This is a genomic window from Pannus brasiliensis CCIBt3594 (assembly GCF_036688125.1).
GTDB classification, from domain to species: domain Bacteria; phylum Cyanobacteriota; class Cyanobacteriia; order Cyanobacteriales; family Microcystaceae; genus Pannus; species Pannus brasiliensis.
On sequence record NZ_JBAFSM010000040.1, the window covers coordinates 1 to 49,977 of the forward strand.

54 protein-coding genes are annotated in these 49,977 nt (G+C 50.6%); 30 read left to right on the forward strand and 24 right to left on the reverse strand.

The window, feature by feature from the left end; all coding sequences use genetic code 11:
- The 4 genes from V0288_RS18070 to V0288_RS18085 form a co-directional block, all read left to right on the forward strand.
- On the forward strand, window positions 1-198 hold a 198-nt coding region (locus tag V0288_RS18070; RefSeq protein WP_332866546.1), incomplete at its 5' end, for a hypothetical protein.
- 35 nt (window positions 199-233) lie between these two features.
- The gene (locus tag V0288_RS18075; protein WP_332866547.1) at window positions 234-1,826 is read left to right on the forward strand and encodes an Hsp70 family protein; all 1,593 of its coding nucleotides are present in this window, start codon (window positions 234-236) and stop codon (window positions 1,824-1,826) included.
- 3 nt (window positions 1,827-1,829) lie between these two features.
- Window positions 1,830-2,471: a restriction endonuclease subunit R gene (locus tag V0288_RS18080; RefSeq protein ID WP_332866548.1), complete on the forward strand. Its 642-nt coding sequence runs from the start codon at window positions 1,830-1,832 to the stop codon at window positions 2,469-2,471.
- Between the two features lie 2 nt (window positions 2,472-2,473).
- Complete coding sequence (locus tag V0288_RS18085) at window positions 2,474-3,142, forward strand: DUF4230 domain-containing protein (RefSeq protein WP_332866549.1); 669 nt, start codon at window positions 2,474-2,476, stop codon at window positions 3,140-3,142.
- Between the two features lie 129 nt (window positions 3,143-3,271).
- Here V0288_RS18085 and V0288_RS18090 read toward each other — a convergent pair whose 3' ends face one another.
- The 4 genes from V0288_RS18090 to V0288_RS18105 form a co-directional block, all read right to left on the reverse strand.
- The gene (locus V0288_RS18090; protein ID WP_332866550.1) at window positions 3,272-3,445 is read right to left on the reverse strand and encodes a hypothetical protein; all 174 of its coding nucleotides are present in this window, start codon (window positions 3,443-3,445) and stop codon (window positions 3,272-3,274) included.
- Window positions 3,446-3,707: 262 nt separating this feature from the next.
- Window positions 3,708-4,217, reverse strand: a complete 510-nt coding sequence (locus V0288_RS18095) for a tetratricopeptide repeat protein (RefSeq protein ID WP_332866551.1) — start codon at window positions 4,215-4,217, stop codon at window positions 3,708-3,710.
- Window positions 4,218-4,235: 18 nt separating this feature from the next.
- Window positions 4,236-4,754: a hypothetical protein gene (locus V0288_RS18100; protein WP_332866552.1), complete on the reverse strand. Its 519-nt coding sequence runs from the start codon at window positions 4,752-4,754 to the stop codon at window positions 4,236-4,238.
- A gap of 255 nt (window positions 4,755-5,009) precedes the next feature.
- Window positions 5,010-5,495 (reverse strand): allophycocyanin subunit alpha-B, encoded by a 486-nt coding sequence (locus V0288_RS18105; RefSeq protein ID WP_332866553.1) that lies wholly within the window; start codon window positions 5,493-5,495, stop codon window positions 5,010-5,012.
- A 241-nt stretch (window positions 5,496-5,736) separates the two neighbouring features.
- Here V0288_RS18105 and V0288_RS18110 point away from each other — a divergent pair, with 241 nt between their 5' ends.
- The 3 genes from V0288_RS18110 to V0288_RS18120 all read left to right on the forward strand — a co-directional run bounded on the left by V0288_RS18110 (window position 5,737) and on the right by V0288_RS18120 (window position 9,083).
- Entirely contained in the window at window positions 5,737-6,540 is an 804-nt protein-coding gene (locus V0288_RS18110; RefSeq protein ID WP_422662014.1) for a slipin family protein, read from the forward strand.
- A gap of 233 nt (window positions 6,541-6,773) precedes the next feature.
- Window positions 6,774-7,799 (forward strand): oxygen-dependent coproporphyrinogen oxidase, encoded by a 1,026-nt coding sequence (hemF, locus tag V0288_RS18115; RefSeq protein WP_332866555.1) that lies wholly within the window; start codon window positions 6,774-6,776, stop codon window positions 7,797-7,799.
- 369 nt (window positions 7,800-8,168) lie between these two features.
- Window positions 8,169-9,083 (forward strand): acyl-CoA desaturase, encoded by a 915-nt coding sequence (locus V0288_RS18120; RefSeq protein ID WP_332866556.1) that lies wholly within the window; start codon window positions 8,169-8,171, stop codon window positions 9,081-9,083.
- Between the two features lie 324 nt (window positions 9,084-9,407).
- On the opposite strand, the gene V0288_RS18125 is transcribed toward V0288_RS18120, so the two are convergent.
- Both V0288_RS18125 and V0288_RS18130 read right to left on the reverse strand, forming a co-directional pair.
- Window positions 9,408-10,157 (reverse strand): class I SAM-dependent methyltransferase, encoded by a 750-nt coding sequence (locus V0288_RS18125; protein ID WP_332866557.1) that lies wholly within the window; start codon window positions 10,155-10,157, stop codon window positions 9,408-9,410.
- A 570-nt stretch (window positions 10,158-10,727) separates the two neighbouring features.
- Window positions 10,728-11,624 (reverse strand): hypothetical protein, encoded by an 897-nt coding sequence (locus V0288_RS18130; RefSeq protein WP_332866558.1) that lies wholly within the window; start codon window positions 11,622-11,624, stop codon window positions 10,728-10,730.
- A 209-nt stretch (window positions 11,625-11,833) separates the two neighbouring features.
- Between V0288_RS18130 and V0288_RS18135 the strand changes: the two genes are divergently transcribed.
- Complete coding sequence (locus V0288_RS18135; RefSeq protein WP_332866559.1) at window positions 11,834-12,298, forward strand: DNA phosphorothioation-associated protein 4; 465 nt, start codon at window positions 11,834-11,836, stop codon at window positions 12,296-12,298.
- A gap of 87 nt (window positions 12,299-12,385) precedes the next feature.
- On the opposite strand, the gene V0288_RS18140 is transcribed toward V0288_RS18135, so the two are convergent.
- Window positions 12,386-12,865 carry a hypothetical protein gene (locus V0288_RS18140; protein ID WP_332866560.1) on the reverse strand — a complete coding sequence of 160 codons (480 nt, stop codon included), beginning with the start codon at window positions 12,863-12,865 and terminating at the stop codon, window positions 12,386-12,388.
- A 195-nt stretch (window positions 12,866-13,060) separates the two neighbouring features.
- On the opposite strand from V0288_RS18140, the gene uvrB reads away from it, so the two are divergent.
- On the forward strand, window positions 13,061-15,058 hold the full coding sequence (uvrB, locus tag V0288_RS18145; protein WP_332866561.1) for an excinuclease ABC subunit UvrB: 1,998 nt from the start codon (window positions 13,061-13,063) through the stop codon (window positions 15,056-15,058).
- A gap of 100 nt (window positions 15,059-15,158) precedes the next feature.
- Here uvrB and V0288_RS18150 read toward each other — a convergent pair whose 3' ends face one another.
- The 5 genes from V0288_RS18150 to V0288_RS18170 form a co-directional block, all read right to left on the reverse strand.
- Window positions 15,159-15,467 (reverse strand): carbon dioxide-concentrating mechanism protein CcmK, encoded by a 309-nt coding sequence (locus V0288_RS18150; RefSeq protein ID WP_332866562.1) that lies wholly within the window; start codon window positions 15,465-15,467, stop codon window positions 15,159-15,161.
- A 37-nt stretch (window positions 15,468-15,504) separates the two neighbouring features.
- A complete protein-coding gene (locus V0288_RS18155) occupies window positions 15,505-15,792 on the reverse strand; it encodes a hypothetical protein (RefSeq protein ID WP_332866563.1) in 288 nt (95 codons plus the stop codon).
- 76 nt (window positions 15,793-15,868) lie between these two features.
- The gene (gene rpsU / locus V0288_RS18160) at window positions 15,869-16,057 is read right to left on the reverse strand and encodes a 30S ribosomal protein S21 (protein ID WP_332866564.1); all 189 of its coding nucleotides are present in this window, start codon (window positions 16,055-16,057) and stop codon (window positions 15,869-15,871) included.
- Between the two features lie 112 nt (window positions 16,058-16,169).
- Window positions 16,170-16,448, reverse strand: coding sequence for an RNA recognition motif domain-containing protein (locus V0288_RS18165; protein WP_332866565.1), 279 nt, complete (start codon window positions 16,446-16,448; stop codon window positions 16,170-16,172).
- Between the two features lie 181 nt (window positions 16,449-16,629).
- On the reverse strand, window positions 16,630-16,845 hold the full coding sequence (locus tag V0288_RS18170; protein ID WP_332866566.1) for a hypothetical protein: 216 nt from the start codon (window positions 16,843-16,845) through the stop codon (window positions 16,630-16,632).
- Window positions 16,846-16,911: 66 nt separating this feature from the next.
- Between V0288_RS18170 and V0288_RS18175 the strand changes: the two genes are divergently transcribed.
- The 4 genes from V0288_RS18175 to V0288_RS18190 are packed head-to-tail and all read left to right on the forward strand — an operon-like array spanning window position 16,912 to window position 20,737.
- Entirely contained in the window at window positions 16,912-19,368 is a 2,457-nt protein-coding gene (locus V0288_RS18175; RefSeq protein ID WP_332866567.1) for a dynamin-like GTPase family protein, read from the forward strand.
- A gap of 60 nt (window positions 19,369-19,428) precedes the next feature.
- Window positions 19,429-19,779, forward strand: coding sequence for a KGK domain-containing protein (locus V0288_RS18180; protein WP_332866568.1), 351 nt, complete (start codon window positions 19,429-19,431; stop codon window positions 19,777-19,779).
- A gap of 58 nt (window positions 19,780-19,837) precedes the next feature.
- Complete coding sequence (locus V0288_RS18185) at window positions 19,838-20,296, forward strand: KGK domain-containing protein (RefSeq protein WP_332866569.1); 459 nt, start codon at window positions 19,838-19,840, stop codon at window positions 20,294-20,296.
- Between the two features lie 45 nt (window positions 20,297-20,341).
- Window positions 20,342-20,737 carry a KGK domain-containing protein gene (locus tag V0288_RS18190; protein ID WP_332866570.1) on the forward strand — a complete coding sequence of 132 codons (396 nt, stop codon included), beginning with the start codon at window positions 20,342-20,344 and terminating at the stop codon, window positions 20,735-20,737.
- Between the two features lie 93 nt (window positions 20,738-20,830).
- On the opposite strand, the gene V0288_RS18195 is transcribed toward V0288_RS18190, so the two are convergent.
- Window positions 20,831-21,433, reverse strand: a complete 603-nt coding sequence (locus tag V0288_RS18195; RefSeq protein WP_332866571.1) for a Uma2 family endonuclease — start codon at window positions 21,431-21,433, stop codon at window positions 20,831-20,833.
- A 99-nt stretch (window positions 21,434-21,532) separates the two neighbouring features.
- Entirely contained in the window at window positions 21,533-22,168 is a 636-nt protein-coding gene (sufR, locus tag V0288_RS18200; RefSeq protein WP_332866572.1) for an iron-sulfur cluster biosynthesis transcriptional regulator SufR, read from the reverse strand.
- Between the two features lie 213 nt (window positions 22,169-22,381).
- On the opposite strand from sufR, the gene sufB reads away from it, so the two are divergent.
- The 5 genes from sufB to V0288_RS18225 all read left to right on the forward strand — a co-directional run bounded on the left by sufB (window position 22,382) and on the right by V0288_RS18225 (window position 28,118).
- A complete protein-coding gene (gene sufB, locus V0288_RS18205; RefSeq protein ID WP_332866573.1) occupies window positions 22,382-23,824 on the forward strand; it encodes a Fe-S cluster assembly protein SufB in 1,443 nt (480 codons plus the stop codon).
- 76 nt (window positions 23,825-23,900) lie between these two features.
- The gene (gene sufC, locus V0288_RS18210) at window positions 23,901-24,671 is read left to right on the forward strand and encodes a Fe-S cluster assembly ATPase SufC (protein ID WP_332866574.1); all 771 of its coding nucleotides are present in this window, start codon (window positions 23,901-23,903) and stop codon (window positions 24,669-24,671) included.
- Window positions 24,672-24,749: 78 nt separating this feature from the next.
- Window positions 24,750-26,081, forward strand: coding sequence for a Fe-S cluster assembly protein SufD (sufD, locus tag V0288_RS18215; RefSeq protein WP_332866575.1), 1,332 nt, complete (start codon window positions 24,750-24,752; stop codon window positions 26,079-26,081).
- A gap of 81 nt (window positions 26,082-26,162) precedes the next feature.
- Window positions 26,163-27,425, forward strand: a complete 1,263-nt coding sequence (locus tag V0288_RS18220; RefSeq protein WP_332866576.1) for a SufS family cysteine desulfurase — start codon at window positions 26,163-26,165, stop codon at window positions 27,423-27,425.
- 51 nt (window positions 27,426-27,476) lie between these two features.
- Window positions 27,477-28,118, forward strand: coding sequence for a Uma2 family endonuclease (locus tag V0288_RS18225; protein WP_332866577.1), 642 nt, complete (start codon window positions 27,477-27,479; stop codon window positions 28,116-28,118).
- A gap of 79 nt (window positions 28,119-28,197) precedes the next feature.
- Here V0288_RS18225 and psb32 read toward each other — a convergent pair whose 3' ends face one another.
- A complete protein-coding gene (gene psb32 / locus V0288_RS18230) occupies window positions 28,198-28,842 on the reverse strand; it encodes a photosystem II repair protein Psb32 (protein WP_422662015.1) in 645 nt (214 codons plus the stop codon).
- Between the two features lie 155 nt (window positions 28,843-28,997).
- Here psb32 and V0288_RS18235 point away from each other — a divergent pair, with 155 nt between their 5' ends.
- The 3 genes from V0288_RS18235 to V0288_RS18245 all read left to right on the forward strand — a co-directional run bounded on the left by V0288_RS18235 (window position 28,998) and on the right by V0288_RS18245 (window position 32,808).
- Window positions 28,998-31,448 (forward strand): PAS domain-containing hybrid sensor histidine kinase/response regulator, encoded by a 2,451-nt coding sequence (locus V0288_RS18235; RefSeq protein WP_332866579.1) that lies wholly within the window; start codon window positions 28,998-29,000, stop codon window positions 31,446-31,448.
- A gap of 74 nt (window positions 31,449-31,522) precedes the next feature.
- Complete coding sequence (locus V0288_RS18240; RefSeq protein ID WP_332866580.1) at window positions 31,523-32,083, forward strand: hypothetical protein; 561 nt, start codon at window positions 31,523-31,525, stop codon at window positions 32,081-32,083.
- A 71-nt stretch (window positions 32,084-32,154) separates the two neighbouring features.
- Window positions 32,155-32,808, forward strand: a complete 654-nt coding sequence (locus tag V0288_RS18245; RefSeq protein ID WP_332866581.1) for a hypothetical protein — start codon at window positions 32,155-32,157, stop codon at window positions 32,806-32,808.
- Window positions 32,809-32,909: 101 nt separating this feature from the next.
- Here the strand turns inward: V0288_RS18245 and V0288_RS18250 are convergent, their stop codons facing one another.
- The gene (locus tag V0288_RS18250) at window positions 32,910-34,571 is read right to left on the reverse strand and encodes an FAD-dependent oxidoreductase (RefSeq protein ID WP_332866582.1); all 1,662 of its coding nucleotides are present in this window, start codon (window positions 34,569-34,571) and stop codon (window positions 32,910-32,912) included.
- Between V0288_RS18250 and V0288_RS18255 the strand changes: the two genes are divergently transcribed.
- The gene (locus V0288_RS18255) at window positions 34,561-34,743 is read left to right on the forward strand and encodes a hypothetical protein (protein ID WP_332866583.1); all 183 of its coding nucleotides are present in this window, start codon (window positions 34,561-34,563) and stop codon (window positions 34,741-34,743) included. The genes V0288_RS18250 and V0288_RS18255 overlap by 11 nt on opposite strands.
- 46 nt (window positions 34,744-34,789) lie before the next feature.
- Here V0288_RS18255 and V0288_RS18260 read toward each other — a convergent pair whose 3' ends face one another.
- Window positions 34,790-36,379: a glycoside hydrolase family 57 protein gene (locus V0288_RS18260; protein ID WP_332866584.1), complete on the reverse strand. Its 1,590-nt coding sequence runs from the start codon at window positions 36,377-36,379 to the stop codon at window positions 34,790-34,792.
- A 138-nt stretch (window positions 36,380-36,517) separates the two neighbouring features.
- On the opposite strand from V0288_RS18260, the gene V0288_RS18265 reads away from it, so the two are divergent.
- A complete protein-coding gene (locus V0288_RS18265; RefSeq protein ID WP_332866585.1) occupies window positions 36,518-37,735 on the forward strand; it encodes a DUF790 family protein in 1,218 nt (405 codons plus the stop codon).
- Here V0288_RS18265 and V0288_RS18270 read toward each other — a convergent pair.
- Window positions 37,732-38,604 (reverse strand): MBL fold metallo-hydrolase, encoded by an 873-nt coding sequence (locus V0288_RS18270; protein WP_332866586.1) that lies wholly within the window; start codon window positions 38,602-38,604, stop codon window positions 37,732-37,734. The two genes, V0288_RS18265 and V0288_RS18270, sit on opposite strands and share 4 nt — an antisense overlap.
- A 229-nt stretch (window positions 38,605-38,833) precedes the next feature.
- Here V0288_RS18270 and V0288_RS18275 point away from each other — a divergent pair, with 229 nt between their 5' ends.
- From V0288_RS18275 to V0288_RS18290, 4 genes are all read left to right on the forward strand, one after another.
- Window positions 38,834-39,145 carry a FeoA family protein gene (locus V0288_RS18275; RefSeq protein ID WP_332866587.1) on the forward strand — a complete coding sequence of 104 codons (312 nt, stop codon included), beginning with the start codon at window positions 38,834-38,836 and terminating at the stop codon, window positions 39,143-39,145.
- Window positions 39,146-39,300: 155 nt separating this feature from the next.
- The gene (locus tag V0288_RS18280) at window positions 39,301-40,197 is read left to right on the forward strand and encodes an amino acid ABC transporter substrate-binding protein (RefSeq protein WP_332866588.1); all 897 of its coding nucleotides are present in this window, start codon (window positions 39,301-39,303) and stop codon (window positions 40,195-40,197) included.
- A gap of 280 nt (window positions 40,198-40,477) precedes the next feature.
- Window positions 40,478-41,122 (forward strand): class I SAM-dependent methyltransferase, encoded by a 645-nt coding sequence (locus tag V0288_RS18285; protein ID WP_332866589.1) that lies wholly within the window; start codon window positions 40,478-40,480, stop codon window positions 41,120-41,122.
- Window positions 41,123-41,528: 406 nt separating this feature from the next.
- The gene (locus tag V0288_RS18290; RefSeq protein ID WP_332866590.1) at window positions 41,529-42,977 is read left to right on the forward strand and encodes a folate/biopterin family MFS transporter; all 1,449 of its coding nucleotides are present in this window, start codon (window positions 41,529-41,531) and stop codon (window positions 42,975-42,977) included.
- Here V0288_RS18290 and V0288_RS18295 read toward each other — a convergent pair.
- Window positions 42,974-43,900 carry a hypothetical protein gene (locus V0288_RS18295; RefSeq protein WP_422662016.1) on the reverse strand — a complete coding sequence of 309 codons (927 nt, stop codon included), beginning with the start codon at window positions 43,898-43,900 and terminating at the stop codon, window positions 42,974-42,976. The two genes, V0288_RS18290 and V0288_RS18295, sit on opposite strands and share 4 nt — an antisense overlap.
- Window positions 43,901-43,914: 14 nt before the next feature.
- Window positions 43,915-44,847 carry an NAD(P)H-dependent glycerol-3-phosphate dehydrogenase gene (locus tag V0288_RS18300; protein ID WP_332866592.1) on the reverse strand — a complete coding sequence of 311 codons (933 nt, stop codon included), beginning with the start codon at window positions 44,845-44,847 and terminating at the stop codon, window positions 43,915-43,917.
- Between the two features lie 107 nt (window positions 44,848-44,954).
- On the opposite strand from V0288_RS18300, the gene V0288_RS18305 reads away from it, so the two are divergent.
- The 3 genes from V0288_RS18305 to V0288_RS18315 all read left to right on the forward strand — a co-directional run bounded on the left by V0288_RS18305 (window position 44,955) and on the right by V0288_RS18315 (window position 46,519).
- The gene (locus V0288_RS18305; protein WP_332866593.1) at window positions 44,955-45,383 is read left to right on the forward strand and encodes an NUDIX hydrolase; all 429 of its coding nucleotides are present in this window, start codon (window positions 44,955-44,957) and stop codon (window positions 45,381-45,383) included.
- 112 nt (window positions 45,384-45,495) lie between these two features.
- The gene (locus tag V0288_RS18310) at window positions 45,496-45,762 is read left to right on the forward strand and encodes a TIGR02450 family Trp-rich protein (protein ID WP_332866594.1); all 267 of its coding nucleotides are present in this window, start codon (window positions 45,496-45,498) and stop codon (window positions 45,760-45,762) included.
- A gap of 52 nt (window positions 45,763-45,814) precedes the next feature.
- The gene (locus V0288_RS18315; RefSeq protein ID WP_332866595.1) at window positions 45,815-46,519 is read left to right on the forward strand and encodes a hypothetical protein; all 705 of its coding nucleotides are present in this window, start codon (window positions 45,815-45,817) and stop codon (window positions 46,517-46,519) included.
- Window positions 46,520-46,697: 178 nt separating this feature from the next.
- Here V0288_RS18315 and truB read toward each other — a convergent pair whose 3' ends face one another.
- From truB to V0288_RS18335, 4 genes are all read right to left on the reverse strand, one after another.
- Entirely contained in the window at window positions 46,698-47,579 is an 882-nt protein-coding gene (gene truB / locus V0288_RS18320; RefSeq protein WP_332866596.1) for a tRNA pseudouridine(55) synthase TruB, read from the reverse strand.
- 97 nt (window positions 47,580-47,676) lie between these two features.
- A complete protein-coding gene (tsaD, locus tag V0288_RS18325) occupies window positions 47,677-48,732 on the reverse strand; it encodes a tRNA (adenosine(37)-N6)-threonylcarbamoyltransferase complex transferase subunit TsaD (protein WP_332866597.1) in 1,056 nt (351 codons plus the stop codon).
- Window positions 48,733-48,854: 122 nt separating this feature from the next.
- Window positions 48,855-49,139, reverse strand: a complete 285-nt coding sequence (locus V0288_RS18330; protein ID WP_332866598.1) for a DUF3288 family protein — start codon at window positions 49,137-49,139, stop codon at window positions 48,855-48,857.
- A gap of 2 nt (window positions 49,140-49,141) precedes the next feature.
- Window positions 49,142-49,807, reverse strand: a complete 666-nt coding sequence (locus tag V0288_RS18335) for a hypothetical protein (RefSeq protein ID WP_332866599.1) — start codon at window positions 49,805-49,807, stop codon at window positions 49,142-49,144.
- Between the last annotated feature and the right edge of the window lie 170 nt (window positions 49,808-49,977).

The window sequence follows — 49,977 nt, forward strand, 5'->3', positions numbered from 1 at the left end:
CAGGAGTCAGGAGTCAGGAGTCAGGAGTCAGGAGTCAGGAGTCAGGAGGCAGGAGGCAGGAGAATAAGCAATATTGATTATCTCCCTCATCTCCCTCACCTCCCTCATCTCCCTCACCTCCCTCATCTCCCTCACCTTCCCCATCTCCCTCACCTTCCCCATCTCCCCATCCCCCCCATCTCCCGAAAAGGGGTGTAAGCTACAATACCGATCGATCCTTTCGAGATTCGCCCGTGTTCTACGCTATTGACTTCGGAACCAGTAACACCGTCATTACCCGTTGGAACGCCGCCACGGATTCCGCGGAAACCGTCCGATTACCGGGATTATCCGCTCAGATCGCCGATAATCCCCCCCTGATCCCCAGTTTACTCTACGTGAAATCCGCCCGTTCCCCGGAGGTGTTCGCCGGTCAGGAGGTGCGGGATCATGGGCTGGATATCGATCGAGATCCCCGATTTTTCCGTCGCTTCAAACGGGGTATCGGGGCGAAAATTCAGGGCTTTCTACCGGAATTGGACGAGAAGACGGTGAGATTCGAGGACGCGGGGCAATGGTTCCTCGACACGGTGATCGATCGCCTGAAAACGGAAACCACCCCGCCGGAATCGATCGTTCTCACCGTTCCCGTGGATAGCTTTGAAACCTACCGCAACTGGTTAAGCGATGTCTGTCAGGGTTGGCGAGTCGAACAGATCCGCCTGATCGACGAACCGACCGCGGCGGCTCTAGGATACGGCGCGACGGGCGATAATCTGGTGTTAGTGGTCGATTTCGGGGGCGGCACGATCGATCTCTCCCTCGTCCGGCTCAATTTAGCGGACGCGGGCAAAAATCAGGGATTTATCCTCAAATGGGGCGAGAAATTACTCGGGAACAATAGCGCGCAGAAAACGAAACTAGCCCGCGTTCTCGCCAAAGCCGGGACGAATCTCGGCGGTTCGGACATCGACGATTGGATTGTCGAGCATTTCGTTCGTACCGCGGGATTGGCGAAAACGTCCCTCACCACCCGTCTCGCGGAGAGATTGAAAATCCAGCTATCCTCGCGCGTTGCCGCGGAGGAAGTGTATTTTAACGATGAAACCTTCGAGAGTTACGAGTTAGCGTTAAACCGGCAACAGCTAGAGGAAATTTTACGGGAACGGGACTTTTTCCAACAACTCGATAGTTTGATGACGCGGGTTCTCCAACAGGGCAGACGCAACGGCATCGAGATCGACGACATCGACGCGGTGTTATTAGTCGGGGGAACCGTACAGATTCCCGCGGTGAGGGATTGGGTGAAAGGCTATTTCGACGAGAGTAAAATCCGGCAGGATCGACCGTTTGAAGCGATCGCCCTCGGCGCGTTACAATTAGCCCGCGGATACGAGGTCAAGGATTTTCTCTATCACGGTTACGGCATTCGCTACTGGAATAAACGCAAAAACGCCCACGGTTGGCATCCGATTATTAAATCCGGCCAGCCCTACCCGATGACGGAACCGGTAGAGTTAGTGTTAGGCGCTTCGGTGGAAAATCAACCGAGTATCGAGTTAGTGATCGGGGAATTGGGCGCGGAAAGTGGTGGATTAGAGGTGTATTTTGACGGGGATAGATTGATCACCCGATCGATCGCCGACGCGGACGAAAGTGTTCGCCCGTTAAACGATCGCGATGGCGCTCGATCGATCGCGAAACTCGATCCGCCGGGATTTCCAGGGAGCGATCGGATCAAGGTACAGTTCTGGGTCGATGAACAGCGTTTCCTCCGCATCAACGTCGAGGATTTATTGAATAACGAATCCTTACTCAACAATCAAATCGTCACCAAATTAAGCTAAACAATGAAAATCGTGAACTCTCGCAACGTTACGATGGAAGATGTGCATTTTTTGTTTAAATACAAAAGAGAAAGAAAAAGTGACTTTACGAATTTTTTATCTCTAGAGCCTTTATCCGAGTTTGAAGAGAAAGAGATCGAACAAATTCGAGAGGATTTTGAAAGTTATCTGGCGGAAGGATCGGTATCGGAAGGACAGATTAAATTTCTGGAAGTCGCGCCCTTACTACGATTGTCCGGTTTTTACCAACCCCCGATCAAGCTCACCCTAGAAGAAAATATTTTCGAGATCACCCTCAAGGACGAAGACACGACGATCTGGGGTAGGATCGATGTTCTCGCGGTGAATAAAACCGCGACCTCCCATGAAATTACCCCGTTATGGTTGTTAATTGTCGAGGCGAAAAATAGCGAGATCTCTCCCTCCGCGGGACTTGCGCAGTTACTCACTTACGCCTTTAAAAGTTTACAGGGTCAATCGTCGGTGTGGGGATTGTTAACGAACGGGGAATACTATCAATTTATTCACGTTCGATCGGGGGAATTTCCCGTCTATCATATTCTGCCCAGTTTGAATTTTTTGGAGATAGAACCCTCTCGAAAAGTCCTGCAAGTTCTGAAAGCGATTCTTCGCTCTCTATTTTAATCATGTTGAAAGAAAAAACTTCTCTTCCCCTGTTTCGCTATTTCGCGCTCACCGGTCAGATCGGGATCGGGATCGTCTCGATCGCTCTAATCTTCGGCGTTTGGAAAACGCTCGATCGGGTGGCCTCTTTTTTCGCGCCCGCGGTTCCGAAAGTCGAGGTTTCTAGTATCATCGTCGATCGCGTCCGCGCTCTGAGTGAATTAACCACCGCGTCCTTCGTCATGGAAGCGATCGTTCCCACCTCGAAAGCACAGAAAGTCGGTAATTTCGTCCTCGCCGAAACCAAGTTACTCTATATCGCCAACGGGGAAGTGAAAGCGGGAATTAACCTCGAAAAAATTACCCCCGACTCGGTAACGGTGGAGGGCGATCGAATCCGAATTCAACTGCCACCCCCCGAAATTCTCGATAGTAAAATCGATGTCACGAGATCGCGGGTTTACGATTATAACCGCGGTTTTCTCGGCCTCGGCCCGGATGTCGCCCCCGAATTACAAACCCTCGCCCAGAAAGAAACCCTCGCTAAAATTCTCACCACCGCTTGCGAGAGGGGAATCCTCCAAGAAGCCAACGAGAAAGCCAAACTTTCCCTAACCCGGATTTTCCAAACTTCCGGCTATCAACAAGTCGAGGTGATCGTCAGCGAACCCGAAAAATGTTCGCCCTCGTGAATGCTCTTTTTCTAGCGTCGGTGAGAGATCGATCGATAAGGGAACGGTGGCCTATCAAGCGTCTGGAGAGGTTAGGGAAAATCTTCATCCAAACGTTGATAGATGCTGGCAAATCGGGAGAGTTCGCTATTATAACGCGATCAGTAATTTATCTTCCGCGGTGTTTTTTAACACTTTTAACTGGTGCGATCGCATTTTATCGAGCCAGCTATAGTTTTGGTTCCGACACTGATACACGATGTCAATGTCACCACTTTCTGACTTAACTTGTGCCAAGTATTGTTCTAGTTCGCTAATCTTCATACATAATCTCGCTGAGGCTCTAGGATGTTATCCTCATTATTATTTCGGAGGATAAGGATCGCCATAGGCAACTACTTAAATTATATCTCGTAAGAATTCTGACAAAAGGTTCTTTAATAACAAAACACTCGATCGAACCGACGGAATCGATCGAGAAGATAGGTAAAAATACGGGAACGAGAAGGAACCTCGAATCGGTTTCCGATTCTTTTCAGTAATCACACGAATCTTAACGGGAACCGATCGACGATCGGGATAGCAATTATTTCTTCGGCTGACTCGGCGCGACTTTACCCGCTTCGGCGATCGCTTGGTTCAGTTTGGTTAATTCCTCTTTAAACTTCGGTTCTTGAGGATAATCTTTCACTAACTTTTCGAGGATCTGTTTCGCTCCGGGTATATCGTTCGTCTGTAGTCGCGCCCCGTAGAGAAGCAAACTCACCTGTATTTCGTTCGGGAACTGCCCGTGTAGTTTTTCGAGGGGTTCGCGCGCTCCCGCGTAGTCCTTTAACTCTAGTCGAGCTTGGGCTAAACCCTGTAGAGCGGTAGGATTGTTCGGCTCGCGCTGTAGGATTTTCTCGTAAGCCGCCGCGGCCTGTCGTAGTTTTTCGGGATCGATCGCCGGTCGCTGTCCCGGTTGTCCGTTCCCGGCGACATTTTGCGAGTTCGGCCTGAAAAATCCCAGCGTGGGAATCACCATCAGCGCGAAGAGAACCAATCCGGAGGAGAGGACTAAAAATTTTTGGAGCGATCGATTATCTTTTTTCGGCATACTGCTACTGAGGCAAAATTAACGAATACTCGCCGGTCTCCCGTGGAATAACTCCCCCCAGATCCCGTGCGCCCAGATTCCCAAGACAAAACTTCCCAAACACAGAAAAGTAAGCGTGAAGAAAATCTGTAATCTATTGTAACCCGCCTCCTGAAGTTCCAGCCGACCGAGAATCGCCGCCGCGATCAAAACGAGAACCCGCGCGAAATCCCCCCACCACCGGAGCATAAACACTACCGCTAACGACCACCCCAAAATCGCCACGATCGCCCCGACATCGGTTTTAAACCAACCGCTTAACAACAGTGCCAACTGTTCGGTAAAGAAAGTTAGCCCGAGGGCGATCGTGGTAATCAGAACGGCCGCGAGAACATAAATGCCCAGATCTAACTGTTCGAGGATCAGGGTAATTTCTAAGTCATCTCCCCGTTGCAATAGCCACCGACTCCAGATATCGGTTTCCTGGGCGATATACCACCCGAAGATCGCGTAAATACAGGGAAGCAGGATCACTAACAGGACATAACGCCAGAGCATGGAGATGGGAGATGGGAGATGGGGGATGGGGAGCTCGGGGGAAGGTGAGGGAGATGGGGGAGTTTTGTGGGAAAAAGGCGAAGGGGAAAAGGGAAAAGACTACTTTTAAGCCCTTCACCTTTACCCTTTACCCTACACCCTAAACCCTTCCCTTCTGCCTCCCGCCTCCCCCAACAACAAAGCCCGAACCCTGATAGAGGATTGTAACACCCCTTTTCAGACTTCAGGCCGGATAAAGATGTCGATCGAGCGGGATCAGGAGAGGGATTGAATGATGTAGTCAAAATAGGGGGCGGCTTCCGCGGCATCTTCCTTATTTAAGAGACCCAGCGCCGCGTCTTTGAGACAGCGGATCGCCTCGACCATGCCGGTCACGGGAACGTTGAGAGAGTTATACATCTCTTTAACGCCGATCAGTCCGGTTTGTTCGATCGGGCCCTTGTCCCCCGCGAGTACCCCGTAGGTGACTAGACGCAGATACCAGCTATAGTCGCGAAGACATTGGTTATACTGCTTTTGACCGTAAGCGTTGCCCCCCGGCGCTCTATAGTCGGGACGCTTCTTAAACAATTGTTTTTGAGCTTGATCGACGATTTTTTTCTCGTTTTCCGCGAGAGCCTCGGCGATCCGGATTCGGCGCTCGCCGGTTTGTAAGAAGGCTTGGATACCCTTGAGTTCTCCACTGCTGGGATATCGGAGTTCGTCGTCGGCTTTGAGGATGACTTGGCTAACTACGCTCATAATATCTAAAGTATGTTCTGATAACATTCTGTAGTTTATCGCGTGTCGGGGTCGGGAAGTATAGCGCGCCCCGTCCCGTAACACTCGGTAAAATTTCCTATCGTTTTGTAACCGCGATCGGGAAGGGAAATATGACAGGATGAAGGAGATCGGCGGCGGGAAGCGATCGAACCGGGTCGGTTATCGCGCTCTTCACCCCGTCGCTCACTGTCGTATCGATCTCGATCGAGGGAAAGAAATTATGGAAATTTTGGGAACCGTGTTAATTTTCGCCGGTATACTCGGTTTGAGCGGTTTCAAGGTCGATCGCGAGTACGAACGCGGCGTGATCTTCCGGCTAGGGCGCTACAGTTCCACGAAAGGGCCGGGTTTGTACTGGATCGTACCGCTCGTCGATCAGAAATCGAAACTCGATATCCGCACGAAAACCGTCGATATCGCCCCCCAAGAAACCGTAACCGCCGATAGTGTCACCATTAAAGTCAACGCCGTCCTCTACTACCGCATTATCGACCCCGGCAAGGCGATCAATAAGGTCGAATCCTATCAGGTCGCGGTGTACCAAGCGGCCATGACCACCCTCCGCAACGTGGTCGGTCAGAACAATCTCGATGATGTCCTCCAACAGCGCGATAAAATCAATCACTCCGTCCAGCAAATCGTGGACGAGATCACCGAACCCTGGGGTATCGACATCGAGCGCGTCGAGATCAAAGACGTGGAGATTCCCATCGGGATGCAAAGGGCGATGGCCAAGGAAGCCGAAGCGTTACGGGAAAAACGCGCCCGCTTAATCAAGGCCAGCGCGGAACAGGAAGCCTCCCTGAAACTCTCGGAAGCGTCGAAATTGATCGTGGCAAATCCCGCCGCGTTAGAATTGCGCCGGTTACAGATGATCACGGAAATCGGCGCGGAAAACAACACCACCACGATCGTCATGTTACCGTCCGACCTGATCACCCTCGCGAAAGAATGGTCGGAAAAACCGGCGCAAACTAGCGTTAATACCAACCCCAACGGCAATGCTTCGGGAGTCGGTAATTAGAAGGTGAGGGAGTGGGGAAATGGGGAGATGGGAAGATGGAATTACAGTATTATTTCCTCCTGCCTCCTGCCTCCTGCCTCCTGCCTCCTGCCTCCTGACTCCTGCCTCCTGCCTCCTGCCTCCTGCCTCCTGAAAATGTTAAGTTAAATTTCGATCGAACCTCCTTTGATGACCCGCTAGTAATATAATCACTGAGTTATCAATCCATCGATCGAGCATTCAACGCACAAGCCATGACCGCATTCACCACCAACCCACCGAGTACCGCCCCGCTCCCTCCCGAAGATAGCCGCGCCCGTGTCAGTCACTTCATGAAATCTATTCAGGACGAGATCTGTCAGGGATTAGAACAGGTCGATGGCGGCGCGACCTTCCGGGAAGATAGCTGGGAACGCCCCGAGGGAGGGGGCGGCCGCTCTCGCGTGTTGAGAGAGGGCAACGTTTTCGAGCAAGGGGGGGTGAATTTCTCCGAGGTTTGGGGGAAACAGTTACCGCCCACCATTCTCAAACAGCGCCCGGAAGCGGAGGGTCATGAATTCTACGCGACGGGAACCTCGATGGTTCTCCACCCCCGCAATCCCTACATTCCCACCGTTCACCTGAATTATCGTTACTTTGAAGCCGGCCCGGTCTGGTGGTTCGGCGGTGGCGCGGATTTAACGCCCTACTACGCTTTCGAGGAAGACGCGAGCCATTTTCACCGCACCTTAAAACAAGCTTGCGATAACCATCACCCGGAATATTACTCCGTTTTTAAACGCTGGTGCGACGAGTATTTCTATCTCAATCACCGTCAGGAAGCCCGCGGGATCGGCGGTATTTTCTTCGATTATCAGGACGGTCTAGATCCCCTCTACCGCGGCCCGTTCGCGGAGAGCGAGGCGGCGATCTATTCGGAAAAACTGCCCGTGCAGAAAACCCGCGATTGGGAACAGTTATTCGCGTTTATTAATGACTGCGGCCGCGCGTTCCTACCCGCTTACGTTCCCATCGTCGAGAAGCGTCGGAACACCGAGTACGGGGACAGAGAACGGCAATTCCAACTCTATCGCCGGGGTCGTTACGTGGAGTTTAATTTAGTGTACGATCGGGGGACGATTTTCGGTCTCCAAACGAACGGACGCACCGAATCGATCCTGATGTCTTTACCCCCTCTCGTGCGCTGGGAATACTGTTACCAACCGGAACCGAATACCCACGAGGCGAAACTGTACGATATTTTCCTCAAACCCCAAGATTGGGTGAACTGGCAAGCGTAATTTCTCGCGAACCCTAGAATTTTGGGATCTCCTCGATCGAATCGGGGAGATTTTTTCACGCGAAGAGATTGTCCGGAACTTCATCCAGAAATACGACCTTAGAGGGATTGACGGTTAGAACCCGCGGGAAAAGCGAGGCGATCGCTAGGGGAAATAGCGAGAATTCTGCCATTATCTAGTTTATCGGGGTGAATTCAATTCTATCGCCCCGTTCTCGCTACTTTTCCGGCTATCCAAGGATAAAAATGGCTAAAGTCGAGCTAAGATACGATCATCCAACTCGACGCTCGTTGTCATCTTCGATACAGTACGGGCGATCGGGATCTTAGACCTTGCCTTCTGCCCTTCTTTCGGACTAGCAAAATAAACATGAGGCAGTATTCTCTACTGACATTGGCTTCCTATCTCGTCGGCCCGCCGCAGATCATCCTCTGTCATCTCGGTTCGTTACTCGTGCTAACTACGGGTTTATCGTGGGGATCTGTAATTTGGATCGTGTTTTTATACGAGATCCGGATGCTGGCCACCACCGGCATCTATCATCGCCTACTGACCCACAAATCCTATCAGGCTCCCGCTCCGGTGCTTTGGGCCGGCTGTTTCGTGGCGGCGGCGGCCGGGCAGATGGGGCCGAGTTGGTGGAAAGCGCACCATCTGAAGCATCATCATTATGCCGACGAAGATCTCGATCTCCATTCCCCCCGCGCCCCGTTTTCCGGAATCGGTGGATTCCTTTGGTCTCAGGCGGGATGGCTAGTATCCCCGCGGTCTATTCCCCAGAAGTTACCGATCGATGTGGAAAACGATCCGGTGTTAAAGGCGATCGATCGCTTACACTTTATTCCCTTAATCCTACTGGGAGTCCTTTCCTACTACATGGGCGATATCGAATATCTCGGCGCTTTTTTTCTCAGCACGACCCTACTTTTCCACGGGGTACAAACCGTCAACTCCTTGAGCCATCTCGTGGGAGAACAACCGTTCATCACCGGCGATTACAGCCGCAATAATGGGTTCGTGGCGTTCCTCGCCCTAGGGGAAGGTTGGCATAATCTCCATCACGCTTTTCCCCACTCCAGTCGGCAGGGAATCACCATTCGCGATGGCCGGGTGGTTTATCTCCCCGATCCCACGTTTAGGTTTCTAAAAATGCTGGAATTCTTCCGGTTAGCCTCGAAGTTAAGAGTGCCGACGGAAGCGAATTTGTTGGCGCTCGCCAGGAATCTCGATACGGGGGCGGAATTGTCGGAGAAGATCCCGGAAATTCAGGAAATCTCCGGATAACGGGCAAACAACGCCCCGCTTTTCGCGAATTCTAGAATCCCCTCGGTTCGATCGGGGGGATTTTTTCGGAGGCTATTCTAAACTTTCGCTAGAATGAGTAGAGTATCGGGTGGGGTAGGCGGAACTTTTAATCTCGCGAATCCTTAGCCAGCGCGCCGGTCTAAATGGCGGAAACAAATTTTCTGAATGGCGAATCTCTACCACTCCCGAATCCCTCGCTTTCCGATCCCGAAGCGGATTTAGAAGAACCGATCGCTATCAGCGATCGCCTTTCAAAGAACGAGTAAGGATGCGAGGCTCACACTCCTACTATTTAAGAGAGATCTAGCTGACGGATGACCGCTTTTTCCCGAAAATTAATAAATGTTGTTGCGGGAGAGATTCGATCGATTCCTGTAGATTTAACCCCACGGCGGCCATCTCTTTTTCGACCTGTTTCCGGGTCATTTTATGGAGTGCTTTAATCGGTACGAGAGGATTTTCCCGACGATACTCGACTAGGGCGACTCTACCATCGGGTTTTAACGCTTTGACGAGGTTTTCCATCATCTCGCGCGGGTAGGCGAATTCGTGATAGGCATCGACCATTAGAGCGAGATCGATCGATCCGTCCGGTAGATCCGGATCGGTTTCCGTCCCGAGAATGGTTTTCACGTTGGGGATTTTATTCTCGGTTTTTAAGAACTCGATCGCTTCCAACATTTCCGGCTGGATATCCACCGCGAACACCCGGGAAACTAAAGAAGCCATCCGAAAGCTAAAATAACCCGTTCCCGCGCCGATATCGGCCACCGTATCGCCCGATTTTAGCCCTAACGCGGTGATAACATCATTCGGTTTTTCCGTCACCTCGCGACTCGAACGTTCTAACCACAACATCTCTTGGTGTCCCATCACTTTGGCGATCTCCCGTCCCCGATAGAATTTGCCGATCCCGTCGCGGCTATGGATCGATCGAGTCTCGTAAGATTCCCCCCGCGCCACGGCGGGAGAATCGTAGGTAAAATTCAACGCGCCAAAGAAGCAGAGGACAAGAATCAGGAGAGCGGCTATCAATAATAATCGTTTCAACATTTATATTATAGAATTTTTTTTAGTTGTGAATTTTTTTTAAAAGAATAATATATACTCTTTTGAGAACCATAAGTAAGGCTAACACAAAAACGAACAAGAGATAATAGGATAATCCAGAAAATAAAACTAAATAAATAGAATATTTAAATTTTAAAACAAAACACAATAAAAGCAATATAATTAAAATAATAGAAACCAAAATACAGAAAGATATGTTAACATAAAGCTCCTTCAAGCATTTTTTGATAGAATCGTCATTATTTGGTTTTTCATAAATATCAAATACTAGTAATAGCGAGTTAAGTAAAAAACCCGCAAAAATAGACAGAGAAGTCACTAATACATTTGATATTTGTTCGGTCAACAATATATCAAACATGATTAGAAAATATAAAGGTATTAGAGGAATAATGAAAAACAAGATGAAATCAGGTAAAAAAATTTCATTGTTTTGATTTCGAGCATTGTTTAGTGTTTTAAAATGCTCTTTAATTATCTGAAGCAAGTTGATTTTGTTGAACATAATTTTGTGTTTGTAGAATGGTTTGATTTACCATAGCATTCAAAAAATTAAATTGATTGATAGATCAACTCTAGAATCCTTGCTTCGTATCTAATGAAAACATTATATAAAGATTCAAAAGATGGATGTCCACCCTGTTCGATAATGACTTCATCGGTAATATCGATCGAACTATTAATTCTAAATAAATTGTTTAAGTCAATAGTTTTTTGCCTTCCTCCTATTTCGACCTCGATTTTTAAATCATCGTATTCCTCTTCCTCAAGAGCGAATAACTCTCTAACTTCGGGAGGTCTTCCCATATAAGGAATTTCATGTATTAAACAACGGAGTTTCTCGCTTATTGGCAAATTTTTTCCCTTTAATATAATTTCTTTTTCCAGATATATTTCTTGATGTCCATTATCAAGAGTATTGTCAAATATATCCGTACTAACATTATACCGAATAAAACGCATAGTCTTGACTATTCCTCGCTCAAAAATCTGTTCAATAACATTTCGCATTATAAACTGCTTACAATGGAGAGTAAGCTTTTGTTCGGCAACATACTTTTTGAAAAAACCAATTAAATTGTCTTTAACGCCATAATTTCCTACTTTTTCTATCAAAAATATTACTTCGTTCGCACCTTTTCTGAAAGATAGCATAAAAAAGAAAGGCATTATTTCCGCATCTTCTGGTCGTCTACGATAAACTGATCGTTGTGTCGTGATATCAATCATTTCGCTAGTTGTCCCATAAGATCCACTTTGAACTAGACCATATATTCTCCTATTCTTTTCATCTACCTGTAGTTGAGTCACTTGCATACTACTTTGCCGCTCTTCATCTAGATAACCATTGTTCGACAAAGAACTTAAAAAATCTTGACAAATCTTAAAAAAGTCTTGTCCTTTTGGAAGCTTGTCCAATACCAAATAATTACGCTCACCATGATTCATTTTTTCTCCCCGAACAGTCAATTGGAGAGTGTGGCTACATAGCAAATACCGCACGGCAACCCTCGAAAGATATAAATTAACCTCCCTTTACTCTAACATCCTACCTTACGGTTGAGGTATAATAGAGTATTATAGTTTATTTGTACTGATCAGGTAAGATTCTATAATATTACTTAAAGTAACCTCCAAGAGCTTGCCTCTTAGCCTTAATGTCTATTCATCGCGTTCGTATTGCTCGTGATAAAGCCGATTTCGTTCGATCGCTCGTCAATTTTAACGAGGGAGAGGGGCCGTTTCAAACCTACGCGGATGTGATGGCTTTCGCGGCCGCTTTCGGGGCGAAATATAACGAACGCGTTCCCATCGAGTTCGTCGCGAAGGAACCCACCCCGATCAATGTCGAGATCTTTATCTCCCGCGGTTACGATACTCTAATTAAACTTCTCGCGGTGAACGCGACCGACGATCCGAAAATTCTTTCCCCGTTTTCCGCGGACGCGGAAGCCAGACGGGTGGAGATTTTCGAGGAATACGCGAACGGGGGACTGGAAAAGCTCGATCGAGAACTCCGGGGCGCGGTAGACTACACGGAACGGCTTCTACTGGTATTGAGTCAGGAACGTTTTCAGGAAATTAAACCCACGGGCGAGTTCGATTTAGGAAGATTTTTGTAGGGTTGGGGTTTCAGCACCCGGTATCGGCGATAAAAAAAACAAATTCCCCGCGATCGGCAGGGAATCGTTCGTTATTACGGGAAAAAACTAATCTAAAAAGCCCATCAAAGCTTCGGGATCGTCGATCTCGTTGGAGGCTACGGGACGGTTGCCCATCACCGCGTAGGTTTCGCTAATTTTTAAATGGCTGAGGGCGATCGGGCGATTGCCGGAGATAGCCAGAGTCCCACTGACTTCCATGCCGCTAGAAGTAACGGGACGCGAACCACCGACGGAAGAATAGGTACTAACGACGTGGAGATGGCTGGCCTCGATCGGGCGGCCGCCGGGTAACATCTCATCTTCCTTTAAGTGTAGATGGCTCGTGCCGACCGGGCGATTTTCCGGTAAGCGATCTTCCGGTTGGTACAGCTTGATCCCTTTCGATTCCTTTTCTTCTTTGCCTTTCACCGACAGGGCGAGGGATTCTTTCTCTTTTTTCGCCGCGTTCGCTTTCGGGGCGCGGGTTCCAGCTTTGTCCGCTTCGGTAGCTGGCGTTCCGTTCGCTTCTAAATTTTCCACCGTCATGATCTCAATCTCCTTTATCCGTTAGTACCTGGGGGAAAACGATACAATTTAAGTTCGGGGTGATCTCGAAGGATTTTAATAATGATTTAAAGTCCTCTCTATTATAAAGATACATCCTTCCCTATCAAAACCCTATAAGCGTTTGTAATCTCATCGATAATTTATTTTTCCCGCCCTGACAAGTCTTATCACACGATGAATCCGTTTCACCTGCAAGCACCGTTTCAACCCACCGGGGATCAACCCCGCGCCATCGATCGACTGGTTCGCTCCCTCGGGCGAGACCATCGCTTTCAAACCCTTCTCGGGGCGACGGGGACGGGAAAAACTTTTACGATCGCGGCGGTGATCGAGAAAATCGGCAAACCCACCCTCGTCCTCGCCCATAATAAAACGCTCGCGGCGCAATTGTGTAATGAACTGCGACAGTTTTTCCCGAATAACGCTGTCGAATACTTTATCAGTTATTACGACTATTATCAACCGGAAGCGTATATTCCCGTTAGCGATACCTATATCGAGAAAACCGCGTCGATCAACGACGAGATCGATATGTTACGCCACTCGGCCACTCGATCGCTATTCGAGAGAAAGGACGTGATCGTTGTCGCCTCGATTAGCTGTATCTACGGGTTGGGGATACCGTCGGAGTATCTGAAAGCGGCGATCTCGATCGGGGTGGGTAAGGAGTACGATCAACGGAAATTACTCCGGGATCTCGTTTCCGTCCAATACACCCGCAACGATATCGAACTCAGTCGGGGTCGCTTCCGCCTCAAGGGAGATATTCTAGAGATCGTTCCCGCCTACGAGGATCGGGTGATCAAAATCGACTTTTTCGGCGACGAGATCGACAGTATCCGTCTTCTCGATCCCCTCACCGGCGAGATTATCCAGAGTTTGAACAAAATCAACATCTATCCCGCGCGTCACTTCGTCACCCCGGAGGAACGTTTACAACAGGCTTGTCTGGATATTAAAGATGAACTGGAACAACGGGTACTAGAGTTAGAAAAAGCGGGAAAACTCCTCGAAGCGCAGAGAATTTCCCAGCGTACCCGTTACGATCTGGAAATGTTACAGGAGGTGGGTTACTGTAACGGGGTGGAAAATTATTCCCGTCATCTCGCGGGGAGAAACGCGGGGCAACCTCCCGAATGTCTGATCGATTATTTTCCCGACGATTGGCTATTGGTGGTCGATGAATCTCACGTTACGGTTCCCCAGATCCGGGGGATGTATAATGGCGATCGATCCCGAAAAATGGTGCTGATCGATCACGGTTTCCGTCTCCCCAGCGCGGCCGATAACCGTCCTCTAAAATCGGAAGAATTCTGGGAGATGGTGAAACGGTGTATTTTCGTTTCCGCGACCCCGGGGGATTGGGAGATCGAACAGTCCGAGGATCGGGTGATCGAGCAGATTATCCGACCGACGGGAGTGTTAGATCCCGAAATTTTCGTCCGTCCTACCGAGGGACAGGTGGACGATCTACTCGGGGAAATCAAGGATCGGGTTCGCTTGAAGGAGCGGGTTTTAATTACCACGCTGACGAAAAAAATGGCGGAGGATCTGACGGAGTATTTTCAAGAAAGGGGGATTAAAGTTCGGTATCTGCACTCGGAAATTCAATCGATCGAGCGGATCGAGATCATCCAAGATCTACGGGAAGGGAAGTTCGACGTATTGATCGGGGTGAATTTACTCCGGGAGGGTTTGGATCTGCCGGAAGTGTCTCTCGTGGTGATTTTAGACGCGGATAAAGAGGGGTTTTTACGCGCCGAACGCTCGCTGATTCAAACGATCGGACGCGCGGCGCGACACGTTCGCGGGCAGGCGATCCTCTACGCGGATAACCTGACCGATAGTATGATTAAAGCCATTGAAGAGACGGAAAGACGGCGGAAAATCCAGCGGGAATATAACGAAAAACACGGGATCACCCCGAGACCGATCGCTTCTCGATCGGGCAATTCCATTCTCGCGTTCCTCGACATTTCCCGTCGCTTGAATTCCCAGCAGTTAGAAGCGGTAACGGAGAATGTTTCCGAGATCCCGTTAGAACAAGTACCGGTCTTGATCCAACAACTCGAAGAACAGATGAAGGAAGCGGCTAAAAATCTCCAATTCGAGGAAGCCGCCAAATATCGCGATCGGATTAAACACCTACGGGATAAGTTATTGGGGATTTAAAGAATTTCTCTCGATCGAGAATTAGCCGGGGAGATGGAAACGCGCCGTTCGCGGTTTGCCAAGAGGAAATTCCAACGGTAGAACATCGCCTCCCCGTCCCCTAAACGCGGAACTGCTCGACCTCTTCGGTGTAGCGCATCGGCAGAACGTATTCCAGATTCTCGTGAGGGCGGGCGATAATGTGAGTGGAGAGGACTTGTCCGCCGTTCACTCGCTTAACCGTTTCCACTCCCGCCGCGACGGAAGCTTGTACCTCGGAAACATTACCCCGGATGATTACCGTCACGCGACCGCTACCGATTTTTTCATAACCGACGAGGACGACACGGGCGGCTTTCACCATCGCGTCCGCCGCTTCGACGACAGCGGGAAAGCCCAGGGTTTCGATCATTCCAATGGCGATTGACATAGTAAAATTCCCTCAGAATGAATAACTGTCGTGATAGTTAGGCGGCGAGAGTGAGCGTCGCGTCCGGACGGAAACGAACTACACGCGAGGCCGTGTGGCGATAGTGATCGCCGATAAAAACCGATAGAGTAATGTTAGTCTGGCCGGAATCGAGAATATCCCGTACCGTACAGACTTGCATTTTGGTATTGAAGTAGATAAGGACGCGATCGCCAACTCGAATATCTAAAGCTTGAACTTTCAAGGGCAACTCGATCCCGAGCGGGAGTACATCTGGATAGTTATCTGTAAAACTTCTGCCGAGATCTACAAGAGATTCAATCACCGCATTCGTTCCGATGTCATCAACAGTAGCATACTATTCTCCGAAAAACGCTCGAAGCGGGTAGCTACCTCGATCATCAATAACGGAACTTCCGCTTACGCTGTTTGTGTACCGCGAGGGCTTTGCGTTTGCGCTTCTCGATCGGTGTTTCAAAATGGCGGTGTTTTTTCAAGTCTACAAAAATACCCGCTTTAGAAACCTCGCGCTTGAACCGACGTAAAACCGAATCGATTCTCTCGCTTTCGCCGGGAATCACCTGAGTCATTTCAACCCCTCCTAACTCGATGGATAAAAAACAAAGCCTCGCGAGGCGAATCTCTCGTTTATCTCGCGGGACTTTCCGAAATTATGTCGAGAAAAAAAAACTCTCTCTCGGTTTAATAACGACGGGAAAAACCCGAAGGGCCTCTCTCCTCGCGGGGTCTGGCTTTATTTACCTTCAGCTGACGACCCATCCATTCCGCGCCGTCTAACGCTTCGATAGCGGCGTTTTCTTCGGTTTCCGTTCCCATCTCGACGAACGCGAACCCGCGGGGACGGCCCGTTTCCCGATCGGTCGGAACTTGAACTCGCTTAACCGCTCCGTATTCTTTGAATACTTCCGTTAAATCTTCTTGCGTAACCTCATAGGAAAGATTACCTACGTAAATCGACATGGATGATCTCCAAAATTTTTAAGGATGTGGAGAGGTAAATTTCGGAGTGAAGTCTGTCAATGGAAAAACGCGAAAACCCGTTAATACTAAAAACAAGTGCTACTACCGATCTTTAATTCTCTGCCGTTATTCTAGCACCCTTTCGGCCCGATCGGGCCGGCGATCGAGTTCGGAATTGCATCTATAAATGGGCTAATGGGCGGATTTCGAGGTGTTTTCTCGGTAAAGTAACCATAATCTCGCATTTTTTTTCGATCGGGTGGTGGGGTGGGGGAGGATGACCGCCGGATGAATAATCGGTGAGGTTTTGCCGGATTCGGGATACGATGCCCGTTTTCGTCGATCGCGAACCGAGATCCCCGGAACCGTCGGCGAGAACGCCAAAAACTTGTGACATTCGAGCGAGCGTTTTCGGCCCGCGTTTGGGGAACAATAAAAACGATCTCTAGTGTTTTTATCCCCCATGACGCAACTTCTCCCCCAATGTAGCGATCTCGCCGGTAACGTCAACCATCTCCTCGAACTCTTGCAGGGTGAGCCTTCCCTACGAAGTCAACAGGACACGGCGGCGATCGAGACCTCCCTGAAAAAGGCCATCTCTCCCAAGTTTGAAATTGTCTTCGCGGGGGCTTTCAGCGCGGGAAAATCGATGCTGATTAATGCCCTTCTCGAACGGGAACTCCTCTATAGTGCCGAGGGACACGCGACGGGGACGGAATGTTATATCGAGTACGCGGCACCGGACGCGGAAAGGGTGGTTCTCACCTTCCTCAGCGAGACGGAAATCCGGACGCTCGTGGAAACGATCTGCCAGCGATTGGATCTGTCGAAATCGATCGATATCGCCACTCCCGAACACGCGAACACTTTACACCAATACTGTCAGAAAATTATCGAAACCGAGGGGGGTGAGAGTAAATCCGATCGGGCTAAACAGGCGCGGGGATTGCAATTACTCATCGAGGGGTTCCAACAGAATCGCGATCGGATTCACCCGACGACTAACGCGACGTACTCGATGGAACAATTTAACTTCGCTAATCTAGCCGACGCGGCCGGGTTCGCGCGTCGCGGTAGTAATAGCGCCGTCCTCAAACGCATCGAGTACCAATGTCATCACCCCTTACTGAAAGATGGAAATGTTTTAGTAGATACTCCGGGAATCGACGCGCCGGTGAAAAAAGATGCCGAGTTAGCCTATCGGAAAATCGAGCATCCCGATACTTCCGCGGTCGTCTCGGTATTGAAAGCCGCTTCCGCGGGGGAACTGGCGATCGAAGAGACGGAATTACTGGAGAAAACGCGCTCGAACCCCGGTATTCGCGATCGGGTTTTTTACGTTTTCAACCGCATCGATGAAACTTGGTATAATCCCCAACTGGATCAACGGTTAAAACATCTGCTTCAAACGGATTTCCGAGGGATCGATCGAATCTATCCCACCAGCGGGTTATTAGGATTCTACGGCTCGCGGGTGAAAAAAGATACCGGCGGACTCGATCGCTTCGGTCTTGATTCGATTTTCGCCCAAAGTGTGAAAAGTCTGGGAGGGGAAGAAGAAACCCCGCAATTCGTGATCGAATTCAATAACTACTGCGCCAGTTCTAAAAAATTACTGCGAACTCCTTTTAAGGTTTCGATTCACGGCTATGAAACTCCCAACGAGAATTACGTCCGCGTTCTCAGCGAGTGGGGAACCCCGTTACTCGATCAACTGATTGCCGATAGCGGGATCGAGCAATTCCGGAACGCGATCTCCCGCTATCTCACCGAGGAAAAACGCCCGCAATTATTCGCGACGTTAGCCGATGATTTACAGCCTCTCTGTATTACCCTGAAAAATCACTTTCAAGGTCTTTATCGGGATTTAGAAAGTCAACCGCGGGAGATCGAGGCGATGATCGCGTGGGAGTTAACCCAACTCAATCAAGAGTTACAGGATGTGGGGGAAGCGTTTCAACATCATATCGCGGAGGAAGTCAATCAAACGCTCGTCAATCAAGATCCGATGTTCGACGCGGATTTTCAAAAAATGAAGGCGAGAATGGTCTCTCGTTTAGACGAGTTATTGAATACTTTTTCCGTCGTGAATGCCTACAGCCGCGCGACGAAAAGCCATCCCCGTAACGCGACCGCGCCGTTACTCGCGGTGTTGGTGGAGGCGTTATATTACCTTTCTAACGAGTTAGAGGATGTGTTAGTCGCGGAGTTGAGAGAGTTAGTAACTCGTTTCTGTCAACGTCTACTCGATCGAGTCCGTCAAGCGGAGTATTATCGCCAACTGTATCGCTTATTAGGCAACGATGGCGGTATCGAAAGTCTGATCGAACAGTTGGAGGAAAAGTTAACCGAATCGCTGATCGCGGAAGCGCGGACGGAATGCGATCGATATGTTCGGGAGAGTCCCCGTTTTTACGATGAAGGTACTTTCTCGATCTACCAATTCCGGCAAACTCTCCAGCAAACTTCTCAGGGTTACGACTGCGAGAGCATTATCCAAGCGGAACCCGCGATCCGTCAGTTACTCAAGCTAGATTTCGAGCCGAAAGTATCGACAACCATCCGTAAACATTTTCGCCAAACGATTAACAATAGCATTAAAACGCGATTGTTACCGATGGCGGAAAAACAAGCGGAAGCGATTCTCCAACAGTACGATAAAGCGCGCGCCTATCTAGAGCGAACTTTAGAACAGGAAGCGGCGGAAAAAATCGCGAGCAACGCTTACAAACAAGGCGATCTCCGCAAGAAAATCGCTCGCTACAATCAGGCGATCGAGGGGATTAATTCCTGTCTCACCGCGATGAATTTACAGAAACATCACTTGCCCTCGATCGGCGATGGCGAGTTAGTGATCTCGATCGATGAGTCTAGTAATACTCCCCGACTGGAAGATACTCTAGGGGATTCGATCGACTAATTTTTTCGGGTGGGCAGAAGCCCACCTATTCACCCGCTTTTCTAACTCTAGGAGTCAATCATGTCCGAACATTCTTACTTTTCCGATTTTGACGATAACGATGTAGTTTCTTTTTCAGAACTAAATTTGTACAAATCAAGACGGTTAAAATATGTGATGTCTGAGATGTGTAGATCACATATCGACTCGGTAATTACCGATTATTTGAATAAGTCAGAAATTCATGGTTTGCCACGATATCCAGGATGGATGGGGGACGGAGTACGGTGCGAGGCTTTAAAGCTGGGATCTCAAAAATGGCAAAAAGGAAAAATCAAGATTCGAGTGAGCGTGGAATTTTATCCCGATGAACCGGAGGTAATTGAAGAACCCCCATCTCCCCTAGACGATATCCGTCAAAGTATGATTTAATTTACGGGTGGGCATTGCCCACCTTATCAACATTAAAAAAACGCAAGGAGTAACCATCATGATTATTAAGGATTCCCAAGACACTCAAGGCTTGATCATCGAGGACGAAAATAGTGTCCTCATGTTTGAAGACGAACAAACTATTTTAGTTAAAAAATTCAAACAAAAACTTTTGAGTGACTTGACATATCATATTAACAAAAAAGCTTGCTATGGGCTAATCGAATCAAGCAGTGGAACCCGTCTAGGTCAAATCAATAATTTTGATTGGATTTTTTATCCTTCTGAAGGAAAAGAGTGTCAACTATTACTATTGGGTGATACAAGCTGGAGATCGGGTTACTTAAAAATATACGGAAAGTGCGTTTTTACCGATCTAAAAAACGAAGATTTTAATGATCCACAAAAAACTCGCCAAATTAATATTATTTTGGAATTTATATCTAAGGATGTGACAATTGATGAGCCGCAAGAACCCGAATCACCGCTTGATGACATTCGTAGAAGTATGATGTAATTTAGTCTAGAGATCAAATACAATACCTTACAAGGAGATCCGGCGATGAATATGTTCGATCGAGGCATACCGCTCAATGAAGATGACTGTATCGAATTCGAGAATGACACAACGATTAGACTTGGAAAACTAAAGTCGGCCTTAAAAGATTTGAATACAATTATTCAAGATCTTTTAGCGAAAAATGGAATTATAGTTTCCGAAAAAATATCTACAACATCTATGATTAGAAGGCGACGAGCAAGAAATATTCAAGAATCTAATTATACTCTTGATTTGATTGAAGAGGGCGTTCCTTGTGAAATTTTAAAGGCTAATTCTTCCGGATGGCAGAAAGGCAAACTAAAAATTCGAGTTAGCGTAGAATTTTATCCCGATGAACCAGAATCGATCGAACCCCCACCCTCCCCTCTAGACGATATCCGTCAAAGTATGAGTTAATTCCTCGGTAAATCATCGGGTGAGTCATGCCACCCGATTCCTTTCTAGAGGAAAAAATCAAAAAACCTCCCCTCTCTTTGAACCCATATCACGCTACCAAATCTTATCCATCCTTAACACGAAACCGGGCAAGTCTGGATCGCCGCTCACACTTTCCGGATCGTCCAAAATCTCCACATCTCGCCCTAAACGATAAACATAAACCCGACGATTCTGACAATCGATCAACCAACCCAATAAAACCCCATTGGCGATATATTCCCGCATTTTATCCTGTAGGGTAGCCAGTCGATCGCTCGCGGAACGTAACTCGATCACGAAATCAGGACAAACGGGAGCGAAAGAAGCTTTTTCCCCCTCCGTTAACGCGTTCCATCGCTCTAATTTAACCCAACTAGCATCGGGAGAACGGATCGCGCCATTCGGTAACGTAAAACCCGCGCTAGAATCGAAACCGATACCCGTACCGTCTCGTTCCGTCCAAATTCCCAGTTGTACCGCTAGATTAAAATTACGATTACCCGTATCCGAAAAAGCGGGGGGCATAATAATAACTTCTCCCGTACTGGCGCGTTCGATGCGAAGATCTCGATTCGCTTGACAGAATTCATAAAACTGTTCCATCGTCATCGTGACAGTCATCGGCAAATTAACCGTCAGAGGAGTTTCGTGGCTTTCGATGAGAAGTACAGTCATAGTTTTTTCGGTTACTTATAGAAACCGAACTTTCTCTTTTTTCTATGATTTCAGTATACGAAAGCGACATCCGCATCGGGACGGAAAAATTGATTCCCCTTACTTCGCCTTAATTAAATACCCACAGCGATGTTCGCCCCCGTTCATCCAGTGCGTCCGCTCGATCGTACAATCGGGAAGGACGATCGAGAACATTTCCAACTCGTGACCGCAGATACTCGGATAGGATTCCGCGATCTCGGAAATCGCGCAATGATGTTCGGCTAGGATATAACTTTTTTGAGTCTCCACCGGCAGTAATTCCGCCATATAACCCTCCTCTCGGCGGATTTCCATCAAATTTGTCAAACGCTCCTCTAAAAGCCCCGTACCGACGCGCCGGCGATACTCTCCCGCTTTCCGTTCCCACTGTTTCCGCAAAACTTCCCCGACTTGCTGTTCCCCCACCGTCTCTACCAGCGTATCGAGAAAGGACACGGCGAAATCATCGTAATTGTGAGGGAAACGCGCGCGGCCGGTACGACTGAGATGATAGAGGTGTTGCGGTCGTCCCATGCCGTTCTGTATCGATCGATACTCGATTAATCCCTCGTTTTCTAGGTCTTTTAAATGTTTTCTCGTCGCTTGCGGGCTAATATCTAAAGTTTCCGCCAGTTCTTGGGCGGTCGCTCGATCGTTCTTCAGCAGATATTCGAGAATATCGTCTTTGGTCGTGGTCGGTTGGGTGGTGGTCATAGTACCGGGAATCGGGAAGTCGCGAGGGACGGGGAGGGTGGGAACGTATCGACTAAGCGGAATCTGCCGGAGTCGGCAAAAAATTTCCGTGACTTTGACAACGGTTTTGTTGTTAATCTATTCTATAATAAACTTAAGCAACAAGAAAGTTGTTTAAGTGGCTCCCCGGCCGTCCTTGAGAACTACCCCAGCCTAGAGAGAACCAGAAATCGAATGAGCGCGACTACCGTTAAAAACCTTGTCAATCAGCCGTATAAATACGGGTTCGTCACGGATATCGAGTCGGAAACCATTCCCCGCGGACTCAACGAAGACATCATCCGCTTGATTTCCGCCAAAAAAGACGAACCGGAATTCATGCTAGAGTTTCGCCTCAAAGCCTACCGTCAATGGCAGAAGATGACCGAACCGACGTGGCCGCACGTCTCCTATCCGTCGATCGACTACCAGAACATTATCTACTACTCCGCGCCGAAACAGAAGAAAGAAAAATTGAATAGTCTGGAGGAAGTAGACCCCACCCTCATCGAAACCTTTGAAAAACTGGGAATTCCCCTCTCCGAACAGAAACGTCTATCCAACGTCGCGGTAGACGCGATTTTCGATAGCGTTTCCATCGCCACCACCTTTAAAGAAAAACTCGCCGAACACGGGGTAATCTTCTGTTCCATCTCCGAAGCGTTGAAAGAATATCCCGAACTGGTGCAAAAATATCTCGGTAGCGTCGTTCCCGTGGCCGATAACTATTTCGCCGCGTTGAACTCGGCCGTTTTTAGCGATGGTTCCTTCGTGTTTATCCCGAAAGGTGTCACCTGTCCGATGGAACTATCCACCTACTTCCGCATCAACAACGGCGACACGGGACAGTTTGAAAGAACCCTTATCGTCGCGGAAGAAGGCGCGTCGGTTAGCTATTTAGAAGGCTGTACCGCGCCGATGTACGATAGTAATCAATTACACGCCGCGGTGGTAGAATTGGTCGCCCTCGATAACGCGGAAATTAAATATTCCACCGTTCAGAACTGGTACGCCGGCGATGAAAACGGCAAAGGCGGAATTTATAATTTCGTCACCAAACGCGGCTTATGTAAGGGAGTGAATTCTAAAATCTCCTGGACGCAGGTAGAAACCGGTTCGGCGATTACCTGGAAGTATCCCAGTTGCGTGTTAGTGGGGGATAATTCCGTGGGAGAATTTTACTCGATCGCCCTAACCAATAACAAGCAACAGGCCGACACCGGGACGAAAATGATCCACATCGGGCGCAACACCCGCAGTACGATTATTTCTAAAGGTATCTCCGCGGGAAATTCCCAGAATAGTTATCGCGGTCTGGTGAAAATGGGGCCGAAAGCGACGGGGGCGAGAAATTACTCTCAATGTGATTCTATGCTCATCGGGGACAACGCCGAAGCGAACACATTCCCCTATATCCAAGTCGATAACAACACCGCCAAAGTCGAACACGAAGCATCCACCTCGAAAATCGGCGAAGACCAACTTTTCTACTTCGCCCAACGGGGAATCTCCGAAGAAAACGCCGTCTCCATGTTAGTCAGCGGTTTCTGTAAAGATGTTCTCAGCAAACTCCCGATGGAATTCGCCGCCGAAGCCGACAAACTCTTAAGCCTAAAACTAGAAGGAACCGTCGGCTAATCGTGAATCGTAGGGTGGATTAGCGAAGCGTAATCCACCAAAAATCATAATACCCAATCCACTATCAACAAAAAACATGAGCGAAATCATTCTATCGGTTCAAAACCTCACGGCTAATGTAGACGGAACCCCTATCCTCAAAGGCGTTAACTTAGAAATCAAAGCCGGGGAAGTCCACGCGATTATGGGTCGGAACGGTTCCGGGAAAAGTACCCTCTCGAAAATTATCGCCGGACATCCCGACTACGAAGTGACCGGGGGAGAGATTATCTATAAAGGCGAAAGCATCCTCGAAAAAGAACCCGATGAACGGGCGCTACTGGGTATCTTCCTCGCGTTCCAATATCCCCTAGAAATCCCCGGAGTTAGTAACCTCGATTTCCTGCGCGTCGCTTACAACGCGCGTCGTCAACATTTGGGACTAGAAGAGTTAGATAGTTTCGACTTCGAGGAATTGGTCGAGGAGAAACTAGCCGTCGTGCAGATGAACCCGAGTTTCTTGGGCAGAAGTTTAAACGAAGGCTTCTCCGGTGGCGAGAAAAAACGCAACGAGATTCTACAGATGGCGTTACTCGAACCCACGTTAGGCATTCTCGACGAAATCGATTCCGGTCTGGATATCGACGCGCTGAGAATCGTCGCCAACGGGGTCAATCAATTAGCCACTCCCGATAACGCTTTCCTACTTATCACCCACTACCAGCGCCTTCTTAACTATATCGAACCCGATATTATTCATGTTATGTACGACGGTCGTATCGTCATCAGTGGCGATAAAGAACTCGCGCTAGAGTTGGAAGAGAAAGGATACGAATTCTTAGACGAACAAGCGTTAGTAAATCGATAATTTAGCGAAGACCGGGCGGGGAAACCCCGCCCCTACGGGGAATCGACGAATAAATTAGAAAATAAGGACAATCGGAGAATGACATCAACGCTTATCGCAGAAAAATCCGGGGTGAGTTTACCATCCCTGTTAACAGTATGCCGGCAGACCGTACCGGTTCTCGATCGCCCGGAAATTCATTCCCTCCGCGAACGCGGAGAAACTATCGCGAATCGCTGGGGAATCCCCGGCAAAAAAGATGAGGAATGGCAGTTCACCGATATATCGGAACTGTTAGCGGTGAACTGGCAAAAGGCCGACAAAGGAAGTATCGACCCGAAAGTGTTGAACGCGTTCCTCCTCCCGGAAGCGAAACAGAGTCGTATCGTGTTCGTCAACGGTTTTTATTCCCCGGAATTGTCGGATATTTCCGCGTTGTCGGCCGGGGTCAGCGTCGGCAACCTCGCCGATACACAGATCGACTTAATTGTCAAGTATTTAGGGCGGGAAAAATCGGAAGAATTTTTTAGCGCGCTGAACGGGGCGGGATTCTCCGATGTGGCGGTTATTCACGTCGCCAAAAACGTGACCGAAACCGCGCCGATTCACCTATTGTACCTATCGATCGCCGACGGAACGCCGCGATTCTATCAACCGCGAACCCTGATTATCACCGAAACGGGAGCGAAAGTCAGTATTATCGAGAATTACGTCGCCCTGGCGACCCATTGCTCGGATATTCCGAATAATCAGCCCTATTTTACCAACGCCGTCACGGAAATCTATCTAGAGGCCAATTCCGAAGTACAGCACACGCGTTTACAACGGGAATCGGGGGACGCGTTCCATATCGGCCGGACCTCGATCGAACAATTCCGCGATAGCCGCTATACTCTTAACGAGATTACCCTCGGCGCGAAACTGTACCGCCATAACCTCGATGTCACCCAATCCGGCGAACAGACAGAAACCGCACTCAACGGTTTAACCATGATTGCCGGCGAACAAACCGCCGACACCCACAGCGCGATTTATCTGAACTTCCCCGGCGGAACCACCAACCAACTCCATAAATGTATCGTCGATGGGAAAGCCCACGCGATCTTTAACGGGAAAGTGTTCGTTCCCAAACCCGCCCAACTCACCAACGCGGCGCAGTTAAACCAAAATCTGTTACTTTCGCCGAAAGCGCGGGTAAATACCAAGCCAGAACTTCAGATTACCGCCGATAACGTCAAATGTTCCCACGGCGCGACCGTTAGCCAATTGGAAGCCGATGAGGTCTTCTATCTACAGAGTCGCGGTTTAACGGCACAGGACGCGCGGAATTTATTAATCGATGCTTTCGCCGCGGAAATTCTCGATAAAATACCAGTAGAATCCCTACAACAGCGCCTAGGGCAATGCGTGGCCTGCCGGAGTGGGGATTAATTTTTCGGGGAAGTCTCCTGTTTCTCGGTGGGTTAGCGAAGCGTAACCCACCCTACTCCTGTCTCCTGACTCCTAAAAACGATGACTATTCTGCAAGAAAAAACCCTCGGTAGAACGGTACGGTCTGATTTTCCGATCCTGAACCAGACGGTACACGAAAAGCCGTTAATCTACCTCGATAGCGCCGCTACCTCGCAAAAACCCCGCGCGGTGTTGGATGCCCTGCTGTATTACTACGAACACGACAACGCCAACGTCCACCGCGGCGCGCATACTTTGAGTGTCCGCGCGACGGAAGGATACGAGGGGACGCGGGATAAGGTGGCGCGGTTTATTAACGCCGCCTCGCGTCAGGAAATCGTCTACACGCGCAACGCCACGGAAGCGATTAATCTCGTCGCCTATAGTTGGGGGCTGAACACGCTGAAAGCCGGGGATGAAATCATTCTCTCGGTGATGGAACACCATAGTAATTTAATCCCCTGGCGGATTATCGCCGAGAAAACGGGGGCTGTCATTAAATATGTCGGTCTAACGCCCGAAGAAGGCTTCGATCTGGAACAATATAAATCTTTACTATCGGAAAAGACTAAGTTAGTCGCCGTCGTCCATATTTCCAACACGCTCGGCTGTATCAATCCCGTCGAGGAAATTACCCGTCTGGCGCACCAATCGGGCGCGAGAGTGTTGATCGATGCCTGTCAGAGTGTACCGCATTTCCCGATCGATGTGCGGGCGATCGATTGCGATTGGTTGGTAGCCAGCGGTCATAAAATGTGCGCGCCCACGGGAATCGGATTTTTGTACGGGAAATTAGAGATTTTAGAAGAAATGCCGCCCTTTTTCGGTGGGGGCGAGATGATTGCCGAGGTTTATCTCGACCATTTCACCACCGCGGAACTTCCCCACAAATTCGAGGCGGGAACCCCGGCCATCGGCGAGGCGATCGCCCTCGGGGCGGCGGTAGACTATTTAATGGGCATAGGTATGGACAAGATCCACGCCTACGAGGAAGAATTAACCGCCTATCTGTTTAAAAAGTTAGAAAATATCCAAGATCTACGGGTATACGGGCCGAAACCGACCGCGGACGGCAAGGGACGCGCGGCCTTAGCCTCGTTTAATGTGGCGGGAATTCACGCCAGCGATCTCGCGACACTACTGGATCACGAGGGAATCGCCATTCGATCGGGCCACCATTGTACCCAACCTTTACACCGATTGTTCGACGCGTCGGGAAGCGCGCGGGCGAGTCTGTATCTGTACAATACCCGCGAGGAGATCGATCGATTCGCGGTCGCGTTGCAGGAGACGATCGACTTTTTCCGCGCCTGTTACAGTTGATGGGGAGGGCGATCGAATCCTACGATCGAGGTATACCGACGAGGTGAGACGATGAGCGTTTCCGTTCCGATTCAATCGATCGAATTAACCCCCGGCAGTTGCATCTCGATCGATTCCCTATCCTGGCGCGACTATGAAACTTTCCTTGCCGAACGCGGGGAACGTCGATATCGCGTCGCGTACTATCGAGGAACCCTAGAAATCGTGTCTCCCCTACCCCTTCACGAACGTCCCCACCGACTTATCGCCGATATTGTTAAAACGATTTTGGATTTTCAGGGAAGAGATTGGGAGGATTTCGGGGCGACTACCTTTAGGCGGATCGGGATCGCGGGAGTGGAACCGGATACCTGTTTTTATATCGAAAACGCGGATCGAGTGCGGAGTTGTCTTCGGATGGATCTGACAATCGATCCGCCTCCAGATCTGGCGATCGAATCCGATGTCACCTCGAAAACTACCCTTGACGCGTATCTGGCGATCGCTGTCCCGGAGGTATGGGTATACAGTGAAGGGAGATTGAAAATCTATCTCCTCGATGGTGGGGAGTATCGAGAGGGGACGGTTAGCCGGATTTTTCCCGATTTCGACCTTTGCGTGATGATTCCCCGACTGGTGAACGACGCGATGGAACGGGGAACGCGGACGATGTTACGGGAATTGAAGGAAAGTTTAAACCGAAGCGAAGTCTAGCTCGATCGCCCGACGGTCACAACAAATCCGCGACCTCTTCGAGAGATCGCGGATCGTCAAATCGCGGGATTTTCGCCGATTAGCGACCGAAACCCGCGTACCAGAAATACGTTACCATCGGGATCACCGTCGCGAAAAACAGCAGGACGAGAACCCATACCGTCGCGCTTTTATCGTTGGTTTCCTCGGCGCTGGTGAAGGTACTCTCGATATTCACCGTCCGCGCTTCCGGCGGGCCGGGGTCGGTTTCTCCCGATAACACCGCGCTCACCCGACGGCTGGCATCGAGTAACGCCTGATTATACTTCGCCCCGTCTTTTAACGGCGCGGCCATCGTTTCGGAAATGACGCTATCGGCGATTTCGTCGGTTAATAGGGAATTTACCCCGTCCCCGACGCGGATCGCGGTTTTATTCGTTAGCGTATCGAGAACGATCAGGGTTTGATCCGCTTTATCTTCCGGGCTAGAATACCACTCGCGGAAGATGTCATCGGCGAGACCGTCGATTTTCTGCCCGTAATCCAGACGGCGCACCACCACCATCCGGACTTCTTTGCCCGTTTTTTCGGCTAATTGTTGCAGATCCCGGTTTAATCTGCCCTCGCTCGACGCGCTGATCGCCGAAGCTTGGTCTACCACGTAAGTAGACGATCCCGCTCCTAAAATCGGTAGGTCGTACACCCCCGTCGCCAGCGCGGGAGAGAGACCGAGAGCGATCGCCATCCAACCGGCCAGAACGACGGCGATCGAGAATTGACGGAAAGTTCGTAATAATTCCAGCATATTTATATATAGAAAAATTCCTATAAAACATCATAGGGGAAAGATCCGGGCCTCGATCGATACAATAAGAAGTAACCTTTCCCCGTCCCCCGTTTATGAGCGATTGCCAGGAATTCGACGGTAAAAAACAGGAATTAGAAGCGGCGATCGACGCTTGGACAAGCGAGCGGGAGAATTTCAAGCGAATCCAGCAGGAATGGCAGGAAAATAAGGAACGCTGGCAGTTAATCCTCCAGGGGGGCAACGACGGGATCTGGGATTGGAACCCGCGGACGCGGACGCTTTTTCTCTCTTCCCGGTGGAAGGAAATGTTAGGGTATCGCGACGAGGAGATCGCGAACTATTTCGAGACGTGGAAGAATTTACTGCACCCGGACGATCTCGATCGAGTCCTCGACAGTCTCCAAGCCTACCTCGCCCGCGAAATTCCCGAATATCGCCTCGAATTCCGACTCCGTTGCAAGGATAACTCCTATAAATGGATTCTCGCGCGCGGGCAGGCACTCTGGGACGAGACCGGACAACCGATCCGCATGGCCGGAACCCACACCGACATCAACGATCGCAAACAACGCGAGAAAGCCCTAGAAATACAGGCCGATCGCGATAATCTCCTCAGTCGCGTCACCCGTTTATTAATCGAAAATGACCTCGACACGGCGATCGAGCGGACTTTAGACGCGATCGGTACGTTTAGCCGCGCCGCGCGTTCCTATATCATTCAATACACTCCCTGTCGGCAACAGTGGAGTATGGTCTACGAATGGTGCGATCCGGATCGCCCGGAAATTATCCCGATTCTCGAACAATCGCAAAACCTTTCGATCGAAACCTATCCCTGGTTTTCCGAACAGTTATTAAACGGGATTCCCATCCGGTTAAACTCGATCGAGGAACTCCCCCCCACCGCGATCGCCGAGAGAGAGATTTTACTCCCCAGTCCCACCCCCTGCCTGTTAGTCGTTCCCATGCTGGACGGAGCGGGGTCTACCGTGGGCTATCTCGGCCTCGATGCCACTCCCGGACGACAATGGACGCGGGAGGACATCAATCTCGCGCGGTTAATCGGGGAACTGATCGCCATCGCCCAAGCGAGACATCGGGCGGAAATCGAGTTAAAAGAGGCGAAAGAAGCCGCCGATCGGGCCAACCGAGCGAAAAGTGAATTTCTCGCCAATATGAGTCACGAGTTACGCACTCCCCTCAACGCCATTCTCGGGTTCACTCGCTTGATGGCCCGCGACGATCACCTCGGTCGCGAACAACGGGACTATCTAGGCATCGTCAACCGTAGCGGCGAACATCTATTAGAGCTAATCAACGATATTTTAGAAATGTCGAAGATCGAGGCGGGTAGAACCACCTATAATCCCCGTACCTTCGATCTAGAGCATCTTTTAACCAATATCGAGGAAATGTTACAACCCCAAGCGCGCGCGAAAGGGTTATCCTCGATCTTCGATATCGACGCGGATCTGCCGCGCTATGTTTATAGCGACGAGAGTAAACTGCGTCAGGTTCTGATAAATTTGCTCGGGAACGGCATTAAATTCACCGAATCGGGAGGCGTAACGCTACGGGTGAAGGCTATCCCCGAAAAAGAGTCCTATCGGCTAATTTTCGAGATCGAGGATACCGGGCCGGGAATCACTCCCGACGACATCCCCAAATTATTTGAACCCTTCGTGCAGACGGAAACGGGACGGAAATCGCAACAGGGGACGGGATTAGGCTTACCCATCAGCCGGAAATTCGTGGAGTTGATGGGGGGAACTTTGCGGGTGAGTAGCCTTCTCGGACGGGGTAGCGTGTTCGCGTTCGATATTCTCGTCACCCCCGCGACGGGAGAGGAAATCAAACAAGACCGGATCGCGCGCAAAGTCATCGGTTTAAATCCCAATCAACCGAAATATCGGATACTGGTCGTCGAGGATCGCCCGGAAAGCCGTTTACTGTTAACCACGCTCCTCTCTACGGTGGGACTCTCCACGCGTCAGGCCGCCAACGGACGGGAGGCGATCGATCTCTGGCGCGAATGGCGACCCCATCTAATCTGGATGGATATGCGAATGCCGGTGATGGACGGCTACACCGCGACCCGCGAGATCCGGCGTTTAGAGGGGGAAAATCGCCGGGAAACGGTAATTATCGCCCTAACCGCCAGTGCGTTCGAGGAAGATCGCGCCCTCGTGATCGCGGCTGGATGCGATGATTTCGTGCGGAAACCGTTCCAAGAGGAAACGATCTGGCAGAAAATGGCGGAATATTTGGGAGTATTGTATATATACGCCGAGGATCGCGAAGATCGATCGATCGCCCCGTCGATCGATCCGGAACCGTTACGATCGAGTCTGGCGCTGATGGATCGCGATTGGCTCGATCGACTGCGGGAGGCGGCCCTAGAATGTAATGACGATCGGGTGATCGAACTCGCGGCCGAAATCCCCCCCGAACAGGCCGAGTTATCGATCGGTTTACAACAGTTAGCGAGTCAATTTCTCTTCGACTCGATCGCTCGATTAACGGAAAATTTAAACATCTCTTAAGAGCGTTTTCGTGGTAGCGATCGCTAAATATGGTAAGGTGAATGTCGTGTCTATAAAATACTGATTTTAAACCCGTGAAGATTATCAAAACACTGGCCGCCGTAATCGTTTCTTTGCCGGTTTCCCCCACGATCGCGCAAGTTCCCTCGGTTCCCCGCGTTCCTTCCGTTCCCGGTGTTCCCTCGGTTCCCGGTCTTCCCACCACTCCCGGCCTTCCCACCACTCCTTCTTTACCGGGAGGGCTAACCCCGAATAATAATCAAAATAATAATCAAAATCCGGGCGAGATTCCCAACGATCCGACCCAGTTACGAAATTGGGTTTGCACGATGGGGAAAGATCGGATCGCCGTTTCCGCGAAAGAAGTGAAGGGATGGAAAGAAATTATTGAAAAACAGGGATGGAAGTGTACCGAGGAAAATGCCGATATTCCCGACGGCACTTTGAACCTCTCCTGTGAACCCGAACAGACCCTCGGAATTCTAACCGTTTATTGGTTAGGGGGTAAGAACGGGAAAAAACAATTAACCACCTGGAAAAATAACCTCGCCGAGAAATACGGGATGATTTGTACCCTCAACAACGTACAACTTTTCGACACGCAGAACAATTTTATTCCGAATTTGAATCGGTGATAGCCGTCAGCGGTCAGCTTTTTAGGATTGGATAGGAACGATAAAAAAGGTAGCTTCTGGAAGTAAAAAACATGGTAGAATCTAGGAAGGTAAAATCCATTATCTCGATCGCTCTCGGTTTCTGGTTCGGTCAGTCGATCGCTCTCGTCCCCCGATCGAACGCCCAGAGCGCGATAACTCTAAACACCTTACAAAGCGCGACCTACAATATTCCGAACTACGGGAAAGTTACCTTAAACAACGGCAATTTTCAAGGAAACACGGGCAAAATCACCGCCGTTACCCTAAGTCAAGACGCGTTAATCGGGAACTTTACGGGAGACAATTACGAGGATGGAGTCGCGGTTTTACGGGTGACTTTCGATCCGTCCACGGGACTGCGATCGAAGTATTATTTAGCCCTAGTTGCCGATAGTAACGGGACACCGAGTAACGTGGATACCGTCTTTCTCGGGGAGGGGGTAAATATCGATCGGGTCGCCACCCAAAACGGTACGGTAACGGTCACGATGGGAGTCTACTATCCCGGCGATCCTCCCTGTTGTCCGCAGGGAATTTCTACCCGACAATACACGGTAAATCCCGCCGAATCCCGACTCGTTTTAACGAGCGTTCAAGATCGATTAGAAAATACCGTCACCGAGCGGAATTTCCCCGTTCCCCGCATCCTCAACGATAATTTACCCTATCAACCCCCCGCGGACGAGATTCAGGTGAATTTTTAGACAAATCGTAGGGTGGGTTAGCACCGCCTAACCCACCGAAAAACCGAGCGATCGTGCTTTTTGGGGCTGTTTATCCCCTCGAAAAAGCCACCGCTCGCGCCCTAGATCGTCGCGCCGATTTCCCGCATCGCGTAATAGGTCTTGATCCCCCCGGTGAGATTGTACGCGTCGAATCCCCGTTGACGTAGGGCGCGGGTCGCGTAATAACCCCGTTGACCCACCTGGCAGTACGTCCAGACCGGTCGATCGAGCGGGATCTCGTCCATCCGCCGGCGTAACTCCGAGAGGGGAATATTCAACGCTCCCGCTACATGACCCCGATCGAACTCGGCGACCTCTCGCGCATCGAGCAAAGTCACCCGTCCTAACTCCAGATCTTCCCAGTACACGATCGGGGAATCGCCCCGCGCGGCGTTAGCGGCGATCATCCCCGCGAAATTGACCGGATCTTTCGCCGCGCCGAATTGGGGCGCGTAACAGAGTTCGGCTTCCTCTAGGTCGAAAACGGTCAATCCGGCCTGAATAGCCATCGCGATCACGTCGATCCGTTTTTCCGTCCCCTCTTTGCCGACCGCCTGCGCTCCCAATACCCGACCGTCCGCCGGCGCGTACAGTAGTTTAATGTCGATCGGTTCCGCTCCGGGGAAATATCCGGCGTGATGCCCCGGATGTAGGTAAACTTTCCGATAATCCAGTCCCGATCGCCGTAGGGTTTTCTCGCTCGCTCCCGTACTAGCCACGACTAGCTCGAAAATACTACACACGGCCGTCCCCTGTACCCCGCGAAAGTCCGAATCCCGACCACAGATCACGTCGGCCGCGATCCGGCCCTGACGGTTCGCGGGCCCCGCTAACGGGATCAGCGTCCATTCCCCGGTGATCCAGTCGCGTACCTCGACGGCATCGCCGACGGCCCAGATATTCGGATCGCCGGTTTGCATTCGCGAATTGACCCGAATCCCGCCCCGATCGCCTAATTCTAGTCCGGCCTCTTTCGCCAGCGCGGTTTCCGGTCTCACCCCGATCGCGAGAATCACCATCTCCGCCTCGTGATGTTCCCCGGCCTCGGTCAAAACCGCCAATCGATCGTCCGATACCCTCTCGAAACTTTTGACACCATCCCCCAGACAGAGTTTTACCCCCCGCTCGCGTAGGTGCGCGTGTACCGAAACCATCATTTCCGGGTCGAACGGGGGCATCACTTGGGGAAGTTTTTCGAGCAGGGTGACGGCGATTCCCCGATTGGCTAGGTTTTCGGTCATTTCCAGACCGATAAATCCCCCACCGACGATGACCGCCTGTTTTACCCGATGGAGGTCGATCCACTCGCGAATCCGCCGGCTATCGGGGATGGTTCGTAGGGCGAAAATTCCCGGAAGGTCGATTCCGGGTAGGGGAGGACGGATTGGCGACGCGCCCGGAGATAATACGAGCGCGTCGTAGGGTTCTTCTAATATCTCGCCACTTCGGAGGTTTTTGACTTTGAGGATTCGGGCCGATCGATCGATGGCGATCGCCTCGTGTTCTAATCGAACTTGAATATTAAAACGGTTTCGGAATAGATCCTCGTTGGCGACCAATAATTTTTTCTCGTCGGCGATCACGCTCCCGACGTAGTAAGGCAGTCCGCAATTGGCGAAGGAAACGAAAGAACCCCGATCGAAAATGACGATTTCCGCTTCTTCCGAGAGCCGTCTCGCTCTCGCGGCGCAGGATGCCCCCCCGGCCACTCCCCCGACGATCAAAATCCGTTTGTTAGTCATCTGTCCTCCCGATCGAACGTTGAAAAAAACGCGAGAATCTTTCGATCGACCGAATCCAACCGGAAAGACCGGTCAACGTCCGGCGATATTTTTTATTCTAGTCATCGCCGGGGGTCAGAGAAGGCAGGAGGCAGGAGTCGGGAGTTACACCGCGTTAATCTTGGTGGGTTAGCGTCGCGTAACCCACCCTACGGTTTTTAACGGTTTTTAACGGTTATCTATAGGGGACGGTAAACCCGATAGTTAATATTCGGGAAAACATTATCGATCTCCTCGACTTTCTGGAGCCAACCGGAATCGATCTTCCCGGCGTTCACGTCCTCGTAGATTTTATTTAACCGGAGGAGGTGCGATCGGGTGCGACGGACCGCGTAGGGAACCATCGTCCCCGTCCGCATAATAAACGCCCAGTCCGACGATTGCGCCAGTAATAATTCCCGGGCCGCCTGATTGAGCGCGCGTTCCTCCAATTCGTCCGCCGGTTCGCGCCGACTTAACTCGATCATCCGTTCCGCCGCCTTGTGTAGGTGGGGATAGATCCAGGTATTCGTCTCGTTGAGCCAGTATTCGTGGAAACCCTTGTAACCCCAACTCGATTGGGAGGGACGGACGACCTGTTGGGTCGGGTTATCGCGCAGGTAATCGGCGAGGTGGGTCATCTGGAACGTATTCTGGTCGTACCACGCTTTCCGGAAGAGGAAATCGATAAACCACGGCCCCTCGTACCACCAGTGACCGAATAATTCCGCGTCGTAGGGGGAGACGACAATCGGCGGCCGGCCCATAATGGCCGCCAGGCTCTCCACCTGACGCTCGCGGTTGTACATGAAATTCCCCGCGTGTTCGGCGGCCTTTTCTTTCGCCCAGTAGGGATCGTATAGCGCTTTTTCCGACAATCCCCCGTCGCGGCTGGTGATTTTGTGGTATTTAATCCCGATATTCTTGCGCTGACCGTTGGGCATAATGTACGGCTTGATGTACTCGTACTCCGCTTCCCAACCGAGATCTTTATAGAATTCCCGATAGACCGTATCGCCGGGGTAGCCCACCTGAGACGACCACACCTGTTGGGAGGATTCGTGATCCCGTCCGAAAGCCGCCACCCCCGTCTCGGTGAACACCGGCGCGTAGGAACCGAACCGGGGCCGGGGACGACCGTAGAGAATGCCGTGGCCATCGACGAGGAAATAGCGGATACCCGCGTCGGCTAACATCCGTTCCACTCCCTCGTAGTACGCGCACTCGGGAAGCCAGATACCTTTGGGGGGACGGCCGAAAGTCTCCTCGTAATGTTCCGCCGCGACTTGAATTTGCGCCCAGACCGCCTGGGGATACATTTTCATCAGGGGGAGATAGCCGTGAGTCGCCCCGCAGGTGATGATCTCTAAATTGTTGCTGTCGAGGAACTGTTTAAAGGCTTTGACCAGATCTCGATCGTATTTCTCCCACGTTTGGCGGATGCTACGGAAAGATTCGGCGTAATATTCCGCGAGATACCGGATATGTCCGTTATGTTGGTTATGATCGATTTCTTTTTGAATTAATTCTTCTAATTTTGCTAAATGTTCGTCATAACGCTCTTGGAGGAGCGGATCGCGGAGCATGGACACCAACGGCGGGGTCATGCTCATCGTCATTTTAAAATCGATCCCGTCGCGTTTGAGTCCCTCGAACACTTGCAGGAGGGGAACATAAGTTTCCGTAATCGCTTCGTATAACCATTCTTCCTCTAGGACGTAATCGCTCTCCGGGTGACGCACGAAGGGCAAATGAGCGTGGAGAACGAGGGCAACATAGCCGAAAGCCATAGGAGTTCTTCTTAGAATTACTGTAAGGGAATAAAACTTTACCCTAGTATACTTTTGTTTGTCATTTTTAAATCCTTGAGGTTATGCAAGGGTTCGCCCTTCGACCGCCGACCGCATCCTTAATCCCGCGAGAAGTCCATGTTACCGAGCGATTTACTGATCTCCCGCGTCAACGGGGAAACGATTATCCCGAAACGCTTACCGGTGAACGAGACGAATCTCGACCTCGCGCGGGAGGGAATCGCCTGTTTTCAAGATAGTGTCGGCGAAACACGGGGGGAACTCGATCGCAAACTCCTGGCTCTAGAGGGAGATAGCCCCGACTATAAACTGAAACGGGGTTTCGCCCATCTCTTAAGTAATCACTTTTCTACTTTCGAGATTATCAGCCCCCTGGACCCGCCGGAACTGCGGAAACGGGTGTTCGCGGGCGCTTCCTCGATCGTACCGGTTCCGTTCAATCGATCGAGAGTCCTGGAAACCCTCGCCACGCAACTGAGTCAGGAGTTAACGCGGGAGGTATTTCCCGAAGACATCGAGAACGGTCTTTACGCGGATCTCGCCGAAAATCGAATTCTCACCCGATTCGATGCCCCCACCCCCGAAGATCTCGTCCACCGTTTCAATCTCTCGCAAATTCAGGGCGTTTTCTACCGCGCCAGTCATATTACCATCCACGTCCATCGCAACGACCCCGGCGAGTATAAATATCTCTTTCGATACTTGAAACTTTTCCGGCTGATGACCTATATCGAGGGAGACGCGGACACCGGATTTACTATCACCATCGACGGGCCGACCAGTTTATTCCATACGAACACGCGCTACGGGGTGGAAATCGCTAAAGTGATTCCCGCGCTTCTACACGTCACCCACTGGAGTTTAGACGCGCGGTTACAGTATAAAGATTCCTATTCCGGGGAGATTAAAAAGCAGAGATTCCGACTCGATGATAGTTGCGGTCTGGTGTCGCATTATTCGCCGGGTAAACCCTACGATAGTTTACTGGAGGAATCTTTCGCGAAACGCTGGTTACAACTGAAAACCGAGTGGAAGCTCGAAAGAGAGGTGGATCTCCTGCCGATACGCGGTAGCGTGATGATTCCCGATTTCCGCATCGTCCATCCCGACGGCCGGGATTTTCTGTTAGAAATTGTCGGCTACTGGCGACCGGAATATTTACAGAAAAAGTTCTGGCAGGCTAAATCGATCGAGTCGGATAATCTCATTCTCGCGGTATCCGAGCGCTTGAATCTGGAAAAGGCGGGAGTGAAGTTCCAAGACCTACCGACGCGGTTGATCTGGTTTAAAGATAAATTATCCCCGAAAGCCGTGATCGATTTATTAGAAAGTTAAACCGTTTCCATCCACGCGAGACATTTTTGAAACTCCTCGCGCATTCTCTCCGCGGACGCGTGGAACCGTCTGCCGTGACCCGGAAGTAACCATTCCCAGCGATAATTTAAGAGTTTCCGATTCGATCGCACCAATTCCGACCACGAATACCAACAATAATTCCGAAAAGCGATAATTTGACCCGAATCGTCCGACCAAGCCAGATCATCGCCGGTAAACAGGAACTTATCTCGATATAACAGTACCGTGTGTCCTTTACTGTGGCCGGGGACGGGAATAATCCGCGCGTCCGGCAGAAACTCGATCGCCTCTTCCCCCGTCAGTTTAATCTCCACGTCGCGGGTATCGGTCGTGATATCGTCCTCGTGCAAAATGCGATCGCACCCGAAATACTCGTGGAATCGCGCGTGATCCGCCACGTCGTCCCGATGGGTCAGATACATCCAGCGAATTCCCCCCATCCCTTCCAAACGCTTCACCAGAGGAGGGGTAAAACGGGGAGAATCGATTAAAATATTCCCGGACGGATGTTGGATCAAATAACTGGTCGCGCCGAAGGACGATTCCGAGTGATAACCGCAATCGTAGACATTATCCTCGATATTTAACGGAAAATCCGCTTGAACTTTCGTGATATCGATCGGTTTCTCGATCGTGCCGATCGATCCGGTGGGACAGGATAATAAAGCTTGTAGCGCGAGTTCGCGTTCTCTCGCGTCGATCGGTTGGTGGTAGACCGCGGACTGTTCCCCCTCCTCGCGGAAGACGCTAGGAGCCATCCAACGGCAGGTATCGCAGTCAATACAACTAGAATCGACGTAAAAATCCCCCGTCACGTTCTCCGGTCTACGGTGCTTGAGAGTGGCCATAGAAATTACCTTTATTTTCACTCTAACCGATCGCCCTCGCCGGGGAGGAATCGCGAGAGGTATCGGCGCGGTGGGGAAATCTGAACGGATTGTTACCTCGATCGATCCGCTCCCGGCTTCCCGTGTTATCAATAAGAGAAAGCTTACTGAGAAGTCTTAGAAATCAGTGCTAATATTGTAAATATCGGGTGCTAGAGACAGGCTAACGCTAGAAAATCGGAAATTCACCATGATTTCAGTCTTCAGTCACGGAAAAACATCGATTCAGAACAATCCCGCCTGGAAATTCGCGTATATCGGGGGAACCGCGGGAGAGCGAAACCCGGACACGATTTCTACCCTAAGAGAGATGCGGGTGGGCGATCGAGTGCGGGTCGAGGGATACGACGATCGCGACCTCCAGAAGTCGGGATTGAGCGTCGGCGCGGAGATCCGGGTTTTGAGTCGAACCCCGAGTGGTTCGGTAATGGTTCAACTCGGGGAAAGACAGATCGGCATCGGCGCGGGAATCATCGATCGGATTTTCGTCAAACCCCTCTGATTCCGTTAGCCGGAAAGCTTTTCGGTGGGGTACGCGATGCTAACCCACCCGGCGATCGATTTTGTCGCTCGCGAGCTATCGGAATTTCCGGCCGCGGGAAACTCTCCCTCGATCCGATCGGTCACAATTCCGGGAACGTGTGGAGTGAGGCAGACATGAAACGACAGTTGACCGCGATTTTAATCACGCTCGCCGTGACCGCGATGGTTCCCCTACCGACGCGAGCGGGCAGTATTTTCGATCGCATCCAGAAAACGGGAACGATTACCGCGGGAGCGAGAAAGGACGCGATCCCCTTCGGTTACGTGAACTCTCAAGGGAAATGGGTGGGTTATTCCCTCGATATGTTGGAATTAATCCGCAAGGAAGCCGAGCGCCGTCTCGGAAAACCGATTAAACTGAAACTGGTCGAGGTAACACCGCAAAATCGCCTGGAAAAGATTAAAGATGGCAGTATCGACATCGAGTGCGGTTCCACTACCTTCACCTGGAAGCGCGAGAATGAAGTGGATTTCTCGGTCAGTTATTTCGCCAACGGAACCAAGATACTGGTGAAAAAAGGCAGTGGACTGGGATCGATCGATAGTCTAGACCGGAAACGCGTCGGGGTAATCCCCAAAACCACCAACGAAGCGGCGATCAAAACCCAACAACCGGCCGCCATTCTCGTACCGGTCAAAGATCGGAACGAGGGGTTAAAAAAACTGGAGGCCGGGGAAATCGACGCGTTCGCCAGTGACGGGATCACCCTCGAAGGTTTACGGAAAAGTTCCCCGAGCGGCGGTAATTTGGAGATCGTCCCCGAATATCCCTACGCTTACGAGTCCTACGCCTGTACCCTGCCGCAAGATGATTCTAAATGGCGGGATACGGTGAATTATAGTCTCGTGCGTTTTATGGAAGGGATCGTCAGCGACCAACAGCGATCGGTCGCGATCCTCGATCGATGGTTCGGGGAGGATGGCGCGGTTCCCTACTCCCGCGAGGCGATTAACGAGTATTTTCAGGGAATCGTCAACAGTTACGAGTGGATTCCCCTGACGGATAACTAATCCCGATTTTCTCGCGTTCTAATCGGCCCGCGCTCGGGGGAAAACGGGGAAACATTCGATCGGGACTCGAACCCTCTTGTACCCCGATCGCCGGCCGTTCGATCCGGGATACGAAATTCCCACGGTTTTCCCCTTCCGTCAGCGCGTTCTCTCGGGGGTGTCGGTCGCGTTATTCTCGGGATTTTTTCGATCGAATCCTCGGCCCGATCGCTTTCCTTGCCAAACAGATCCTCATTGATTATACTGGGCGTATTCTATCTATTATTAAAGGATAAAACCTATGGATATGAATCCGATCACTCTTCCCAAAAGAGCCTTGAGAAGATTACTGCTCTTGTCGATGCAAACGGAAAAACGGGGGCCGAATTTTACCCGATACTATATGTATAAACATTTGGCGAATGTCTTAAAGGATCAAAATCGCCAAGGCAAGATTCTTTCGATTAGTAACTCGAATAGATTATGTAATATCATGTTGGACGTGGATAATTCGGAAATGATTAAAGCCAATTATCCCGAATATAATATGATCGATCTAGCCTTTGAAGATAATCAGTTCGATTTCGTGGTTAGCGATCAAGTTCTCGAACACGTTGAAGGGAGTCCCCAGAAAGCGATCGATGAAACTTACCGGGTTCTGAAACCGGGGGGGATCGCGATTCATACCACCGTTTTCATGTACCCTAAACATGGCGCGCCGTGTGATTTTTGGCGATTTTCTCCGGATTCATTGAAACTTCTCTGTCACAATTTCTCTCGGGTGATCGATGTCGATGGATGGGGGAATCCCTACGCGTGGTTTATCCCCTGGGTCGGTCTGTGGGGAGAGGGAATTCCCGACGCGGAGTGGCACCCCTTACATAAAATCGCGATGACCAATTCGGAGCGATGGCAGATCGTTTCTTGGGTGGTCGCTCAAAAATAAAGGAAAAACGGGTCGATCGCGGGCCGACACGCTAAAGAGTTCGAGATTGTACCTCCATCACCCCGATCGAGTCCCGCTCGAAAGCCAATAGAAAGACTCGGGATTTCAAAAAAGCTCCGGCAAAATTCTCCTCGATAAGCGGGACGGACAGAGCGAACTTTTTCGCCCCGGCCGGGCCGGCGTTTTGCTCCCGACCCCCCGGAAGACTTCTACCGTAACGATTTCAGCCGTCTTGTCCCCGATCGGCACTAACACATCCGATCGAATCTCGCCATCACGATTTTTAATGCTTGAAACGAAAACAAAAAATTTTTCTTTATCTGTATTCGCTCTATCCTTCCGTTCGTGGCCGATCGATAGATCGATCACTATGATAGTAAGCAGTAATAAAAATTCATGAATATTCATGTTCGTTTCCCATTCTAAAATCGATCGCTTCAAAACCTTCCTCAAAGAAAATCTCCTGTTCGGTAACGAGCCGACCCCGGAATTATTCGCCATTCTCGGGGTTTACTTCGTGCAGGGAATTCTTGGACTGGCGCGGCTCGCGGTCAGTTTTTTCCTCAAAGACGATCTCGGCCTCAGCCCGGCGGAAATGGGCGCGCTCATCGGTGTGGCCGCGCTCCCCTGGGTCGTGAAACCGCTTTTCGGCTTTATCTCCGATGGTTTACCGATTTTCGGCTACCGTCGTCGTCCCTACCTGATTTTATCGGGAATGATGGGCTGTTTCGCGTGGTTAGCGCTGGCGACGGTGGTAGAGACCGCGTGGCAAGCGACCTTGGCGATTCTCTTCTCTTCCCTATCGGTGGCGATCGGTGACGTGATCGTGGATTCGCTCGTAGTAGAGAGAGCGAGAAGGGAATCGCTCACCCGGTCGGGATCGCTTCAATCGCTGACCTGGGGGATCTCGGCCGTGGGAGGACTGATCACCGCGTACCTCAGCGGTTGGTTACTGGAACATCTAGGCAGTCGATCGATCTTCGACATTACCGCGCTTTTCCCCCTGATCGCGTCCGCGATGGCTTTTCTGATCGTCGAGGAGAGAGTGAGCGCCGCTTCGGAAACGTCCTCGATCGGCGTGAAACAGCAGATCGGGCAATTATGGCGGGCGATCACGCAAAAATCGATTTTATTGCCCACCGCGTTTATTTTCCTCTGGCAAGCGACCCCTAGTGCCGATTCGGCCTTTTTCTACTTCACAACTAACGAGCTAGGCTTTGAACCGGAATTTTTAGGACGGGTGCGCTTGGTGACGAGTTTAGCCTCTCTCTTGGGAATCTGGATTTACCAACATTTTTTAAAATCGATTTCTTTCCGGGTAATTTTAGGCTGGAGTACGGTCATTTCCTCCCTTTTGGGGATGACGACTTTATTACTCGTCACCCATACCAATCGATCGCTAGGAATCGACGATCATTGGTTCAGTCTCGGCGATAGTTTAATTCTGACCGTCATGGGACAGATCGCGTTTTTACCGATTTTGGTATTGTCCGCTCGTCTGTGTCCGGTGGGGATCGAGGCTTCTTTATTCGCGTTATTAATGTCGATTTATAATATGGCCGGATTAGTCTCGCAGGAATTGGGAGCGTTATTAACCCATTGGTTGGGGGTGACGGAAACGGATTTTCAAAACCTCTGGTTACTGGTGGTACTGGCGAATGTTTCTACCCTATTACCGTTACCGTTGATCCGCTGGCTACCCTCCGGAGATCCGCAATCGATCGATAATGTTTTCCCCCCGGCCGGAGTCTACGAACATCACGCCACCGGTTCGATCGGCGAGGCTTCTTTTATTCCCGATCTCGTCCCCGAATTTCTCGATGGTGGGGAAAAATTACGCTCGACAGAAAATTAGGAATTCAAGAGCGGTAAGGTTAGGGCGATCGCCACGCTAACCCCCGTCCCGATCGCCGCTTTCAAAATATCGATCGAGACGATTTTTCCCGTTTCCCGGAGGGATCGATCGGCCCGATCGATCGTTAACGCGATCTCTCTACCTCCCAACAATCCGAGAAAAACCCAGGTGGTACTCATAGGAATATGATTGTAACTGACGAAAAAGAGTAGGAGCGAGGCATAGATAAAATTAATAATCGTCGCCGATCGAGGATCGTGAGTATTGGTTTTATCGGTGACGATTTTCTCGATTCTTCCCCCGTGATTGATAAACACGATCGCCTGTAGGGATAACATTACTACCAGAGAACCGAGCAACCATTCTATACTTAACTCTCTCGGTAAATAGGCGAAAATATTGGCGAAGTCCTGAACGAGCCATTGACTCCACAGGAATCCCGAAGAAATCCATTGTAAAATAATCCAGACTTTTCCCTGTTCTTTGCCGACGGTTTCGAGAAAAAACATTTCCCATCGGCTGATAATTGTATATAATAAAAATCCTACAAAAATAGCCAACAGATAACCCCAAGCCGATTTACTTAACATCTCATTGAGGGCTTGCGGGGCGAAAACCGTTAGGATTAAAAACGTCGTACTAACGGGAATTCCGAAACTCGTCAGGATTAAAATGGCTAGTGGGGGGATAATATAGATCCAGGTGAAGGTTTCGGGAAACGGGACGATCGCTAATCTCCCGTAAGCCACATCCCCCCGATTAAAATACCACCCCGCGATAAAAATCGTCGCCAGAATAAAGCTCGTGTATAGCCAGAGAACCCACCAGGGACGGTCCTCGTTCGCGCTGATAAAAGTTCCTAGCGTTTGGAGCGCGTCATTGGCGACAATGGCGTAAGCGGACAGACAGAAACCCGCGAGCATGAAAAAATCACCTATCATCGATCGAATTCCGATTTTAAATCCCGTCGCATCAATTCCGTCACCGCCTCCGCGGGAGTGATTTCCCCCTGTAAAAGTCGGTGAACCTGAACGGCTATCGGCACGTATAAATTCTTGTCTCCCGCGATTCTAATCAAAACCTCGGTGGTATTCACTCCCTCCGCGGTTCCCTCTAGCCGTTCTAAAATTTCCGCTAAAGATAAGCCTAAAGACAATTGATAACCGACCTGATAATTCCGCGATAGGGGACTATTACAGGTCGCCAGTAAATCCCCCAAACCCGACAGCCCGAAAAACGTTTCCGCGCGTCCGCCGAGCGCGGTTCCCACCCGTACCATTTCCGGCAGAGCGCGGGTTAAAAGAGCCGATTTCGCGTTCGTTCCCAACTGTAAACCATCACAAACGCCGGAAGCGATCGCCATCACATTTTTCAACGTCCCGCCCAATTCCGTCCCCAACGGATCATCATTAATATAGACGCGGAATTTTTCCGAGGCGAATAAAAATTGTACCGTTTCCGCCGCGGTTTTCTCGTAACTGGATACCACCGTCGCGGCCGGTAAACCCCGATCGATCTCCTTCGACAGATTCGGCCCCGACAGGACAACGAGCGGAAAATTCGGGAAAGCCTCGCGCCAGAGGTGAAAAGCGGTTTTTGTCGTCACCGGATCGAGTCCTTTCGTCGCCGTGAGCAGGATCGTTCCTTCGGGTAAACCGATTTTCTGTAATTTCTCGATCGTCGGGGGAACCCCCTTAATCGAGACCGCAGAAACGACCACATCGGCTGTACACACTACAGAGCGTAGATCCTCGCCACTATGCCGCGACCAGAGATACACGCTCGATCGATTTTGGAACGCGAGATTTCCCAGGGTAGTCCCCCAGGCACCCGCGCCGATAATCGTCACCACTTTCGCCTTTCCGTTCAAATTCCCTCACTCCCGCGCGCGAAAACTTACTATAAAGTAATGATCGGTTATTTCTGCTATTTAGTGGGTTACGCTTCGCTAACCTACCCTACCCATTACCCAATCCTATGACCTACCGCAATCCCACCCCCACCGTCGATATTATCATCGAACTTCTGGACTCGCCCCACCGGCCGATCGTGCTGATCGAGCGGAAGAATCCCCCCTACGGCTGGGCGATTCCCGGCGGATTCGTGGATTACGGCGAATCGGTGGAAACCGCGGCGATTCGCGAGGCTTTGGAGGAAGTGAATCTAGAGGTGGAATTAATCGAGCAATTTCAAGTCTACTCCGATCCCGATCGAGATCCCCGGCAACACACGATCAGCGTGGTTTTTATCGCCGTAGCTCAAGGAAGACCGATCGCCGCCGATGACGCGAAAAATGTCGGCGTTTTCCACGTCTGGGAGTTTCCCGAACCGCTCTGCTTCGACCACGCTCGTATTCTCGCCGATTATCGCCGCTATCGGGATTACGGAATTCGACCTCGACCGTGAAAGGATTCACCGCGGAGGACACGGAGAGGGTTAACCGACGTATAAAATTAACTTATCCCACCGGGAGAGAGCCGGATAGATTTCTAGCGGGAAAAAATAGGAGAGCGCGAAAATGGCCAACAAACAGAAATTCCCCTTCCTACTGGGATCGAAATGGACCGCGAAACAGAAAACGCTCGGATGGCGACATTTTCAGGTTGTTAACCGTCGGGATCAGGGAAAATGGGTTTTCGCGGAGTTGGTGGCTTCCTGCGATCCGAGCGCTCGTTTCTGGATCAACGCGAAACAGTTGAAAGATCCGGAAATCTGGGAAGCCGGTTGGAAAACGATGACCGAAATGGCGCGCCCCGATTCCGAAGACGAGATGATATGGCAGTAAGCTATCGGCTCGGCGGTAAATTTACAAATATGAGCGAAGATCGAGAGGGAAAATGGGCGATAACCTTATGATCACCGATCGCGATCTCTTTCGATCGATGCTTCCCGATCGAGATGAAATGTCATCAATTCTTCTTATGTCCTACAGTGACTTTACTAGCATCGGCAAAGTTAAAAATGCTTTCGGCATCAACACCGTCGAGGGGGTGTCTTTTTTCCCGGAAATCGAACCGATTACCCCCTCTACTACCCTGAGCGAATTTCTACAGGAAAGCCTACCGTTAGCCGTGGCGACCGGAAGCGGAAAAGCTCGATCGGAATTAATTATCAGTCCCGTTCTGCTAGAAGTGAGAAAACATCTGGAACGCCAGATCAGCCTCTTTTCCGGGGAAGATTTCACCGTCGATCCCGCGCGGGGATTAAGCGGGGTTTGTGACTTTCTCATCAGTCTCTCTCCCGAACTTTTGGAAATCGAAGCGCCCGCGGTAATTATCGTCGAGGCGAAAAAAGCCGATCTAAAAACGGGAATCGGTCAATGTGTCGCGGAAATGGTCGCGGCGCAACAATTTAACGAGGCCAGAGGTCAGGCGATCCCGACGATTTACGGTTGTGTTACCAGTGGGACGCAATGGCGTTTCTTACAGTTGGAAGGAACTACGGTTACTATCGATCTCACCGATTATCCCCTGCCGCCGATCGATCGAATTCTCGGCATTCTCGTCTGGATGTCCCGAATTCCTCCCTCGTTCGATCGCTAATTATGAACTCTCCGGCATGACGGGAAAAAAGTCGGTAAAGCGGGCGATTCTCTTTTGGATTAAATTTGATTTGCGAGCTTCACTTTTGCAAGCAGTCTTATCCCTTACAACCCTCGCTCTCGCGTACTCCAAACCGAAGAATCGAAAAGGAAACCCGCGCCTTTCTTTCCCGAAAAATTCATTCTGCTAAAACGACTTTCGGCTGTAAATAACAACTTTCGTCGTCTCCCGCGATCTGGCCGATGCCGAGGAATTTGCCGTCTTCCGACTCGATCGCCCGAAACGCGCCTTTCTCTCCCCCCTCCAGGGCGATTTTCCGTCCGTGGAACCAATCGATCGAACTCTCCGGGGACAATCGCAGGAATTCTAACCCCTGTAACGCGACTCGCGGGGGTAGCAAAATCTCGTGGATATCCGCCGCGGCGAGAGTTTCTAGGGTGATGCTGTCGCTTAACTCCATCCCACAGCTTCGGGTACGGATTAACCCCGCTAACGTGCCTCCCACGCCGACGAGATCGCCGAGATCCCGCGCGATCGATCGAATATAGGTTCCGCCACCGCACTCGATCGAGACTTCCAATTCGGGAAACTCCCCTTCCGTCCATCCTAAAACCGTTATCCCGTAAATCTCCACGATCCGGGGCGGAACCTCGATAATCTCTCCTTTTCTCGCCAGTTCGTAGAGCCGTTTACCGTCTTTCTGAATCGCGCTAAACATCGGCGGGATCTGTTCGATCGATCCCGAAAAGCGCGGTAAATAAGTTTCAACTGTCTTTAGACAGAGATCGGGACAGGGGTTCGATCGAATTACCTCCCCCTCGATATCGTCGGTATTCGTGGTCATTCCGAAGCGAATCCTCGCCCGATACGCCTTTTTATCGGGTAAATAGGACAATAATCGGGTAGCGTTGCCGACGGCGATCGGCAAAACCCCCGTCGCCATCGGATCGAGGGTTCCCCCGTGACCGACGCGCTTGGTTTTCAGAATACGCCGCACCCTCGCCACGCAATCGTGGGAAGTCCAGCCGGAAGGTTTATCTAAATTGACAAAACCGAGCATTGTAGGAGGCAGGAGGCAGAGGGCAGGAGGCAGGAGGATATTAGCCGTAAGCTATCAGTTTTTAGAGATTTAATTCCCAATAATTTCCCATTATCGGCTATTGGCTGACGGCTGACGGCTCGTACAATTGTAATACATCCGTGATCGGCAAACGGGATTTCACTCCCAGAGAGAGGGGGGACACGCGACCCCGATCGAAGTGATCGACCGCGGCGCGCGCTATCATGGCGGCGTTATCCGTGCAGAGTTTGAGGGGGGGAAAATACACGGTGATGTCGTGTTCGGCCGCGGCGGCCTGTAGACGCGTGCGTAGGGCGCTATTCGCGGCGACTCCTCCCCCGATAGCGATCGATTGTAAACCGTGATCGAGGGCGCAGGCGATCGCTCTTCGGGTTAAACTACGGGCGACGGTTTCCTGAAAACTAGCGGCCAGATCGGCGACGGGGATAGCGCCCTCGCTTTCCAATTTCTGTACCAATCGCGAGACCGCCGTTTTTAAACCGCTAAAACTGGAGTCATAGGGGTGAAAACCGCCGTCTGGTAGGGAAATTTTGCCTTCTGGTAGGGAAAACGCCTGAGGATCGCCCTCTCGGGCCGATCGATCGATCGCCGGCCCTCCCGGATAACTCAACTTCAACAGCCGCGCCACTTTATCGAAAGCCTCCCCGGCCGCGTCGTCTCTAGTAGTCCCCAATTGTTCGTAATCGCCACAATCTTTAACGTGGATCAGGCTGGTGTGTCCGCCCGATACCAACAGGCAGAGAAAAGGCGGTTTTAAGGTCGGTTCGGCGAGATAGGAGGCGTAAATATGTCCCTCTAGGTGATGTACGCCGATAAAAGGTTTCCGTCGCGCGATCGCTAACGTTTTCGCCGTCGTCATGCCCACCATCAACGCCCCTACCAATCCCGGCGCGACGGTAGCCGCCACCGCATCGATACCGTCCCAATCCAATCCGGATTCCTGTAACGCCTTTTCCAGACAGAAATTGATCGTTTCCAGGTGTTGCCGCGAGGCCATTTCCGGCACTACCCCACCGTAGGCGCGATGGAGGTCGATTTGAGAGGCGACGACACTACTAAACACGCGTTCATTATCGACGATAGCGACCGCCGTTTCATCACAACTGGTTTCGATGGCGAGAATAGTGGACATGGGAGGAGTCAGGAGTCAGGAGGCAGACCGTAGGGTGGATTAGCGAAGCGTAATCCACCAAAAAGCAAAAGGCACGAAACAGGAGGGCGTTAACCATGATAATTAATCCCCGTGGCTACCGATTAACTCCAATCCTGTTGATCTTCTTGGCGAACTCGGTAAATATGTCCTTTAGCGTGGAGGAGTCGGGTTTTCTCGAAAAGTTCGGCTTCGGTTATCTGCCAGTTTTGTAGGACTAACTCTAGATCGCGCTGGATATCTCGCGCGCCGGGGAAACCCTGATAGCGAATCCGCAGACGGGCGCACTCTGCAATATTCATATCGTTAGGTTCGCCTTTGAGTAGGGAATTCACGACTTCTCGATCGGGTTTTTGTTGGGGGTGTTGTTGTTCCTGTAAATTCGCCATTTTTAATCAAACCAGCCGATTTCTTTATCGGTTAACTCGGTAGACGCGGGGGTGGGAGCGACGTAGCGCGCTAGTGTCCTCATCTCGAAATTATACAGGCTAGGTTTTTTAACCGCGGGTTTCGGCGCGGGTTCCAGTTTCGCGGCGGGTTTTTCTAGGGTTTGAATCTGTTTATAGAGTTTTTCGACCAGTTCTTTACTCGTTTCTAACTCGCTTTCCGACTCCCGCAGTCGATCGGATAGTTTCTCCACGAGCGCGGTTTGTTCTTCGAGGAGGGTTTGTAATTGGTGTTCCTGTTCGCGTTCTTGTTGCAGTCGCTCGAACCGCTCTTTTTCCTGTTTTAACTCGTTTTCGAGACTATTCACCCGCTCTTGTAGGGGTTTCGCTTTTTCCCCGGCGGTTTTGAGAGAATCCGTTTCTTCCGCTAGGCGATCGAACCGCTCTTTTTCCTGTTTTAACTCGTTTTCGAGACTATTCACCCGCTCTTGTAGGGTTTTCGCTTTTTCTCCCGCGGTTTCGAGATCTTTCGTTAATTCGGTAATCTTCGTCTGTAAGGTCGCGTTCTTCGTCTCGCGCGGACGTTTCGGGGAAGTGACGGCAGAGGGTTCGGATTCGACCTCTTTTTTCACCTCCTGACGGATTAGATCGTTTAGATTGCCTTTGGTCATAAGTTATCGCCCGCTCGTGTCGTGACCTCACAGCCCCTATTGTATCTTTCGATCGCCACTTCCCCGCGGGGCGATCGGGTATTAGCGATCGAAAAATCCCTCCCTCGTGTAGGTAAGGAGTAAGGAGTCAGGAGTCAGGAGTCAGGAGTCAGGAGTCAGGAGTCAGGAGT

Bases quoted from the DNA above. Each gene is read 5' to 3' on its own strand.
- sufD (WP_332866575.1), top strand. From the start codon at position 24,750: ATGACATCAACGCTTATCGCAGAAAAATCCGGGGTGAGTTTACCATCC.
- V0288_RS18180 (WP_332866568.1), top strand. From the start codon at position 19,429: ATGTCCGAACATTCTTACTTTTCCGATTTTGACGATAACGATGTAGTT.
- V0288_RS18090 (WP_332866550.1), bottom strand. From the start codon at position 3,445: ATGAAGATTAGCGAACTAGAACAATACTTGGCACAAGTTAAGTCAGAA.
- V0288_RS18330 (WP_332866598.1), bottom strand. From the start codon at position 49,139: ATGGCGAATTTACAGGAACAACAACACCCCCAACAAAAACCCGATCGA.
- hemF (WP_332866555.1), top strand. From the start codon at position 6,774: ATGACCGCATTCACCACCAACCCACCGAGTACCGCCCCGCTCCCTCCC.
- V0288_RS18140 (WP_332866560.1), bottom strand. From the start codon at position 12,865: ATGACGGTGGAAAATTTAGAAGCGAACGGAACGCCAGCTACCGAAGCG.
- V0288_RS18105 (WP_332866553.1), bottom strand. From the start codon at position 5,495: ATGAGCGTAGTTAGCCAAGTCATCCTCAAAGCCGACGACGAACTCCGA.
- V0288_RS18125 (WP_332866557.1), bottom strand. From the start codon at position 10,157: ATGTTGAAACGATTATTATTGATAGCCGCTCTCCTGATTCTTGTCCTC.
- V0288_RS18135 (WP_332866559.1), top strand. From the start codon at position 11,834: ATGTCTATTCATCGCGTTCGTATTGCTCGTGATAAAGCCGATTTCGTT.
- V0288_RS18310 (WP_332866594.1), top strand. From the start codon at position 45,496: ATGGCCAACAAACAGAAATTCCCCTTCCTACTGGGATCGAAATGGACC.
- sufR (WP_332866572.1), bottom strand. From the start codon at position 22,168: ATGACCACCACCCAACCGACCACGACCAAAGACGATATTCTCGAATAT.
- V0288_RS18080 (WP_332866548.1), top strand. From the start codon at position 1,830: ATGAAAATCGTGAACTCTCGCAACGTTACGATGGAAGATGTGCATTTT.
- V0288_RS18235 (WP_332866579.1), top strand. From the start codon at position 28,998: ATGAGCGATTGCCAGGAATTCGACGGTAAAAAACAGGAATTAGAAGCG.
- V0288_RS18245 (WP_332866581.1), top strand. From the start codon at position 32,155: ATGGTAGAATCTAGGAAGGTAAAATCCATTATCTCGATCGCTCTCGGT.
- truB (WP_332866596.1), bottom strand. From the start codon at position 47,579: ATGCTCGGTTTTGTCAATTTAGATAAACCTTCCGGCTGGACTTCCCAC.
- V0288_RS18275 (WP_332866587.1), top strand. From the start codon at position 38,834: ATGATTTCAGTCTTCAGTCACGGAAAAACATCGATTCAGAACAATCCC.
- V0288_RS18280 (WP_332866588.1), top strand. From the start codon at position 39,301: ATGAAACGACAGTTGACCGCGATTTTAATCACGCTCGCCGTGACCGCG.
- V0288_RS18305 (WP_332866593.1), top strand. From the start codon at position 44,955: ATGACCTACCGCAATCCCACCCCCACCGTCGATATTATCATCGAACTT.
- V0288_RS18265 (WP_332866585.1), top strand. From the start codon at position 36,518: ATGTTACCGAGCGATTTACTGATCTCCCGCGTCAACGGGGAAACGATT.
- V0288_RS18165 (WP_332866565.1), bottom strand. From the start codon at position 16,448: ATGTCGATTTACGTAGGTAATCTTTCCTATGAGGTTACGCAAGAAGAT.
- V0288_RS18185 (WP_332866569.1), top strand. From the start codon at position 19,838: ATGATTATTAAGGATTCCCAAGACACTCAAGGCTTGATCATCGAGGAC.
- V0288_RS18285 (WP_332866589.1), top strand. From the start codon at position 40,478: ATGGATATGAATCCGATCACTCTTCCCAAAAGAGCCTTGAGAAGATTA.
- V0288_RS18170 (WP_332866566.1), bottom strand. From the start codon at position 16,845: ATGTCACAAGTTTTTGGCGTTCTCGCCGACGGTTCCGGGGATCTCGGT.
- psb32 (WP_422662015.1), bottom strand. From the start codon at position 28,842: ATGGCGATCGCTCTCGGTCTCTCTCCCGCGCTGGCGACGGGGGTGTAC.
- sufC (WP_332866574.1), top strand. From the start codon at position 23,901: ATGAGCGAAATCATTCTATCGGTTCAAAACCTCACGGCTAATGTAGAC.
- V0288_RS18120 (WP_332866556.1), top strand. From the start codon at position 8,169: ATGAGGCAGTATTCTCTACTGACATTGGCTTCCTATCTCGTCGGCCCG.
- V0288_RS18085 (WP_332866549.1), top strand. From the start codon at position 2,474: ATGTTGAAAGAAAAAACTTCTCTTCCCCTGTTTCGCTATTTCGCGCTC.
- V0288_RS18250 (WP_332866582.1), bottom strand. From the start codon at position 34,571: ATGACTAACAAACGGATTTTGATCGTCGGGGGAGTGGCCGGGGGGGCA.
- V0288_RS18195 (WP_332866571.1), bottom strand. From the start codon at position 21,433: ATGACTGTACTTCTCATCGAAAGCCACGAAACTCCTCTGACGGTTAAT.
- V0288_RS18290 (WP_332866590.1), top strand. From the start codon at position 41,529: ATGTTCGTTTCCCATTCTAAAATCGATCGCTTCAAAACCTTCCTCAAA.
- V0288_RS18260 (WP_332866584.1), bottom strand. From the start codon at position 36,379: ATGGCTTTCGGCTATGTTGCCCTCGTTCTCCACGCTCATTTGCCCTTC.
- V0288_RS18295 (WP_422662016.1), bottom strand. From the start codon at position 43,900: ATGCTCGCGGGTTTCTGTCTGTCCGCTTACGCCATTGTCGCCAATGAC.
- V0288_RS18315 (WP_332866595.1), top strand. From the start codon at position 45,815: ATGGGCGATAACCTTATGATCACCGATCGCGATCTCTTTCGATCGATG.
- V0288_RS18220 (WP_332866576.1), top strand. From the start codon at position 26,163: ATGACTATTCTGCAAGAAAAAACCCTCGGTAGAACGGTACGGTCTGAT.
- rpsU (WP_332866564.1), bottom strand. From the start codon at position 16,057: ATGACTCAGGTGATTCCCGGCGAAAGCGAGAGAATCGATTCGGTTTTA.
- V0288_RS18225 (WP_332866577.1), top strand. From the start codon at position 27,477: ATGAGCGTTTCCGTTCCGATTCAATCGATCGAATTAACCCCCGGCAGT.
- uvrB (WP_332866561.1), top strand. From the start codon at position 13,061: ATGAATCCGTTTCACCTGCAAGCACCGTTTCAACCCACCGGGGATCAA.
- V0288_RS18095 (WP_332866551.1), bottom strand. From the start codon at position 4,217: ATGCCGAAAAAAGATAATCGATCGCTCCAAAAATTTTTAGTCCTCTCC.
- V0288_RS18190 (WP_332866570.1), top strand. From the start codon at position 20,342: ATGAATATGTTCGATCGAGGCATACCGCTCAATGAAGATGACTGTATC.
- V0288_RS18150 (WP_332866562.1), bottom strand. From the start codon at position 15,467: ATGTCAATCGCCATTGGAATGATCGAAACCCTGGGCTTTCCCGCTGTC.
- V0288_RS18335 (WP_332866599.1), bottom strand. From the start codon at position 49,807: ATGACCAAAGGCAATCTAAACGATCTAATCCGTCAGGAGGTGAAAAAA.
- tsaD (WP_332866597.1), bottom strand. From the start codon at position 48,732: ATGTCCACTATTCTCGCCATCGAAACCAGTTGTGATGAAACGGCGGTC.
- V0288_RS18270 (WP_332866586.1), bottom strand. From the start codon at position 38,604: ATGGCCACTCTCAAGCACCGTAGACCGGAGAACGTGACGGGGGATTTT.
- V0288_RS18130 (WP_332866558.1), bottom strand. From the start codon at position 11,624: ATGAATCATGGTGAGCGTAATTATTTGGTATTGGACAAGCTTCCAAAA.
- sufB (WP_332866573.1), top strand. From the start codon at position 22,382: ATGAGCGCGACTACCGTTAAAAACCTTGTCAATCAGCCGTATAAATAC.
- V0288_RS18100 (WP_332866552.1), bottom strand. From the start codon at position 4,754: ATGCTCTGGCGTTATGTCCTGTTAGTGATCCTGCTTCCCTGTATTTAC.
- V0288_RS18110 (WP_422662014.1), top strand. From the start codon at position 5,737: ATGGAAATTTTGGGAACCGTGTTAATTTTCGCCGGTATACTCGGTTTG.
- V0288_RS18175 (WP_332866567.1), top strand. From the start codon at position 16,912: ATGACGCAACTTCTCCCCCAATGTAGCGATCTCGCCGGTAACGTCAAC.